General features: G+C 51.2%; 51 protein-coding genes, 1 tRNA gene and 1 pseudogene (1 of these 53 running past the window's edge). 30 read left to right on the top strand and 23 right to left on the bottom strand.

Going from position 1 to position 57,671, the window contains the following annotated elements; genetic code table 11:
* Positions 1-2,469, bottom strand: partial view of a M28 family peptidase gene (locus tag EYQ01_07070; GenBank protein HIE65557.1) — the 5' portion only. 729 nt of this gene lie to the left of the window's left edge; only the first 2,469 of its 3,198 coding nucleotides appear in the window; it begins with the start codon at positions 2,467-2,469; its stop codon lies beyond the left edge, outside the window.
* A 399-nt stretch (positions 2,470-2,868) separates the two neighbouring features.
* Between EYQ01_07070 and EYQ01_07065 the strand changes: the two genes are divergently transcribed.
* Entirely contained in the window at positions 2,869-4,218 is a 1,350-nt protein-coding gene (locus EYQ01_07065) for a Do family serine endopeptidase (protein ID HIE65556.1), read from the top strand.
* Positions 4,219-4,289: 71 nt separating this feature from the next.
* On the opposite strand, the gene EYQ01_07060 is transcribed toward EYQ01_07065, so the two are convergent.
* The 12 genes from EYQ01_07060 to gcvT all read right to left on the bottom strand — a co-directional run bounded on the left by EYQ01_07060 (position 4,290) and on the right by gcvT (position 16,116).
* Positions 4,290-5,489 (bottom strand): hybrid sensor histidine kinase/response regulator, encoded by a 1,200-nt coding sequence (locus EYQ01_07060; protein ID HIE65555.1) that lies wholly within the window; start codon positions 5,487-5,489, stop codon positions 4,290-4,292.
* Between the two features lie 173 nt (positions 5,490-5,662).
* Positions 5,663-5,738, bottom strand: a tRNA-Ala gene (locus EYQ01_07055).
* Positions 5,739-5,886: 148 nt separating this feature from the next.
* Positions 5,887-6,354, bottom strand: coding sequence for a hypothetical protein (locus EYQ01_07050; protein ID HIE65554.1), 468 nt, complete (start codon positions 6,352-6,354; stop codon positions 5,887-5,889).
* Positions 6,351-7,073 carry a heavy metal-binding domain-containing protein gene (locus EYQ01_07045; GenBank protein ID HIE65553.1) on the bottom strand — a complete coding sequence of 241 codons (723 nt, stop codon included), beginning with the start codon at positions 7,071-7,073 and terminating at the stop codon, positions 6,351-6,353. The genes EYQ01_07050 and EYQ01_07045 overlap by 4 nt, the downstream gene beginning before the upstream one ends.
* On the bottom strand, positions 7,070-7,765 hold the full coding sequence (locus EYQ01_07040; GenBank protein ID HIE65552.1) for a phosphoribosylglycinamide formyltransferase: 696 nt from the start codon (positions 7,763-7,765) through the stop codon (positions 7,070-7,072). The genes EYQ01_07045 and EYQ01_07040 overlap by 4 nt, the downstream gene beginning before the upstream one ends.
* Complete coding sequence (locus EYQ01_07035; GenBank protein ID HIE65551.1) at positions 7,758-8,789, bottom strand: phosphoribosylformylglycinamidine cyclo-ligase; 1,032 nt, start codon at positions 8,787-8,789, stop codon at positions 7,758-7,760. Before EYQ01_07035 ends, EYQ01_07040 begins: the two co-directional genes overlap by 8 nt.
* 287 nt (positions 8,790-9,076) lie before the next feature.
* A complete protein-coding gene (locus EYQ01_07030; GenBank protein ID HIE65550.1) occupies positions 9,077-10,744 on the bottom strand; it encodes an FAD-binding protein in 1,668 nt (555 codons plus the stop codon).
* On the bottom strand, positions 10,731-12,194 hold the full coding sequence (locus tag EYQ01_07025) for a glycine dehydrogenase subunit 2 (protein HIE65549.1): 1,464 nt from the start codon (positions 12,192-12,194) through the stop codon (positions 10,731-10,733). Before EYQ01_07025 ends, EYQ01_07030 begins: the two co-directional genes overlap by 14 nt.
* Positions 12,195-12,204: 10 nt before the next feature.
* Positions 12,205-12,717 (bottom strand): NUDIX hydrolase, encoded by a 513-nt coding sequence (locus EYQ01_07020; GenBank protein HIE65548.1) that lies wholly within the window; start codon positions 12,715-12,717, stop codon positions 12,205-12,207.
* Positions 12,714-13,697 carry a M28 family peptidase gene (locus EYQ01_07015; protein ID HIE65547.1) on the bottom strand — a complete coding sequence of 328 codons (984 nt, stop codon included), beginning with the start codon at positions 13,695-13,697 and terminating at the stop codon, positions 12,714-12,716. Before EYQ01_07015 ends, EYQ01_07020 begins: the two co-directional genes overlap by 4 nt.
* Positions 13,669-15,009, bottom strand: a complete 1,341-nt coding sequence (locus EYQ01_07010; GenBank protein ID HIE65546.1) for an aminomethyl-transferring glycine dehydrogenase subunit GcvPA — start codon at positions 15,007-15,009, stop codon at positions 13,669-13,671. Before EYQ01_07010 ends, EYQ01_07015 begins: the two co-directional genes overlap by 29 nt.
* Positions 15,010-15,018: 9 nt before the next feature.
* Positions 15,019-16,116, bottom strand: a complete 1,098-nt coding sequence (gcvT, locus tag EYQ01_07005) for a glycine cleavage system aminomethyltransferase GcvT (protein ID HIE65545.1) — start codon at positions 16,114-16,116, stop codon at positions 15,019-15,021.
* Between the two features lie 285 nt (positions 16,117-16,401).
* Here gcvT and EYQ01_07000 point away from each other — a divergent pair, with 285 nt between their 5' ends.
* The 12 genes from EYQ01_07000 (at position 16,402) to EYQ01_06945 (ending at position 25,519) form a co-directional block, all read left to right on the top strand.
* Positions 16,402-16,704 carry an ArsR family transcriptional regulator gene (locus EYQ01_07000; protein ID HIE65544.1) on the top strand — a complete coding sequence of 101 codons (303 nt, stop codon included), beginning with the start codon at positions 16,402-16,404 and terminating at the stop codon, positions 16,702-16,704.
* Between the two features lie 25 nt (positions 16,705-16,729).
* On the top strand, positions 16,730-17,587 hold the full coding sequence (locus EYQ01_06995; protein HIE65543.1) for a phosphate ABC transporter substrate-binding protein: 858 nt from the start codon (positions 16,730-16,732) through the stop codon (positions 17,585-17,587).
* 16 nt (positions 17,588-17,603) lie between these two features.
* Positions 17,604-18,422 carry a phosphate ABC transporter permease subunit PstC gene (gene pstC, locus EYQ01_06990; protein ID HIE65542.1) on the top strand — a complete coding sequence of 273 codons (819 nt, stop codon included), beginning with the start codon at positions 17,604-17,606 and terminating at the stop codon, positions 18,420-18,422.
* Positions 18,406-19,269 (top strand): phosphate ABC transporter permease PstA, encoded by an 864-nt coding sequence (pstA, locus tag EYQ01_06985; GenBank protein ID HIE65541.1) that lies wholly within the window; start codon positions 18,406-18,408, stop codon positions 19,267-19,269. The genes pstC and pstA overlap by 17 nt, the downstream gene beginning before the upstream one ends.
* Before the next feature lie 14 nt (positions 19,270-19,283).
* On the top strand, positions 19,284-20,108 hold the full coding sequence (locus EYQ01_06980) for a phosphate ABC transporter ATP-binding protein (protein ID HIE65540.1): 825 nt from the start codon (positions 19,284-19,286) through the stop codon (positions 20,106-20,108).
* A gap of 783 nt (positions 20,109-20,891) precedes the next feature.
* Positions 20,892-22,064, top strand: coding sequence for a zinc-regulated TonB-dependent outer membrane receptor (locus EYQ01_06975; GenBank protein ID HIE65539.1), 1,173 nt, complete (start codon positions 20,892-20,894; stop codon positions 22,062-22,064).
* A 9-nt stretch (positions 22,065-22,073) separates the two neighbouring features.
* Positions 22,074-22,574, top strand: coding sequence for a zinc ABC transporter substrate-binding protein (locus tag EYQ01_06970; GenBank protein ID HIE65538.1), 501 nt, complete (start codon positions 22,074-22,076; stop codon positions 22,572-22,574).
* A gap of 45 nt (positions 22,575-22,619) precedes the next feature.
* A complete protein-coding gene (locus EYQ01_06965) occupies positions 22,620-22,994 on the top strand; it encodes a zinc ABC transporter substrate-binding protein (protein HIE65537.1) in 375 nt (124 codons plus the stop codon).
* A gap of 12 nt (positions 22,995-23,006) precedes the next feature.
* A complete protein-coding gene (locus EYQ01_06960; protein ID HIE65536.1) occupies positions 23,007-23,801 on the top strand; it encodes a metal ABC transporter ATP-binding protein in 795 nt (264 codons plus the stop codon).
* Positions 23,802-23,805: 4 nt separating this feature from the next.
* Positions 23,806-24,696, top strand: a complete 891-nt coding sequence (locus EYQ01_06955) for a metal ABC transporter permease (protein HIE65535.1) — start codon at positions 23,806-23,808, stop codon at positions 24,694-24,696.
* 8 nt (positions 24,697-24,704) lie between these two features.
* Positions 24,705-25,010 carry a TlpA family protein disulfide reductase gene (locus EYQ01_06950; GenBank protein HIE65534.1) on the top strand — a complete coding sequence of 102 codons (306 nt, stop codon included), beginning with the start codon at positions 24,705-24,707 and terminating at the stop codon, positions 25,008-25,010.
* A gap of 128 nt (positions 25,011-25,138) precedes the next feature.
* Positions 25,139-25,519 (top strand): hypothetical protein, encoded by a 381-nt coding sequence (locus EYQ01_06945; protein HIE65533.1) that lies wholly within the window; start codon positions 25,139-25,141, stop codon positions 25,517-25,519.
* Positions 25,520-25,601: 82 nt separating this feature from the next.
* Here the strand turns inward: EYQ01_06945 and hemG are convergent, their stop codons facing one another.
* Complete coding sequence (gene hemG, locus EYQ01_06940) at positions 25,602-27,023, bottom strand: protoporphyrinogen oxidase (GenBank protein ID HIE65532.1); 1,422 nt, start codon at positions 27,021-27,023, stop codon at positions 25,602-25,604.
* 101 nt (positions 27,024-27,124) lie between these two features.
* Between hemG and EYQ01_06935 the strand changes: the two genes are divergently transcribed.
* The gene (locus EYQ01_06935) at positions 27,125-27,805 is read left to right on the top strand and encodes a glycosyltransferase (protein ID HIE65531.1); all 681 of its coding nucleotides are present in this window, start codon (positions 27,125-27,127) and stop codon (positions 27,803-27,805) included.
* Positions 27,806-27,841: 36 nt separating this feature from the next.
* On the top strand, positions 27,842-28,660 hold the full coding sequence (locus EYQ01_06930; GenBank protein ID HIE65530.1) for a M48 family peptidase: 819 nt from the start codon (positions 27,842-27,844) through the stop codon (positions 28,658-28,660).
* Positions 28,661-28,740: 80 nt separating this feature from the next.
* Here EYQ01_06930 and EYQ01_06925 read toward each other — a convergent pair whose 3' ends face one another.
* From EYQ01_06925 to EYQ01_06895, 7 genes and pseudogenes are all read right to left on the bottom strand, one after another.
* Positions 28,741-29,529: a response regulator gene (locus EYQ01_06925; protein ID HIE65529.1), complete on the bottom strand. Its 789-nt coding sequence runs from the start codon at positions 29,527-29,529 to the stop codon at positions 28,741-28,743.
* 107 nt (positions 29,530-29,636) lie between these two features.
* Positions 29,637-30,581 carry a PAS domain-containing hybrid sensor histidine kinase/response regulator gene (locus EYQ01_06920; protein HIE65528.1) on the bottom strand — a complete coding sequence of 315 codons (945 nt, stop codon included), beginning with the start codon at positions 30,579-30,581 and terminating at the stop codon, positions 29,637-29,639.
* Positions 30,578-31,153, bottom strand: a complete 576-nt coding sequence (locus tag EYQ01_06915) for a PAS domain S-box protein (protein ID HIE65527.1) — start codon at positions 31,151-31,153, stop codon at positions 30,578-30,580. Before EYQ01_06915 ends, EYQ01_06920 begins: the two co-directional genes overlap by 4 nt.
* A gap of 159 nt (positions 31,154-31,312) precedes the next feature.
* Positions 31,313-31,816: a hypothetical protein gene (locus EYQ01_06910; GenBank protein ID HIE65526.1), complete on the bottom strand. Its 504-nt coding sequence runs from the start codon at positions 31,814-31,816 to the stop codon at positions 31,313-31,315.
* Positions 31,817-32,370: 554 nt separating this feature from the next.
* A pseudogene (locus tag EYQ01_06905) lies at positions 32,371-34,042 on the bottom strand (cation acetate symporter).
* On the bottom strand, positions 34,039-34,320 hold the full coding sequence (locus tag EYQ01_06900) for a DUF4212 domain-containing protein (protein ID HIE65525.1): 282 nt from the start codon (positions 34,318-34,320) through the stop codon (positions 34,039-34,041). Before EYQ01_06900 ends, EYQ01_06905 begins: the two are co-directional and overlap by 4 nt.
* On the bottom strand, positions 34,317-34,946 hold the full coding sequence (locus EYQ01_06895; protein HIE65524.1) for a methyltransferase domain-containing protein: 630 nt from the start codon (positions 34,944-34,946) through the stop codon (positions 34,317-34,319). The genes EYQ01_06900 and EYQ01_06895 overlap by 4 nt, the downstream gene beginning before the upstream one ends.
* A 258-nt stretch (positions 34,947-35,204) precedes the next feature.
* Here EYQ01_06895 and EYQ01_06890 point away from each other — a divergent pair, with 258 nt between their 5' ends.
* Both EYQ01_06890 and EYQ01_06885 read left to right on the top strand, forming a co-directional pair.
* The gene (locus EYQ01_06890; GenBank protein HIE65523.1) at positions 35,205-36,881 is read left to right on the top strand and encodes a DUF4124 domain-containing protein; all 1,677 of its coding nucleotides are present in this window, start codon (positions 35,205-35,207) and stop codon (positions 36,879-36,881) included.
* Positions 36,882-37,681: 800 nt separating this feature from the next.
* Positions 37,682-38,200: a hypothetical protein gene (locus tag EYQ01_06885; protein ID HIE65522.1), complete on the top strand. Its 519-nt coding sequence runs from the start codon at positions 37,682-37,684 to the stop codon at positions 38,198-38,200.
* A gap of 73 nt (positions 38,201-38,273) precedes the next feature.
* On the opposite strand, the gene EYQ01_06880 is transcribed toward EYQ01_06885, so the two are convergent.
* Both EYQ01_06880 and EYQ01_06875 read right to left on the bottom strand, forming a co-directional pair.
* Positions 38,274-38,816, bottom strand: a complete 543-nt coding sequence (locus EYQ01_06880) for a hypothetical protein (protein ID HIE65521.1) — start codon at positions 38,814-38,816, stop codon at positions 38,274-38,276.
* Positions 38,747-38,923 (bottom strand): hypothetical protein, encoded by a 177-nt coding sequence (locus tag EYQ01_06875; protein ID HIE65520.1) that lies wholly within the window; start codon positions 38,921-38,923, stop codon positions 38,747-38,749. The genes EYQ01_06880 and EYQ01_06875 overlap by 70 nt, the downstream gene beginning before the upstream one ends.
* 160 nt (positions 38,924-39,083) lie before the next feature.
* On the opposite strand from EYQ01_06875, the gene hemW reads away from it, so the two are divergent.
* The 13 genes from hemW to hemC all read left to right on the top strand — a co-directional run bounded on the left by hemW (position 39,084) and on the right by hemC (position 57,507).
* Entirely contained in the window at positions 39,084-40,205 is a 1,122-nt protein-coding gene (hemW, locus tag EYQ01_06870; protein ID HIE65519.1) for a radical SAM family heme chaperone HemW, read from the top strand.
* 30 nt (positions 40,206-40,235) lie between these two features.
* On the top strand, positions 40,236-41,633 hold the full coding sequence (gene rimO, locus EYQ01_06865) for a 30S ribosomal protein S12 methylthiotransferase RimO (protein ID HIE65518.1): 1,398 nt from the start codon (positions 40,236-40,238) through the stop codon (positions 41,631-41,633).
* Positions 41,634-41,778: 145 nt separating this feature from the next.
* The gene (gene smc, locus EYQ01_06860; protein ID HIE65517.1) at positions 41,779-45,360 is read left to right on the top strand and encodes a chromosome segregation protein SMC; all 3,582 of its coding nucleotides are present in this window, start codon (positions 41,779-41,781) and stop codon (positions 45,358-45,360) included.
* Positions 45,361-45,523: 163 nt separating this feature from the next.
* Positions 45,524-46,693 (top strand): alanine transaminase, encoded by a 1,170-nt coding sequence (locus tag EYQ01_06855; protein HIE65516.1) that lies wholly within the window; start codon positions 45,524-45,526, stop codon positions 46,691-46,693.
* Positions 46,694-46,730: 37 nt separating this feature from the next.
* The gene (locus tag EYQ01_06850; protein ID HIE65515.1) at positions 46,731-48,044 is read left to right on the top strand and encodes a homoserine dehydrogenase; all 1,314 of its coding nucleotides are present in this window, start codon (positions 46,731-46,733) and stop codon (positions 48,042-48,044) included.
* Positions 48,045-48,054: 10 nt separating this feature from the next.
* On the top strand, positions 48,055-49,113 hold the full coding sequence (locus tag EYQ01_06845) for a threonine synthase (GenBank protein HIE65514.1): 1,059 nt from the start codon (positions 48,055-48,057) through the stop codon (positions 49,111-49,113).
* Between the two features lie 3 nt (positions 49,114-49,116).
* Entirely contained in the window at positions 49,117-50,358 is a 1,242-nt protein-coding gene (locus EYQ01_06840; GenBank protein ID HIE65513.1) for an aspartate kinase, read from the top strand.
* A 161-nt stretch (positions 50,359-50,519) separates the two neighbouring features.
* Entirely contained in the window at positions 50,520-52,091 is a 1,572-nt protein-coding gene (locus EYQ01_06835; GenBank protein HIE65512.1) for a citramalate synthase, read from the top strand.
* A gap of 6 nt (positions 52,092-52,097) precedes the next feature.
* The gene (locus EYQ01_06830) at positions 52,098-52,955 is read left to right on the top strand and encodes a trypsin-like serine protease (GenBank protein ID HIE65511.1); all 858 of its coding nucleotides are present in this window, start codon (positions 52,098-52,100) and stop codon (positions 52,953-52,955) included.
* A 208-nt stretch (positions 52,956-53,163) separates the two neighbouring features.
* Positions 53,164-53,985: a c-type cytochrome biogenesis protein CcsB gene (locus EYQ01_06825; protein HIE65510.1), complete on the top strand. Its 822-nt coding sequence runs from the start codon at positions 53,164-53,166 to the stop codon at positions 53,983-53,985.
* Between the two features lie 59 nt (positions 53,986-54,044).
* A complete protein-coding gene (locus EYQ01_06820) occupies positions 54,045-55,367 on the top strand; it encodes a glutamyl-tRNA reductase (protein HIE65509.1) in 1,323 nt (440 codons plus the stop codon).
* Positions 55,364-56,581 carry a regulator gene (locus tag EYQ01_06815; GenBank protein ID HIE65508.1) on the top strand — a complete coding sequence of 406 codons (1,218 nt, stop codon included), beginning with the start codon at positions 55,364-55,366 and terminating at the stop codon, positions 56,579-56,581. The genes EYQ01_06820 and EYQ01_06815 overlap by 4 nt, the downstream gene beginning before the upstream one ends.
* Positions 56,581-57,507 carry a hydroxymethylbilane synthase gene (gene hemC, locus EYQ01_06810; protein HIE65507.1) on the top strand — a complete coding sequence of 309 codons (927 nt, stop codon included), beginning with the start codon at positions 56,581-56,583 and terminating at the stop codon, positions 57,505-57,507. The genes EYQ01_06815 and hemC overlap by 1 nt, the downstream gene beginning before the upstream one ends.
* Positions 57,508-57,671: the final 164 nt, after the last annotated feature.

Here is a 57,671-nt window from a genome sequence, read left to right as displayed (position 1 = left end):
CCCCAATCTTCCCCCGTCTTCTCTCCATACCTGGATATAGCTCGAAGCAATATCACCGGCCGGTTTCAGCCCCGCCTTCCGGAAGGCCTTAGCAATAAAATCTGAGACCAGATCCAACTCCGGCGTAGCAAAGCCTCGCCCTTTCAGGACGCGGTCGGTCATAAAACCGATCTCTTTCATCATTCGAGTACTTGAAACAACAGGGGGCAATACAGCCAAAGCATGTCGGGGAGCAAGTTCTCCTCGAGACCCACGCCTCGCTTTTCCGCCATCCGTCTGTTTGATCCTCACCGAGATCGGGGAGCGCTTCACCGGCCATTTCCCTTTCACAACATTGATCGGGTCCTTCCCCTTAAAAGCAAGATAACCATATTGTCCATAATGTTGAAGTTTTCTTCCCAGGCTGCCGAGGGATGCCGGATTATCCACGGCCATCCAGGCCAGGGCAAGATTTTTATTCCCTGGATGGCGTGCCGCAAGAACAAGGCTATGACCTCTGCGGGGAACCTGAACCCGGCCAATTCGGGCCATGGCACTCGTCATCACAAAATTGTATCTCCTCAATTGAGCCAGGGCCTTGTGCTGGAACCTGTTTTCCCAGCCAAAGAGCCAGACCGCACGGTCATCCGGCAGCGCATCTACCTCATCGTCCCATTTTATCTCGAGCGCTCCCTGATGGGACATTTTCCATTTCTGCGCCAATCTTTGGTATCCGCGGCGGACCCTGTCGCGAGCCGTTGAAGGCAGGAGAATCACAACGGACTTCGCACCAAACATCTGGGAAATAGAGGGTGGTGCCTCTTCAGGGTCCAAGCGCCGAAAGAGATCATATTCCGGATCAAGATCAAGGCGCAGAGGTCTTTCGGGAATCTGAATGGACAGATCAAGCGTCTTGTTCTTCATTAAAATTGTTGTCTGGTAGGCTTCTTTCCGGCCTTCTAGCGTCACGGCAAGGGGAAGTTCCAGTCGATAAGGCAGCCTTTTTTGCTTCTGCCTGATTATCGCGGTCAGGAGGTAGCCTTCTTCATTTTTCGTGGCTTTCGCACGGCTGACTTGTAAGCGGGGTGCACCGGGACGGGTCACCCACTGCTCAAATTCAAAATCAAGATCCAGACCGGACGCACGACTGAAAGCGTGTTTAAGATCGGTGAATGAGGCTCGCCTGAACTTGTTTTCATGAAAAAATTCCCGCAAGGCCTCGATGAAAACCTCGCCGCCGACTTTGAGCCTCAACATGTGAAAAAAAGACATGGTCTTCCCATATCCGATCGCTTGGGAGACCGTATCGTAGCGCTCCTGAAACTCCGTGAGCGGAAAGTCCTTTCCTTCTTCCACATAATCGGTATATTTCTGCAGCGCCGCATGCCGTGATGCCTTTCCTCCCCCATGCTGCTCCTGTACCAGATAATCGGCCAGATAGGTCGTCAGCCCCTCGCTCCAGTTACCGGTCTCCCTGTCAACATAAACACCATTTCCCCACCAATTGTGCAAAATTTCATGAGGGTAGGAAGAGTGTAGAATAAATGGGAAACGGATGATCTTTGAACCCAGGAGCGTGAAGGAGGGCATTCCATAGCCTGTTTCCCAAAAATTCTCAACCAGGGCAAACTTCGGATAGGGATAGGGACCGAGCAATTTCTCATACATTTCGAGGTATTGCTCCGTCACCTCCAGATATCTCTGTGCCAAATCAGAGTCCGGGGTTCTGAGAAATACCATGGCGATGACCTTCCCCGCCTGCCGCAGATATTCACTCCACTCTCCAGCAACAAGGTAGATTTCCTCCTGAGGCTCAGGCGATACCCAGCGGACACGGACAAGGTTCTCCTCGCTGGAATATGCTTCCCGCCCTCCCTGGCTTACCGCATTCCATCCTTTCGGAAGTGTAAGATTGAGGGAGAATGTGACCAGGTCCGCGTAAAACCAGGGATACCAAAAGGTTTCACCGGAGAGAAAGACCCCTTCTTTTGATATTATTCCGGGGGTTCCGGCTGACCCGGCGGAACTCTCTTCGTCTTCCAACATCAGGGGATGGTTGATCACACCTTCATACGTCATAACGAATTGACGCAATCCGATCGGAAGTTTCACCGTATAGTGTTCAAGGCGAATACCAGCACCACCGCCCCCGCCACTCAGGCCAAAACCCAAGGGTTTAGGATCTTCCTTTTCATAGATGATCTTTACGCCAGCGGTCTGAGATGTAGGCTGTAAACCCCTGTGAAGGAGAAAATGAAAATTCCCTTCCGGATCAGGGAGAATGGATCTTGGGAGGGTAATCGTGTCTTCAACCTGAAGATAATGTGTTTCGGGATTCATCATGACATTTATTTCATGATGAATGGGCTGCTGCGCCTGGAGCGTCCCCGGTAAAAAAGTAAGAAGTGCGATGATAGCAGACCAGAAAATAAAATATTTGAAGAACCCCGCCTCAAAAGGACGGGGATTGCGCTCGCTGTACGTGTTCATCGAGGACCTCCTGAATTCACGGGACAAGAACCCCTACCCTTCCCTGGATAGGGAGGAAGGCATGCTCAGGATCACGGTATTCTCATTCAATTATACTGTAATGATACTGTATATTTCGAAAGATGCCCCGGAGTCAAACTGAATCAGGCCATATAATGATTTTTTCGAACATTAATGGATATAATCGTGGTCTCATTCTTTTCCAACACACATCATCTGACCTGACGCTCAGAATAAACTTGAGGAAGATCCAGTTCATACGACTCTTTACAAGTTTCCACCCAAAACTGGATGGATAGAGGGCTTGTAATCGCTTATTTTTTGGGATAGAATGTGGTAAAGACTCGTTAATTATTGAGTTCATCTCAACTGAAAGGAGCTGTCATGTTTAGAAGGGCAATGATCATTGTTTGGGTTGCACTTTGGTTGCCGGGGGTTGCACTCGGGGCAGGGTCATCCAACGACCTGGAAAAAGGTGTTCAACTCCTGGAACTGTTCCAGTCAACCTTTATTAATATTTCAGAGAGGGTGAAACCCTCCGTCGTCAACATCTCCCCTTCCGGCACGGTGACATCCACTCCCAGCAAACCACGCAATTCCCCACGGGAGGCCCCGCCAGGCTCTGGATCAGGGGTCATTATTGATAAAGCAGGCTATATCGTCACCAACAATCATGTGGTCGGTGATGCGAAAGAAGTAGAGGTCCGCCTCTCTGATAAATCGACGTTTAAGGGGACAGTGGTCGGAAAAGACAAAGATACAGATCTCGCCTTGATCAAGATTGATGCCGGAAAAGATTTACCCTTCGTCGCCTTGGGTGATTCCAGCAAGATCAAAGTTGGCCAATGGGTGATTGCAGTGGGAAACCCCTTTGGCTTGGATCGTACCGTCACTGTAGGCGTCATCAGCGCTTTGGGGAGAGAAAATGTCAACCTTTCCCGCTATGAAGACTTTATACAGACAGACGCCTCCATCAATCCCGGCAATTCGGGGGGGCCCCTCTTTGATATCCGAGGAGAAGTGATCGGAATCAATACTGCAATCATCAACTTCGCACAAGGCATTGGGTTTGCCATCCCATCCAACATGGTCAAATCAATCACAGCGCAACTCAAAACGTCGGGAAGGGTAACTCGGGGCTGGCTCGGGGTCGGAATACAACCCTTGACACCTGAGTTGGCAAAAAATTTCGGTGTTAAAGAGGGAGTTGGGGTCCTGATTAATGAGGTTTTTGAAGGAGACCCTGCCCACAGGGGGGGGATCAGACCCGGAGATATCATTCTTGAGGTCAATGGGGAGAAGGTAGACACGCCCAGCACCTTGGCTCGTGTGATCGCCGGTTTCATCCCCGGAGAAAAAACTCGTATTCTGGTTTTACGTGACGGGAAGGAAACAATAAAGTTCATCGAGTTAAAGGAAAGAAAAGATGACGCCGTCACAGCCTCTATCCCCAAAACACCCGAAGCCTTTATGGGCCTGAATATTGAGGACCTTACTCCCGAGTCCGCGAAAAAATTTAAAATCAAAGGAAAGAAGGGCGCCATTATCATGAAGGTGGAACCCGGAAGCACAGCTGAAGCAGAAGGCCTGAGAGAAGGAGACCTCATAAAGGAAGTGAATCGCAGAACAATAAATACTGCAGAAGACTTCAGCAAAGCGATGAAAAACATAAAGAAAGGCGAGGCGGTCTTGTTGCGTGTCTCACGTGAAAATCGTGCCTTCTTTATCGTTCTGAAACCTCAGGGCTAGTCATTTCCACCCTGATTATCGTCTCTGAAACGAAAAAGCCCTTCCGAAATCCGGAAGGGCTTTTTCTAGATTTACTGGTTTTGTGGAGGAGGACTCTCACCTCTTCTTCGGTTATAACTTGTCGGATCAAGAGGAACGAGGACCGATACTTTTGTCCCTTTTCCGAGCTCCGATTGCACATCAATAAGCCCTCGATGTTCTTCAATAATATGCAGACACATCATAAGACCCAACCCAGACCCCTCATTTCTTTTTGTTGTAAAAAAAGGCTTGAATAGTTTACCGATGTTTTCTTCTGATATTCCAATCCCTGTATCCTCAACGATAATATTGACTCGATTTTGATCCACTTCATCCTTGCCTAGAGAGGTAGAAATCAGGATATGACCTTGTTCCGTCCCTTGAATAGAATTCAACATGATGTTCAAGAACACCTGTCTCAACTTCCCATGATCTGCAACACAGGCGGGAAGATCTGGAGACAGGTTCCGTTGGATCTTAAGTCCCTTTTTTTTCGCTTCGTTGTCAAGGAGGGTAATTGTCTCTTCGATGAGCAGGTTGATATCGATTCGACGTAGATCGAGCGTTTCCTCTTCCGGATTTTTTGAATAGTGAAGGAGACGGCTGATCAGTTGTTGTATCCGTTGAGTTTCACCGAGTGCGACATTATAAAATTTGACCCAGAATTCACTGTCTTTTTTTGCTTCGTCATATTTTTCAGGAATCATCTGTAAAAAAGTTTTAATCGCCACCAAAGGATTATTAATCTCATGCGCCATCCCGGCCGCAAGGGTCCCAATGGCCGTTAAGCGATGGGTCCGAGCGATCTTATTAAGCGTCTCCATCTTTTCTGCATAAAGAAGATCACGTTCTTTCATCAAATAATATCGCTCTATCCCTTGAATCAGGGTCTGAGTGAGTTCATCCACATTATAAGGCTTTGCAATATATCGATAAATCTCTCCCTCATTCATTGTCTTTCTTACCCGTTCCATATCCTTGTAGGCCGTGATGAGCATTCGAACAGTATCAGGATGTTTTTCTGCGATCCGTTGAAGCAATTCAACCCCGTTCATATCAGGCATCTCTTGATCGCTTATAATCAAGGCAAGATCAGGATGGTCATTAATGAACTGCAAGGCCTCCGCACTCGTATTCGCCGTATAGACGGTAAACTCTTCCTTAAAGAGGTCTTTGAACGCAATGAGCGCCGAGGCTTCAGCATCAACAAACAGGATTGGATAATCTTTATATTGAAATATTTCCTGCATCGCATTTTCCTTCAACGGAATTGAACTTCACCAGCCTAAATATTAAGTGCGTTTTTTAACTTTCGTAACTGGGACGAGCTAGACATGTTTGACGGGAAGAGATTTTTTGTCACAATTCAGTCACAATCAGCGATCGTGTTAGAGGGATGAAGGGTCTAATATCTTGATTTATTTGGTGGAGCTGGGGAGGATCGAACTCCCGACCTCCTGATTGCGAACCAGGCGCTCTCCCAGCTGAGCTACAGCCCCATTGGATCAGGAAGACAGGAAAGGAGGTTAAGCTATTCCCCCCCCAAATGTCAACTTTCCAGGAAGCTTTTCCTTCTGAAGAACCCTGCAGAGGGACGAGGATTGCGCTCGCTGTGCATGTTTATAGGAATCCAGGGTCAACCTTACCTCACAGAAGAACCCTGTTTCTGCTTCCTACCGTCATCCTCCCAATGGTCTTGTTCAAGAGATTCTGCCTCGGAAGAAAGGACAGGAGCGGCCCTCTCCGTTCACCGAGCTTCCGTAACTGCTCCTTGATGCCCGGGTGGTCCTCATCTATTCGTAAGCCTTTATAAAAAGAGGATATCGCCTTTCTTTTTTTGGCCCCCTTCAGATAAGCAATTCCGAGGTAGTAAAAAGATTGCGGTCGAAACGGCTCTAAGGTAACGGCACGTTCGCAATATTGAATCCCCTTATCAGTGTGACGTCCCGCCATCGCCAGACAAAATCCATAGATGGATAGAAATTGCGGTGGAACACCCTTGCCCCCTTGACTGGACAATTCCTTGTGGGCCTGATTGAGTGAACCCAGGGCCTTGCCCCATTTTTTCTCTCTGATGTAAACCCCGGCCAACTCAACATATTCCTTGTAAGTCATGTTCTATCCTCCATATGGACAGCGGTTCCGACTACAGAAATAAGAAGCACCTGAAGGTCCATTTTCTGAAAATTAAAAGATGTCGCGATAACGGCATTTGCCCCGAGTAAGGCCGCCTCTCCACGCAAATCCCGAAGAACCGTCAACATGCCCTTCTTTAACTCTCCTCGATAATGCGCCTTCATCCCACTCTGCTCAGAGTGGGATGAAGGCGTCTCACCCAGTTCGATGACGATATCGGCACTGATCAAACCAAAATAGCTTGTAATCCGTTTTCCCTCAATCCTTTGCGTCGTCGTCACAAGAATTAGTTGTGTCTTTTCTTTTCGAATCTCTTCTTGTCTCGCCGTAACCTGACGAGAGGGTTCTTCTCTCTGAGGTTTGGACGGAAGGATTCTGGAAGGAATTTCCTTCTTCTCAGGCCCCTTTGGCTTAGTTTTAGATTTCACCACTTCTTTATGTGGTATAAGCTGATTGGAAGAGGGTTCCGGGCGGGTCGTTTTTTTCTCCACAGGCCGGGGAAGAGACTCCCCATACGGAACCTCTTCCGGGAGCGAGACCTCCTCTGGGAGAGAGTCCTCCGGAGGAGGCATGATCGGTCGGTCTTCTAAAGCAATCTCGGATCCCCCGCCCGTATCCTCATCAGGCACCATACTCGTATAACATTGTATGCACTGGTTCGCTTCCCGCTGCTGACATCCACAGACAGGACAAATCATGGAGAGTCCTTTACAGGGAAGTTCTCTGCTTTATTTAAAGAGTCCGGCACAATACACACTCTTCTTCCATCAACCCCTAGACTTCTATCGGAAAAAGACCGAATTACTTCAGGAAAAAGCCGATGTTCCTCACGAAGAATCCGTTCGGATAAGGAATCTTCCGTGTCGTTTTCCCTCACGGGAACCGCTGCTTGCGCGATAATCGGGCCATGGTCCATCTCCTCATCGACAAAATGAATCGTACACCCGCTGACTTTTACACCATGTGACAAGGCCTGCCGCTGGGCATGCAATCCCGGAAAGGCAGGGAGAAGGCTGGGATGAACATTCATGATACGGTAAGGATAAGCACTGATCAACATCCCCGTAAGCAAACGCATATAACCCGCCAGGATCACCAGACCAACCTGATGGGCTTTGAGTATCCGGGATAATTCGGTGTCATAGGCCTTTTTGTCGGGATAGCTGGAGGGGTCAACATAGAGCCTTGGAATGTGATGCTTCTTAGCACATTCCAGGGCCCCGGCCTCCTTCTTGTTGCTCACCACAACACCAATCTTCGCGCTTAACCGCCCAGATTCAATCGCGTCTATGATTGACTTCAAGTTACTCCCGCGGCCCGAGGCAAGGACCCCGAGCACCAATTGGTCCCCGGAATAAGAAAGCGCCTCGAATGACCCGGTATCAGACATAACGCACCTCTTGATCGCCGCGAATAACCTCCCCGATCAAAAATGCCTGCTGGCGAAGCCTTTTGAGAAGGGACAGTGCTTTATCAAGATCACCCGGTGAGACAACCAGAACCATGCCGATTCCCATATTGAAGTAAGTATACATCTTTTCCGTATCGATTCGGCCCGATTTCTTTAAGATTTCAAATATGGGAGGCACCTTCCACTGATTCCGTCTAATCAGTGCGGCGCAGCCCTCCGGCAAGACTCTCGGAATATTTCCTGTTAAACCACCGCCGGTAATATGGGCCGCCCCTTTTATTTTTATACGCTGTTTCAGTTTCAGAAAGGCCTTCACGTAAATAATAGTCGGGGTCAACAACACCTCTCCCAGGGTCCCGTCCAAGTCCGGTAAGCGATCTTGGATCTTCATCCCCTTCTTCTCAAAAAGCACTCTCCGAACCAAAGAATATCCGTTGCTGTGAAGACCTGAGGAGGCAAGTCCGATTAAGAGATCCTTCGGCCGAATCTTTTTGCCATGGATGATCTCTTTCTTTTCAACAACACCGACAGAAAATCCTGCCAGGTCATATTCCCCCTTCGGGTAGAAGGACGGCATTTCAGCCGTTTCTCCACCAAGAAGCGCACAGCCGGCCTGCCGGCATCCCTCGGAGATTCCTTTCACAACGGCCAGCATCTTTTTTGGAAGAAGTTTCCCGCATGCCAGATAATCCAAAAAGAAAAGGGGTTCTGCCCCGGAGACAATGATGTCGTTGACACACATTGCCACGAGATCAATCCCAACCGTGTCATGGCGGTTCGCCATGAAGGCCACCTTCAATTTTGTCCCAACACCGTCCGTTCCAGAAACCAAAACCGGGTTTTTGTATCTCTTTGCACGGAGCGCAAAGAGGCCGGAGAATCCGCCCAGCTCCGTCAAGACCTCTGGCCGGAAGGTTGATCGTGCCATCGGGGAAATCTCGCGGACAAAGCGATCTCCGGCCTTAATATCGACACCGGAACTCTTATAGGTCATTCCTGCCATAACGCCCTTCGAATCACAAGAAAGAGGATTGATATGTGGAGAATGTCCGCACCAATATCAACTGTAGTTCCCCGCCCAGGAAGGAGAAAATTTAATTCCCAATGTGTGTTAGAAACCCTTGATAGTGTAACGAATCAGGATGCCGCTATTTTTCTCCATGGCGGCATCCTGATTCGTTACATGACAGTTATAACCAAATCTGACTAGGAAGGAAAGGACATAAGCAGGTAAAAATGTTAGAAAATGCCCTTATCTTCCCTATCTTCCGATGCAATACGTGATTCTGCTTAGTATAAGCGCTCAGTCGGGGGAATATGTGTGATGTTCACCGCTGCGTAGTCCAGGCGGGGACCTTGATCACTTTGATAAGCGAGGGTATGTTTCATCCAATCCTGATCATTGCGATCAGGAAAATCTGTACGGGAATGGGCCCCTCTCGATTCTTCCCGTGAACAGGCACCGACTGCGATTATTTCTGCGAGGTCCATGATCGAGTAGAGTTGTAAGGCCTCAACCAGCTCCAGGTTGAATATCTTCCCACGATCCTGTAGGTAGATATTTTTCAATCGGGAACGGACCCCTTTAAGTTTCCGTTTCCCCTCCTCCATCCGCTCACGACTTCGGAGAATCCCGAAGTGTTCCATCATGATCTTCCCAACTTCCTTCCGGATTGCGACAACCCGCTCGCCATCCTTACGGGAGATCAGCGATGCAATCCGTTCCCGATCCCGCTCCAGCGCCTGGGCGGAGAAATCAATCTGTTTTGTACGCTCTGCATACTCAGCTGCATAGTGGCCGGCCCGGCGCCCAAAAACAATCGTCTCCATCAGCGCATTCCCACCGAGACGGTTCGCCCCGTGGATTGAGATACAGGCACATTCCCCGGCGGCATAGAGTCCCGGCATCGGCGTTTCACAACGGGTATTGGTCCGAATACCTCCCATCGAATAGTGTACACCCGGTCGGATCGGTATCGGGGCTTCTACCGGATCAACACCCGCGTAGGTCAGGGACAGCTCCCATATTTGGGGGAGACGTTCCATAATTTTGTCCTTCCCAAGGTGCCTCAGATCCAGCATCACGCAGCCATCCACACCCCGCCCTTCCATGATCTCCTGGTATTCCGCCCGCGAAACAACATCCCGGCAGGCCAACTCCATCGCGTTCGGGGCGTATTTTTCCATGAAACGCTCTCCGCGGGAATTAAAAAGGTATCCTCCCTCCCCGCGCGCCCCTTCGGTGATTAAGATTCCGGAATCTTTTAGCGTGGTGGGATGAAACTGGACAAACTCCATGTCCTGGAGAGGAAGTCCGGCCCGGTAGGCCATAGACATTCCGTCGCCGGTGTTGATCAATCCATTTGTAGAAATCAGATAGACACGCCCGTAACCACCTGTGGCAAGAATAACCGCTTTGGCCCGAATCACTGAGAGTTCGCCCGTCAAAAGATTGAGGGCAACCACTCCGCAACAATGACCCTCTTCGACAACGAGCGATGTCACATACCATTCCTCATAAACGTGGGTAGCCCGTTTCGTCAACTGCTCGTAAAGGAGGTGCACCAGGGCGTGGCCTGTTCTGTCGGCGACATAACAGGTCCGGGGAAATCCAAGTCCGCCAAAATTTCGCTGAGAGATTTGTCCGTCCGGGTCACGCGAAAACAGGGCTCCCATTCGCTCCAGCTCCATGATGTCACCCGGCGCAGACTTACAGAGGATCTCGATGCCGTCCTGATCTCCCAGCCAGTCGCTCCCCTTGACGGTGTCATACATATGCGACTCCCAGGAGTCTTCAGATTTGACCGCCGCATTGATTCCTCCCTCGGCCGCAACGGAATGGCTCCGTACCGGATGGACCTTTGAAATAATACCGACATTAAGATGGGAAGGAATGGCCACCGCAGCCCGCATTCCAGCCAATCCGGCCCCGACAATTAAAACATCATGTGACTGCATTGTTCTCCGATTCATATCGAACATTGAGCTGTTTTGCCGCCTGGACCTCGTTCATGCGACCCACTGTACGGTGATGGGGCGCTTCCAGAAGTTTCTCCGGTGTCTGATCGATCTCTTTACGAATCTCAAGCATCGCGGCAACAAAGGCATCGAGCGTCTCGCGCGACTCGCACTCTGTCGGCTCGATCATCAGGGCCTCCGGCACAATGAGGGGGAAGTTCACAGTCGGCGGATAAAATCCATAGTCAATCAAGCGTTTTCCAATATCCCAGGCATGGATGCCTTTCTCTCGAAAGACCTTGGCAGAGATAATAAACTCATGCATACAGGAACGGTTCATCGGAACGGGATAGTCTCCTTCCAGTTTCTTTTTTAGATAGTTGGCATTGAGGATTGCATTCCGGCTCACGGCAGATAAACCGACCGCACCCAGCCGACGGATATAGGTGTAGGCACGGACCAGGATTCCAAAGTTTCCGTAAAAGCCGTGGACGCGGCCGATTGACTGAGGACGATCTGATTCAAGAAGGTAGCCTTCCTCTTTCTTTTGAATGACCGGGAAGGGCAGATAAGGAATCAGGGCGGCCGCAACGCCCACCGGTCCTGCGCCCGGCCCCCCACCCCCATGAGGGGTTGAAAATGTTTTGTGGAGATTAAAGTGGACGAGATCAAAGCCCATATCCCCCGGGCGTGTCAGACCGAGGAGGGCGTTCAGATTCGCCCCGTCGAGGTACATCAGCGCGCCGGCATCATGGACAATTCGGACGATTTCTTCGATCTGTCGTTCAAACAGTCCGAGCGTATTGGGATTAGTCAGCATCAGCGCGGCCGTATCTTCATCGACCACCTTGGCCAGGTCATCAACATCGAGAAGGCCATTGCGGTTGGACCGGACCGTCTGAACTGTAAATCCGGCGAGATGGGCGCTGGCCGGATTCGTCCCATGGGCCGAATCGGGAATCACTACTTTTTTCCGTATCCGGCCTTGCTGCTGATGATAGGCCCGCGTAATCAGCATGCCGGTAAGTTCTCCCTGAGCGCCCGCCGCAGGTTGGAGGGAAATACCCGCCATGCCGGAGATCTCGGCCAGCATCTGTTCCAGTTCATAGATCAGTTCCAGGGCCCCTTGAGACGCTTCCCTCGGCTGGAGGGGGTGCACCTGGCTGAATCCGGGAAATCGCGCCACGTCTTCATTAATCTTGGGATTGTATTTCATGGTACAGGACCCCAGCGGATAAAACCCGGTATCCACCCCGTAATTGTCCTGAGAGAGGCGGGTATAATGGCGCATAAGCTCATTCTCACTGACCTCTGGCAAGGGAAGAGGGATCTCCCGCTGAAATTCCTTCGGGAGAACCTGATCGACCGAAAACCCTTCGAGCGCTTCAGTTGGAAAGGTCACGGCCCGCCTCCCTTCCACGCTCTTTTCAAAAATAAGCCTCTCCGCCATACACTCTCTCCTATCGTCTCACACGTCCGTAGGCCATCTGAAGGGCCACCAGACTCTTCGCGTCCCGGATTGTCTGGTCTTCAATCTTTTGCATCACCTCAGGAAAAGGCATCTCAACGATTTCAATCACCTCATCCTCTTCAAGCCTTTGGGGACAAAGACTCAAGCCTGTCCCCAGATAAAGATGAATCTGTTCATCGCAAAATCCCGGGGCAGTAAAAATTGTCGTCAATTTTTCCAGATGGGCAACACGGTAACCAATCTCTTCTTCAACCTCGCGTCTCGCACAGGTTTCAGGCGATTCTCCTGCTGAAAGTTTCCCCGCCGGTATTTCATAGAGATACCCCCCCGCCGCATATCTGAATTGACGGATCAGGATCACAACACCGTCTTCACGGAGCGGAACGACGGCTGAGGCGCCCGGATGACGGACAATATCCAATTCAATGGTTAAGCCGTTCGGGAGATCAACCGTTTCAACAAAAAGCCGGATCGCGTCGCCTCGGTAGATCTCCTTCTTCATCGGGATGATTCCGTGGGAAGGCCCAAACCCGCAAGATCAATCACCGCCGCAGCCAGGGTCCGTGCGATCGCTGCGATAAAGGAAAGATCCAGTGTCTCCAGGCAGTCACTCTTTTGATGATAGTGTGGATTTCTGAAATCAGCGATATCTGTCAGCATCACCGCCCGATATCCCTGATCCCAGAACGGGACATGATCCGACCGCCTTGCATCTAGGAAAAGTGCCCCATTCCCAGGAACCAGCAAAGAGATCACGGGAAGAGAAGGACTGTAGCATACTGCAGCCGACTCAAAGGCTTCCTTGATCTGTGCCGCCCTTTCATTTCCAACGAGACCGATAAAATCTCCCTGATACGGGAGAGAAAAGGGAAAACCCGCAGGGGTCCGTTGTGATCCCGGCCGGCGGTCAGTGTAACCGACACACTCCAGGACAATTTCTCCCCACAGTGGAAGCTTGTTTTTGCGGATCTCTCTGACATAATGCCGACTTCCAAGAAACCCCGTCTCTTCCATTGAAAATGCAACGAACTGGAGCGTCCGTCTCCCCCGCATGGGCGAAAGAATCCGCGCCACCTCCAGAAGGACCGCCAAACCACTCGCATTGTCATCCGCGCCATCTGTCTCAACGACCGTATCATAATGCGCCCCCACATCAAGAACCTCCTGGTCGGCACGGCTCCCGGACTGGCTGCCAATCAAATTCACATACGCCTTTCCCTCATCTCCTCCAAAGTATTCTTCGATCGGATCAAGACCAAGCTGTTTCATCCAGCTCAGGATATAATCGGCAGCCGCTTGAAGCGCTTTCGGCGCTTCCGTGGGGTGTCTCGTTCCCACCAGCTTCTTGAGATGGCCCAGAAGTCGCGCTTCGGAAATACCGGGAACCCATTCAGCGACTTCAGTCTCTTTCATATTGGCAACTTGTTCCGCATCGACCATCGTTCCGAATTGTCTAAGAAGCCGCTTGTATCTTTTCCACAAGCTGGTCGATCTCTTCTGACTCGTGCTGTTCGGTCACACAAATCAAAAGATGGTTCTCTAATTCAGGATAATACGCCCCCAGGTCAATCCCGGCAAAGAGTCCATCACGGGAAAGGTCCTCTAAAAAATTAGCAACCGGAAATGGCAGACGGAATACAAATTCTTTAAAAAATGACCCGGAGAAAGGGGCATCAACCCCAGGAATTTCTTTAATCTTCTCATGGGCCGCATGGGACTTTGCCAGACAAAGGAGGGCCACTTCACGAAGGCCCGCCTTCCCTACCGTCGCCATATAAACAGCCGAAGCCAATGCATTTAAGGCCTGATTTGTGCAGATATTTGAAGTAGCCCGTTCCCGGCGGATATGTTGTTCACGTGTCTGCAAGGTCAGACAAAATCCCGACCGTCCTTCGGCATCCATTGTCGCGCCGACAACACGTCCCGGCATCTGACGGATCATCTCCCGCCGCGTTGAGAAAAAACCGACATAGGGACCACCGTAGCTGATTGTATTCCCCAGGGCCTGCCCTTCCCCAACCGCGATATCCGCCTGATATTCACCCGGAGTCTTTAGAATACCGAGAGAGATCGGATCGACCGCCATGACCAGGAGTCCTCCCTCGGCATGAACCCATTGCGCGATGGCCTCCATCTCTTCCAACTGCCCGAAGAAATTAGGATGCTGAATCAAAACGGCCGCCACGCTGTCATCTATTGAATCTTCAAGCACTTGCAGAGAGACCCTTCCCTCATGAAACGGAATCTCTTTCAGTTCAACCCCCTCCAGGCCGGAGAGGTAGGTCGCGACCACCTGGCGGTAATGAGGATGGACCGTCTGCGAAATCAACACCTTTTTCCGCTTCGTCCTCCGGATCGCCATCAAGGCCCCCTCCGCCAGGGCCGAAGCACCATCATAGACTGACGCACACGCGACTTCCATACCGGTCAACTGACAGATCATCGTCTGATATTCATAAATCGTCTGAAGGAGTCCCTGGCTCATCTCTGCCTGGTAAGGGGTGTAGGCCGTGTAGAATTCGGAGCGACGAAGGACATGGTCTACGGTGCTCGGGACATAATGATCGTAGCTCCCTCCTCCAAGGAAAGAGAGGTTTGAAGTCGTCTCGGCATTCTTCCGGCTGAGGTCCAACATCTTTCGCCTGAGCGTGGGCTGAGAAAGCGACAGGGGTAGATTCAAGGGCCGGTTGAGCCGGAGTGACGCAGGAATATTCAGTAAATCTTCAAAGGAAGAGACTCCGATCTCTGCAAGCATCTCCTCTTCCTCTTTCGCGGTTTTTGGGATGTACTCCATTGGGGTTTCTTACCTTTTCTTTTTATAAAACGGTTTCTTCACAATCACGGCCGGGGCCACCTTTCCCCGAATATCAATCAAAAGTTCTCCCCCCTCGTCACAAAAAGGAAGGTCGACATATCCCATGCCGATCCCCTTTCTCATTGAGGGCGAGTAATTACCCGAGGTGACCTTTCCCACTTCTTTCTGATCGGAATAAATTAATTGTCCCGACCGGGGAATTCCGCCCACCAAGAGTTCAAAACAGATCAATTTTCGACCCAATCCTTTCTCTTTCTCCTGAAGCAAGGCTTCTTTACCCACAAAATCCTTTTCAAAATCGATGAAGCGTTCAAGCCCGGCCTGAAGCGGCATCGTTGTCTCATCAATATCATTTCCATACAAGGGATAGGCCATTTCAAGCCGAAGGGTATCGCGCGCGCCCAAACCAACCGGCAGGATGCCTGCGCCCTTCCCAGCCTCCATCAAGGCATTCCAGACCTTTGCGGCAACATCACCCGGAATGACCAGTTCGTAGCCTTTCTCACCTGTATATCCGGTCCGTGCAATCAGTATCTTTGCCTCAGGGGCAGGAAGCGTTTCGGCTTCAACAAACTTTCGAAGAGAAATTTCGTCTGTACCCTCGGGTAGAATTCGACCGAGGACCTCCCAGGATTTGGGTCCCTGTAAGGCCACGAGCGCCGTCTCCGCCGTAACATTCTGAAGGATAAATTGGGAATCAGCGGGAAGGTTTTGTCTCAACCATCGGAAATCTTTCTCACTGTTGGCGGAGTTCACGATCAACAGGAAGCGATCAACTCCCTTTTTATAGATATAGATGTCATCAATGATCCCCCCGTCCGGCTTGAGCAACATCGAATACTGCGCCCCTCTTCGCTGCATTCGGTATATCGGTCTCGGAGTCATATGTTCTAAATAGGCCTCAGCCCCTTTCCCCGAGAGCTCAAAGCGACCCATATGGCTAACATCAAAGAGCCCGACCGCGCTGCGGACATTGCGGTGCTCGTCCGGCACCCCGGTATAGGAAAGAGGCATTTCCCAACCGGAAAAAGGAACCATCTTCGCGCCGGATTCCACATGGATTTCATAGAGAGGGGTTTTTTTCATTGCTTCTCCGTGTCAAGTCGAAACCTGACGTTTCAGATTGCCCAAATTCTGTTTCATGGCAAGGCGCGAGGCGCACAGAACCACAGCGTATATTTATACGCGAGGATTCGAGCACCACAGGAACGCGGCCATAGAGCAAAACAGGGGTGCGCTGATCGTTAGGGCTGAATTTATCATAGGGGACAGGACGGGTCAAGAAGCGATTTTGGTTGACATGTCCTTTTGATATCAATACAATTTCATATGAATTAAAACTTATCTCTATTTCCTGGAGCAGACTCTTCAATGGCGAAAAATAGGACTCAAAACTTGGCGTGTGCAGATAAATTAAAAACCCTGGCGGACAGCACCCGCCTTGCGGTCCTGGAGATATTAATGGTGGGGCCGAAGCACGTTACGGATTTAAACACCGTTCTCAGGCTTGATCAAAGCCTCCTCTCCCACCATCTGAAGGTCCTCAGGGATGCAGGTCTGGTGAAAGCCATACGTGACGGAAAGGCCGTACTCTATTCCTTGGCACCGGGGGTCGATCTCTCCCATTCCGGTAAGGAAATTAACCTCGGCTGCTGCAAGTTAAAGTTCGATTGATGTGTCGCTCTGGAGGCAAAAACGGATGAAGCGGGTATCAGTTGCACTCCTCTCGGTTGTGGCTTTTGGCGGGCTCTTTTTCTCGGCCCAGTCCTTTACGCCTATGGATTCGCCTGGGACACCCCCTGAAAGCCATAAAAAAATGCAGCTCATTTTGACCGGCTCAAGCACAGTGGCCCCCCTTGCCGCCGAGATGGGCAAGGAATTTGAAAAGAAATATCCGGGAGTCCGTGTCGATGTTCAAACAGGCGGTTCCTCGCGGGGCATCGCCGATGCGCGCCTCGGCCTTGCCGATATCGGCATGGTTTCACGCCCCTTGAATAAAGATGAAACAGACCTCTTTGCCTTTACAATTGCACAAGATGGGATCTCCATGATCCTCCATGCGGACAATCCCATAGAAAGACTCAGCAGAACAGACATCGTCAATATCTACACCGGCCGAATCAAGAACTGGAAAACACTTGGGGGAAGGGATGCCCCTATTACCGTCGTCAACAAGGCAGCAGGACGTTCCACCCTGGAACTCTTCACCGCCTTCCTGAAGATCTCAAACCATGATATCCAGGTCGACGTCGTCATCGGCGACAACGCGCAAGGGATAAAAACAGTCGCCGGAAATATAAACGCAGTGGGTTACGTTTCGGTCGGCGCAGCGGAATATGACGCCGCAGATGGGGTATCAATCAAACTGATCCCTATCTCTAACGGGGTAACCGCAATGAAGACAAACCCGCAGGAAGGCACTCTTTTGACGCGTCCCCTCAACCTGGTCACAACCAGTGCCCCGGAGGGGATCGTTGCCGCTTTCATCGATTTTGCCCAATCGACCGAGGTAGATCCAATTATTAAGGAGCAGTATCTTGTCCCCGTCACGCAGTGACGCCATCATCCTCTGGATGTTGCGTGGAGCCGCATCCATTTCTGGAATGGTCGTCTTGTTCATCATCGTATTTCTTTTTCTCGAAGCCCTCCCCGCACTGAAAGAGATCGGACCACTCCGTTTTTTCAATGACCCATCATGGCATCCCAACGATGGGACCTTCGATCTTACTCCAATGCTCATGGGTACCCTTCTTACGACACTCGGGGCCCTCGCCCTTGCCACACCGCTGGGCATTCTTTCTGCGGTCTTTATCCATTATTACGCCCCCCCAGCTCTGGGACAGGTTTACCGGAAGCTCATCGGCCTCCTGGCAGGAATCCCTTCGGTGGTTTATGGCTTTTGGGCCCTGGTGGTCCTTGTCCCGATCATCGGCCGGATACATCCACCCGGTCCGAGTCTAAGTGCTGGTATCCTGATCCTGGCCTTGATGATTCTTCCCACCATCGCACTCCTCGCAGATGCCAGCCTCACGGCTGTTCCCTCTCAGATTCTCCAGGGCGCCGCCGCGCTCGGTCTTTCACGATGGTCGATCATCACAGGGGTCGCCCTCCCTGCCGCAAGAGCGGGACTCACGACCAGCATCATACTGGCCACCGGACGGGCCATCGGAGAAACGATGGCCCTCCTCATGGTCAGCGGAAACGTCGTTCAAGTTCCAAAATCACTTTTTGATCCGATCCGAACCCTCACGGCAAATATCGCCCTTGAGATGGCCTATGCCATGGGGAACCATCGGTCCGCCCTTTTCGTGAGCGGACTCGTCCTGATGGCCATCATAGCAACGCTCGTCTTTTTCTCAGAAGGACTCACCAGGGATGGGATGGGTGCATAACTCCCTTGCAAGCAAAAAAGAATGGCTTTCGACACTTGTGGTCTGGATGGCTGCGCTTCTGGTCACGGCCGTCTTTCTCTGGCTTTTGAGTGATATCGTCCGGCAGGGCTTCGGACAGCTCTCCTTGAACTTCCTGACGGCACCGCCCCGGAATGCCGGTCGAGAAGGAGGAATCGGTCCCATCCTTGTTTCGACCAGCCTGATTCTCTTCGTTTGCCTGGCGGTCGCCATTCCAATCGGCCTCGGCACAGCAATCCTCCTCGCCGAGTTTTCCGCAGAGGAAAAACCCTTCGGACGTCTTATCCGCCGCAGCCTGGATATCCTCGCGGGTGTTCCCTCGATTGTCTTCGGACTCTTCGGAAGCGCCTTCTTTTGCAATATCCTCGGATTCGGTTTCTCCATCCTCTCTGGCGGTTTGACGCTGGCATGCATGGTTCTTCCCATTTTGATTCGTTCCATCGAAGCGGGTCTCCGTTCGGTTCCGGCAGACTACCGTTTCTCCGCCGCCGCCCTGGGGCTCTCCCCCATGGCAACCCTCCGGAAGATCCTCCTCCCTGCGGCCGCACCGGGATTACTGGTCGGTCTGATCCTCGGGGCCGGACGCGCAATCGCCGAGACCGCGGCGCTGATCTTCACCAGCGGCTACGTCGACCGAATGCCGAGTTCCTTCCTCGATTCTGGAAGGGCACTCTCCATTCACATCTTTGATCTCTCAATGAACATCCCGGGAGGAAATAAAACTGCATATAGCTCTGCGCTGGTGCTGATGGTCCTGATCCTCTTGATGAATGGTATCACTTCATGGCTTGCAGTAAGATGGCACCAGGCGAGGATCTCACTGGGATGAGACCGCATGAATCGATGAGTCCTGTCCACCGTCTCCGGGCTCAAGTAAAAGAGAGCGCCCCGTGTTGTATTCCCCGCCCATTTATTCAGACGGAGGGTCTTAACATCCATTACAAGGGGAAACCTGTGCTGGAAGGAGTGAGCCTCACGCTAAACATCGGATGTCTCACCGCAGTCGTCGGCCCCTCCGGCTGCGGAAAAACCAGCCTCCTGATGTCCCTGAACCGCTTGACCGACTTGATTTCCTCCTGCCGCGTGACGGGAAAAATCCGCCTGGGTGCTCTCAACGTCCTGGATTCCCAAACCGACCTCATCCAACTCCGGCGTCGAGTCGGCATGATCTTCCAGAAGCCGAACCCCTTTCCCCTCTCCATCTTTAAAAACCTGGCTTTTCCCCTCCGTGAACACGGGGTCAGAGATCGGGCCGAGATTGCCCGGATCATTGAGAAAAGCCTACGCGATGTGGGGTTGTGGGACGAGGTTAAAGACCGCCTGAACGACCCCGCGCTCGGACTCTCTGGAGGCCAGCAGCAACGCCTTTGTATCGCAAGAGCCCTGGCGCTGAATCCCGAGGCCCTCCTGATGGACGAACCCTGCAGCGCGCTAGACCCACTCTCCAGCGGTGTTGTAGAGGACCTGATCTTCAAACTCCGAGGGCGATACACAATATTGATCGTAACCCACAACCTGGCACAGGCAAGACGAATCGCTGATTATGCGGCCTTTTTCTGGATGGAAAATGGCGCGGGGCGGCTGATCGAATACGGACCGGCAAAACAGATCTTCGAGACGCCGAAGGAGGCATTGACTGCCGCCTATGTCAGCGGGATGCGGGGATAAAAACAGGAACGATTCAGCAGGCCCAACTTTGGCTTCGCGAGACCCCTTCCTCCATGGCTGCGTTGCTCTGGTACTCGAATCCTAACGTATCGATACATCCGTTGCGGTTCTGTTTCCTCGTACCCTGCCTGAAGAAAGTTACATGCTGAATCCTTACAAGATGCCTACGGAAGAATGCCGCAGGCCATTGACAATCCTTCATCTTTAACTTAGTATTCCCACCCAAGAAGAGCGTCATCCCCTCCCTTTTAGCCACCGGTCTGGTGGTTTATCTTCTCCTTTTCTCCAGCTTTGCCCTCTTCCATGCCTACGCTGAAAATGAGATCCTCGATTCCCATGAATGTGTCATCGGTTCTTGGGTTCAACATAGCCACGTCACGCTTACATTTCCGGTAATCCTTGCCGTTTTCCTATTGGCAATATCATCCAGTCCGAGTCATCAACGCTCCTTCATATTTCAGTTCCAACCCTCTCCAATTGTCCCCCGGGGACCTCCCTCTTTCTCCTGACCATCCCTAAAACACAAGGTACGATTCAGCCTCGCCCTGTTTGGCTTCGAGAGACCCTTTTTACCCATGGCAGCGTTGCCATGGTCCTCGCGTAGTGGCATATACGTTCCAGTTCTGTGCTCTCCGTGCCTTGCCACGAAGGAAAACCGAGACAGGCTGAATCCTTAACCGCACCATCTTGTCACTACCTCAGGATGTACATCAACCACTGGGTATAATCGTCCTGTTTCCAAGACACTGCCTGGAAAAGGAAATATTTATAATGGAGAATCATATGCTGATACCGTTCGTTTTGATCTTGTCTGCCCTCTTGGGGATCACCTTGCCTGTATTCGGGGCTCCGATTAGCCCTCAATCAAAAAGGTCCCAGAATTTTAATCCAAATATCTCGTTGGACGGGTTATTTTCCGCAAGCTATTTTTCTGAATCTGAAAATCTTCAATTTGGCGCGCATGATCCGGGTGAGAGAGGATTTACGCTACAAAACCTGGAGTTGACCTTCGCGGGCATCGTCGACCCCTTTTTCCGTGCCGAAGGTCATCTGATCTTTGGGCTCAAGGACGGAGAATCCTTCCTTGAGGTTGAAGAGGCCTTTCTGACGACACTTGGCCTTCCCTACGGATTCCAGGTCATGGCCGGTCAATTTTTCACCCGGTTTGGCCGCCTGAATCGATTGCACCCCCATGCCTGGGACTTCGTCGACCAGACCATTGTCAACACCTTGATGTTTGGAGGGGATGGGCTCAGAACCCTGGGGGTTCAAGTCTCTGCACTCCTGCCCCTTCCCTTTTATCTCGAGCTGATCGGGTCTGCTCAAAACGCAAGGGGAGAAACGGCCTCAAGTTTCCTCTCCACCCCCGAAGAAAGCTTCGCCGGAAGACCGATCCTCGATAAAGAAATAGAGAGTGGGAATGATCTTCTCTATATGGGCCGCCTTAAGAGTTCTTTCGATCTGAGTGAAACGATCACCTGGGTTGTCGGGACCTCTCATCTCTTTGGCTCAAACGGAACGGGGATCGATACAGAGACTCGGATTTATGGGATCGACCTTTTCATTAAATGTAAACCGCTGATGACCGATCATAGCTGGCCCTTTGTCAGCTTGCAGGGAGAAGTCATACGGCGGTCCTACGAGGCAGGTGCAACAAACACACTTCCCGAAGAGAGGTTCAATACCGACGGATTTTACATCCAGTCTCTCTATGGATTTAAAAGACGCTGGGTGACCGGGGTCCGCTATGGACAGGCCGATGCGACCCGTCCGGACGATCCACGAACCGGCGATCGATGGCGCATCTCCCCGAATCTGACATTCTATCCATCAGAGTTCTCGAAGATCCGGCTTCAGTACAACTTTGATCGATCGGATGACCGTGCAGATCCAATCCACGCGGTTTTTGTCCAATACGAGTTTTTAATCGGCGCACACGGCGCCCATGCCTTTTAGGGAGCGGAGATGAAAAACCTATTTATTTTAAGTATTTTTATTATGGGGATGCAAATACGATCCGTTCACGCCGCTCCGATCAAGGTGGTCACAACGACGGAAGACCTGGCGGCCATTGCAAGGGAAATCGGGGGGGATCGGGTTCGGGTCGATTTTATCGCCAAAGGGGTCCAGGACCCCCACTTCATCGAGGCCAAGCCGAGTTACATGCTGAAACTCTCACGGGCCCACCTCTTTGTCCAGGTCGGCCTGGGTTTGGAGGTCGGCTGGGTCCCTTCGTTATTGATGGGGGCTCGAAATACCCGAATTATAAACGGGGGAGAGAGTTATGTCGACGCCTCAGAGGGGATTGAACTCATGGGGATTCCCTTTGGCCCCATCGACCGCTCTGCGGGGGATGTCCATGGACAGGGGAACCCGCACTACTGGCTTGACCCGATAAACGGAAAAAAGATCGCTCTGAATATTGCGGCAGGCCTGAAGCGGATCGACCCGGAGGAAAAGGCATAATACGATCGGAACCTCACTCATTTTTCCGAAAAACTCGATGCGGCGATGGATCGATGGAGTGAAGCCATGAAGCCCTTTAACGGGGAGAGGGTGGTCGCTTATCACAAGAGTTGGCCCTACTTTTTCAGGCGCTTCGGTTTGAGGGCTGTCGGCTTTGTGGAACCGAAGCCGGGGATTCCCCCGTCGATGGCCCATTCTGCCCAACTGATCAAACAAATTCGAGAAGAAAGGGTCCGGATCATCATTGTCGAACCCTATTTTAATGGGAAGGTCCCCCAATTTATTGCCAAAAATTCTGGGGCCAAGCTTGTGATCCTGCCGCCCTCTGTCTCAACGGCAACCGGGATATCCGATTATTTTAAACTCTTTGATCACCTGATCGTAACTTTGGTAAGGGCACTGGAAGGTCAGCAGAAGTGAGGGGGAAACGTTATGGATGACGAGCGCAGAGACCAGATCCGACTCGAAGACCTCGTGATTGGCCACCGGGGCCACGCCCTCCTTCAAAAAAAAATCTCTCTCACAATCAAGAAGGGAGAATTCTGGGGCATTGTGGGTCCCAACGGAGCAGGAAAGACGACCCTCATCAAGACCCTCCTGGGAATTATCCCACCCGTGAAGGGAAAGATTGATCGCACGGAAGACCTGAGCTTCGGCTATGTCCCACAGCAGGGAATCCTTGATGATATCTTCCCCCTGACGGTGTTCGATGTTGTCCTGATGGGCCGCTACGCCCATATCGGGCCAATGCGGTGGGTGAAACGGTCGGATCGAGAGTTGGCCCGGCGCGATCTTGATCGGGTCGGTATCGTTCATTTGGCCGATCGCCCTTTCCGTTCGCTGTCCGGGAGACAAAAGCAGCGAACCCTCCTTGCCCGCGGCTTGGCTGCGGAACCGGACATCTTAATTCTGGATGAGCCGACAGAGGGAATGGACCTGGGCGGAGAAAACGGGGTGATGAACCTGATCCTTGATCTGAAAGCGGAATCCGGACTGACCATCCTCATGATCACACATGTTTTGAATCTGATGGCCAACTTTGCGGAACAATTAATCATCATCCATCAAGAAGAAAACCTCTTCGAGACCGGGGTGACGGCGGAATTACTGAATGCCCGGAGACTCAGGGAGATTTATCGGCTCGACGTTGAGGTTCAGTCCTTCCATGATCAGAAATTCATCTTTGTCGATCGCTCCCCTTTAAAGCCTCAACCCGGGAAAGGATGAGGCAATGGAATGGCTGAAAGGGATCCCTCTCCTCTCTGACCTCTTGCTTGCCGAGAATGCCGGAATGAGCTTTCTGGAGGCGATACCGATCCTCCGAAACGGCATCCTGGCCTGTCTGTTGACGGCCCTGATGTGTGCCTTTTTAGGCGTTTATGTGATTCTCAAACGAATCGTCTTTGCCTCGGCGGCGCTGGCCCAAATCTCAGCTCTGGGCGTCGCCTTTTCCTTCCTAGTCGGAACACTTCTCGGGCAGGATCTTCCGGAGGAGGTTCATCATGTCATGCCCATTTTATTTTCGGTACTGGCCGCAGGTTTTCTTGCTATTCAAACCAAAGAAAGAAAGATCACTCGGGAAAGTCTGCTCGGGATAGGGTACATTGTTCCGGCCGGCCTCGTTCTTCTGATCCTGGACAAGATTTCCAGTGAAACCCGTGAGATCGAGAACATCCTTTTCGGCAACACCGTGTTTGTCCCCACGTGGCAGGTCCTTCTTCTCCTTGTCACGGCCGTGGTGGTCCTGGCAATTCACCTGACCTTCCACAAAGAATTTATCTTTGTGGCCTTTGATCCGGACTCCGCCCGGGCCGCCGGACTGCGAACGGCCCTCTTAAATCAAGTCTCTTTTATGACGATCGGTGTCACCATCTCTATCTCAATCAGCACGATCGGGGCACTTCCGGTTTTCGGTTTCATCGTCATCCCTGCGGCCGGGGCACTGATGTTGACAAATCGATTGAAGACGGCATTTTTCCTTTCAGTCCTATTCGGGGGCCTCTCCGCATTTTCAGGCTTCTATCTTTCCTTTCTTTACTCCCTTCCCACCGGCCCTGCCATGCTCGGAACTGCGGCCCTCTTCCTGATACCGGGGATCATCAACAGGATACTGGGGGAGTGATCAACCCGATGGAAGAAAAGCTTGTCCTCTTGAACTTTTGGGCGACTTGGTGTAAACCTTGTCAGGAGGAAATTCTGGAAATACAGGCACCCTACGAGGAATACAAAGATAAGGACTTCGTCGTCCTGGGTGTCAAATTTGGTGAGAAGCCGGAAAAGGCCGCTTTGCTGGTCAAAAAATGGGCCTCACCTTCCCGATTCTTCTTGATCGAAAAGTCGAGATTGTATTGCGCCATCAAGTCGTCAGCCTCTCGGTCAGCTTCTTCATTGACCCGAATGGAATCATTAAGGAACGGGTCTTTGGCGGAACGCTGACAAAGGACAATATCGGAAGCGCATTTCACCGACTTCGGGGTAAGAAGAAGTAGAGAACAATTTCACACGCAGCAAAGCAGCAGAGAAACAAAAATCGGAAGACCTTATTAACCTAGAGGAGATCAAGAATGAAAATAAAATCTTTTTTCGGAGTTAGTGCAGCGGCAGCCGTTGCAATATTCCTTGTACTGCTCTCAGCAGGCCTTGATCAGGCCCACGCAAAAACCTCTCCAGCCCTGGCGTCTCCGGCGGGCGCGGGCGACGAGGGACATAACGCAGAGGGGATTAAACATTACAACAAAGAACATTGGAAAAAAGCGGCCAATCACTTCCGTGGCGCTATAGATGCCGATCCTAAGCTGGCCGAGGCCCACTACAATCTCGCCCTGTCCCTGGATAAAATGAGAATGCACGGCCCCGCGACAAAGTCCTTCGCAACAGCGTTGAAGCTGGGCAAGGGCAATCCGGATATTTCGGGTTCCAGTATATTGAAGGCACACCTAAGGTAGAATAATCTGGTACGCTGAACGCTTACCAGTAAAGAAAATTATCGCCGTAACAACCGAGGCTTCAAAACCAGATGGGTCGGCCTTACAAGGCTGACCCATACTGGACAATCTTCTCCGCCGTCTCCATCCCCTGCCGAATACAATCCGGAATTCCAACACCCCGATAAGCGGCCCCAGCCAAGAAAAAACCGGGATGTTTTTGGGTTTCTTTCTCAATCCTGGCAACACGATCAAGATGACCGAGATTGTATTGCGGATTTGCCTTGATCCATCGGAAGGCCTTCGCCACCACGGGTTCGGCCTGAATCCCCAGAATCGACTCAAGTTCTTTCCGGACCAGGGCAATCAGTCCAGCATCATCCCGGTCGATAAGGTCTTCGTGATGCGCGCCTCCGATGAAGGCGCGTATGAGAACATGCCCCGCAGGGGCACGGCCCGGAAACTTTGTGGAACTCCAGGTTGTAGCAATAATCTTCCGTCTTTCCCTCCGCGGAACGACAAAACCAAAACCGTTCAGGGGATGGGGCACATCTTCCCTTCGGAAGCCGAGCGACACAGTCGCTGTCGAAACATATTTAATCTCTCTAAGAAAGCCAGAAAGCGAAGGGTCCCATCCCTCAATCCACCCCGCCGCCGTGCCCGTTTTTGTCGTGACGACCACAACGTCAGCTGTGTATGTCTCATTTTCGAGGGAGACCGCATAGCCCTCTTTTTGTGGGATAACAGCACAGACCTTCTCACCGGAAATCAGCCTGACCCCCTCCAGCTTTCCGCGAACAGCCTCCACGAGGCTGGAGAGACCCTCCCGTAGCGTGACAAAGAGCGTCCATTCCGGCTTCGCCCCCCCCTGCTTGGCCGTATCCCATCGCCTCATCCACATTCCCCAGATCAGGCTCCCGCTGCTTTTCTCCAAGGAAGCAAATTGAGGAAAGGTCGCGGTCAAACTCAATTTTTCCGCGTCACCGGCAAAAATGCCCGCTAGAATCGGCTCAGCAAATTTCTGAAGGGCCTCCTCCCCCAGACGCCGCCGGACAAAGGAGGCTATCGATTCATCTTCAGGGGAATCCTTCCTTGGAATCAGAAGGTCGAACCCCATCCGAACCTTCCCGTACGGAGATACCAGGGGACTGAAAAGAAAGGGCGTCAAACGGCCCGGAACCATCAGATTAAAGCCTTCCGGAAGCGGCATCAGTTTTCCGCCGGAAAGGATGTAGACCGACTTCTCAACCGTACAGGTCCGGACCAGGTGATCGGTCATGCCCAGTCTACGGCAAAGATCCAGGGCACCCGGCTTCTGCGTAATAAAAGAATCAGGTCCCCCTTCGATGATGAAATCATCAACTCGCTCGGTAAGGATCTTCCCACCAAGGCGTTTTTCACCCTCGATTAAGGTGATATCGACTGGGGAATCCGCCTCTCTTGCTTTCTCCTGGAGAAAGTAAGCGGTAGAGAGACCCGTAATTCCGCCGCCGATAATGATAACCTTTCTTTTATTCCGAGACATACACCTTCACGCTCATAATAAATTTCTACCGGTGGCCATTCTACTTCAATGCAGACAATCTTTCAAACGATGGCCCTGCGTGGTAATATCGCCGTTAACCCATGAAAAACCTTCTGATCATATTTGCCAAGGCCCCGGAGCCCGGCCAGGTCAAAACACGGCTCCTCCCCTTTCTATCCCCGGAGCAAGCCGCGACCCTGCATGAGGCCTTTATTCTCGACACGCTTGTAAACACAGAACGTCTTCCCCTCCAACACGCGTTAGCCTGCACTCCAAGCCCGGAACATCCATTTTTTCGCCAATGCGGAATGGAACACACTCTTCTTTTCGTCCAACAGGAAGGGAAACACCTCGGAGAACGGATGAACCATGCCCTGGAATGGGGATTTTCAAAGGGCTTTGAGAAGGTCCTTCTGATTGGAAGCGATACTCCAACCTTACCGAAGCAATTTATCCGGGAAGGCCTTGACCGGCTCGACACACATCCCTGGGTCATCGGGCCGAGTCTAGACGGGGGATATTATTTGATCGGGGGAACGGCCCCCCTACCCGGCCTCTTCAACGGCGTCCGTTGGGGAACAGATGAGGTTCTGACAAAGACACTCAAAATGTTGGAAAAACAAAAAACCCCTTGCCATCTGCTTCCCTTCTGGTACGACATCGACCGGCCAAAAGACCTCGTCCTCCTCAAATCTCACATCACACTCTCAAAGGCACAAGGGGACTTTTATCCGAAACTTACCTGGGATAAAATAGAAAAATTGAAGCAGCTCTGTCTTTGAGGCTCTCTTCGTTGTTTGTGCTATGATGATCCGATAATGAATCTGTGCAGCCATATTTACAAAACAATCGCCGTTTCCCTCCTCCCTTTCGCCTTGCTCCTCTCCTGCCGGACAACGCCGGTCACGCAGCGATCCCAGTTCATCCTGATTCCAGAATCGGAAGAGATCTCCATGGGACTGAAGGCCTACAAGCAGATCCTCGAAAAAGCAAAGCTCTCCGAAGACCCGGACAATATTGCCTTGGTCCGGCGTGTGGGGGAACGTATTGCCGCAGTGGCGAATCGGCCCGACTATCAATGGGAGTTCAAGCTAATCGAAGACGACAAGTTGGTCAATGCCTTTGCCCTGCCTGGAGGAAAGGTCGCAGTCTACACCGGGATTCTCCCGCTCACCAACAACGAGACCGGGCTGGCCACCGTCCTGGCCCACGAGATTGCTCACGCGATCGCACGGCATGGGGGTGAACGAATGACCACCGGCCTGCTGACCCAGCTCGGGATGGCGGCGCTGGAAGCAAGCCTGGGAGGAAAGGGAACCGGTTCAAGTAAGATGAAGGCCATTAAATCCGCGTATGGTGCCGGCGCTCAAGTGGGCGTCCTCCTCCCCTTCAACCGAAGACAGGAATTGGAGGCCGACCGCATCGGTCTCATGCTGATGGCGAAGGCCGGGTATGACCCAAAGGAAGCGGCCCTTTTCTGGAAACGCATGTCAAAGCTCGACAAGAAAAAAGCCCCTAAATTCCTTTCAACCCACCCCAGTGATGCCCACCGGATCAAGCAAATCCAACTTTGGCTCCCCGAAGCCGAGCGGGCATACGCGGCCACCTTACCCAGCCAAGGGGTTCTTTTGCCCTAGACACGAGGGAGTCTCTTTCAGGATGATAAGCTAAATGATAGCACCCCTCGGTTGTCCGAAATGTGAGAACAAACACAACACTAGCCTTGGTCCAGGACTTCTCGAATCGTTTTCTCCATGTCTTTGGGACTGAAAGGTTTTGGGAGGGCTTTGAACGGCCTCAGGTCTTTGGGTTTACTCGCTTGATCGGAAATATCATGGCCGCTGGAGATGATCACCTTCGATTCAGGATTGATCTGACGCAATCGTCGGAGTACCTCCCATCCTGACTGGTGGGGTATGCTCAAATCGAGGACAACAACCGGGATCTGTCCTTGTTCCCGACTGAAAATCCTCAGTGCCTGGTTTCCATCTTTGGCGAGCAGTACGGTATATCCACGTCTCTCCAAGACCACTTTTCCCAGCTCTCGAATCAACTCATCGTCATCAACAATCATGATGGTCTCAGTACCGTAGGCAAGCGGTTTATCTGTCCTCGTTACAACCGCCGCCACGACAGAACTTTTTGTCCGAGGGAGATAAACTTTAAAGGTCGTCCCTTCACCTTTGGTTGTTTCCAGATCGATCCACCCTTCATGCCTTTTTATGGTTCCATACGTTGAGGCTAAACCCAGACCTGTTCCAGAGCCGATCTCCTTGGTTGTGAAGAAGGGTTCAAAGAGGTGAGGCACATTCATTTCATCGATACCCGACCCATTATCGAAAACAGCCATACAAACATAATCACCGGCTTTTGCCTCGAGGTGAGATTTGCAAAAGGTCGCATCAAGACAAACATTTCTTATCTTTATTTTGATTTCAGGTTGCCAATCCCGCTCCTCGCTCAGCTTCTCTTCCAAGGCGTCTCGCGCATTAATACAAAGGTTCATGATGACCTGATGTATTTAGTCTGAGTCAATTAGAACAAGCCATGAACGATCCACGGACTCCAGGGTAAGCTTGATTCGGCGATCTATGGTCTGCTGGAGCAGATTCCTTACCTCTTCTGCAAGAGTGAAGAGGGCTTGCGTCTGGAGGTTGACCTGGTTTTTTTACTAAAGGATAGAAGCTCTTTCGTCAGTGCGGAGGCACGCCGCCCCGCCTTCTTAATCATGAGGAGCGACTCCTGAATCTCCGGCTGATGGGAAGTCTGCTCCAAAACAATATCGACATATCCAATAATGGGTGTCATCAGATTGTTGAATTCATGGGCGACTCCACCGGCCAGTTGGCCGATGTTTTCGAGTTTCTGGTTCTGAAAAATCTGTTGCTCCATTTCCTTCCGTTCTGTAATATCACTAAAGAGGCTGATGTATTGGCCAATTTCGCCCGTCTTGTTCCTGACAGCAATAATCGAGAGCCATTTCGGGTAGATCGTTCCGTCCTTTTTTTTGTCCCAGATTTCTCCCTTCCACTGACCTGTGGCAATGAGAATGTTCCACAACTCCTGATAAAATGCCCTGTCATGCCTGCCGGAATGGAACATTCTGGGAGTCTGTCCAACAATCTCTTCTTCCGAAAAACCGGTGATCTCTATGAAGGCGGGATTGATTGAGATGATCTTTTCGTCGGCGTCGGTGATCATAATCGCTTCGGCCGCACTTCTAAACACGATGCCGGCCAGTCGCGAACTTTCTTCTGACTTTTTCCGTTCCGTGATGTCCCGAACCACTGCCATGATGCAGGCCCTTCCCTTCATGATGATCGAGGCGGCAGAAATCTCTACCGGGATGAAAGAGCCCTCCTTGGTTCGACAGTGGAACTCGTCACTTAATCCGCCTCCCTTTTCAAGGACAGACCTGGTGAGTGTTTTTAATTCATCAATATCGTTCGGATGGATATCTGAGCAACGCAGGGACAACAGTTGCTCCCGGGTAAACCCGAGCATTTTACAAGCAACGGAATTGACCTCAAGGATCTCATCTTGTTCTGGATCAATCAAAAAATGGCATCATGGGAGGCGTTAAAGATGGTCTGGTATCTTTCCTCAGAGGCACGATGAATATCCTCTTTCTCTTTTCTCATAGAAATATCGGTATCGATGCAGACCATTCTAAGCGGTTTCCCCTCAGGATCCCGGGCAATCACTTTCCCACGATAAGAACTCCAGAGATATCGACCTGATTTTGCATGAAGCCTCAATTGGCATTCGTACAGGTCGGTTTTTCCTTCCAGGTGGTCCTCCAGTTTTTCATGTGCCACTGTCTTGTCATCCGGATGCATAAGCTGTCCCCATGTGCTGATATTCATCTCAAGCTCATCCGGTTCATATTCAAGCATTTGGAACCACCTCGGGCTGAAAACAACTTCTCCGGTAACAACGTTCCAATCCCATGCCCCGCTAATACTTGCATCAAGGGCAAAAGTAAGCCGTGTTTCCGTCTCTTTCCGTTCGTTGATCTCAGCCTGCAAAAAAACAGAAGCCTGTGTCAGTTCTTCTTTTTTTCGGGTTACAAAGTGCAAGTAGGACACAAGGAAGACGGTAAAGAAAGATATACCGACGGAAAATGCCATTTCCCCCCATTTCAGCCTCTTGCTAAAATCAGCTGAGGTTCCCTTAGAAACAATCCGCCACTCACGGCCCGCGACTGAGAAGCGCTTTTCAGAGCTCAGGTCAGGCCTTTCCCGGCCTCCCTGGACTTGGCCTTGGTCACTTTCAGAACTATTGAAGGGCTAAACCTGATTGAAATCCCCCTCCGAGGTGGTCGTCATATCCTCAACCCGGATCTCTAAGGGCACCTGAGGGAGAAGGTCGAGTGCTCCCTCCACCATGGCTCCGACTCGATGTGCAGAAAGGACAAAGCCCCGTAAATTCTCTTTTCGGTCTGCCACAGTTTCAATGGAGATGCCTTTTTGATAGACGGGGGCGACGATCAGGATCGCCTTCTTATGCCCTTTTTCCTGCACAAGCCGGATCAGTCCACTTGACCTGACCTCACCAGACTTCCATGATCTCTCCAAAGTTTCTCCTCTTTCTTGATCCGATGCAAAATCAAAACCTAAGACTGCTTCGTTCCCCCGGTAGGGTTCGACATAATAGACTGGGAAATAGTGATCTTTTTCTCTCTCCTCAGAAATTTTTCCATCCACTCCCAATTCCCAAAATTTAAAATCAGGAAAGATCTCTTTCGCCTCTGTTTCGAAGTCTTTTCGTTTGTCCGCGGTGACAAGGGGAATCTATTCGAGCGCCTGAATATTCTCATGATCCAATAACATGTTTTTAGAAAAAATGCTGAACTCCTCCCTCGTAACCTCTTGAGAAGCTGCATAGAAGGCCTTGAGGGATTCGACGGACTCTATAGAGTGGCCAAATGCCTCTTTAATAAGGGACATCCGCGCTTCGGAGACACGGTGAAATTCCTCGCTGATCCACTCCGTCTAATGGCTTTGAATAACTAAAAAAGCGATCGATGACAATAAGAAACCAACAACCACGATCGAAAATACCGAGAGATAGGCCAGACGATGTTGGGTCAGGAGTGGGATGGATTTTGAAACTGGCTCTTTACTCGTATTTAAAAAAGGTTTCAATTTCCCCATGGAGGCTCCCTGAAGAGAACCCCATCTTAACGGGCATAAATTTAATTTTTAACCATAAAAAGCAAAATTCGGGATATCTCGAAACAGGCAGAGTCGGCCCGCGTCTACCCTGTATTCCGAAACCTTTTTCTCTCTGGACATTGTGGGTCTGTTTTTCCTGAGTTTCTATCCCAAGGAAAAATCCCTTATATTTATTCCGGGATTCGTATCCGCTCGACGAGATCCTGGATCTCAGGCGGAGGAGGTGCGGTTTTGGAGGAGATGATATTCGCGACAAGAAAGTTCAACATCATGCCGACGGTGCCGATGCCTTCGGGTGAGATGCCGAACCACCAGTAAGTTGGTGTATTCAGCTCCGGATGCATAAATTTAAAATATATGATGTAAGACGCCGTGAAGACCAGACCGGAGATCATCCCGCTGATCGCGCCGTACTTGTTCATCCTTTTCGAAAAGATCCCCATGATGATTGCGGGAAAGAAGGAGGCCGCCGCCAATCCAAAGGCGAAGGCAACCACCTGGGCCACAAAACCGGGCGGATGGAGACCAAAATAACCTGCAATACAAACAGCGAACCCCGCCGAGATTCGCGCCGCCAGCAACTCTTTTTTAGGATCGATGTCGGGCATCAGTCCTTTTTTGAGGAGGTCGTGTGCAATGGATGTGGAGATAACAAGGAGCAGACCTGCCGCCGTTGAAAGCGCTGCCGCGAGGCCGCCCGCGGCAACCAGGCCGATCACCCAGTTGGGAAGTCGGGCAATTTCCGGGTTTGCAAGCACCATGATGTCACGATCAATGGTCAGTTCATTTTCGATGTCCGAATTCGGCCCACGGTATTGAATCCGTCCGTCATTGTTCTTGTCTTCAAATTTGATCAGGCCCGTCTTTTCCCAGTTTTTGAACCATTCCGGAACTTCCTTGTATTCTGCATCCGAAATCGTCGTCAGCAAGTTTACACGCGCAAAGGCGGCAACCGCGGGCGCCGTGGTATACAGGAGGGCAATGAAGAGCAAGGCCCACCCTGCCGAGCTACGTGCCGCGGCAACCTTGGGGACGGTGTAGAATCGGACGATGACATGAGGCAACCCGGCGGTGCCGGCCATGAGGGCCGCTGTGATGAAAAAAATATCAATCGTGGATTTGTGCCCCTCGGTGTAAGTTAGAAACCCGAGTTCCTGACTCAAGCCGTTGAGGCGGTCCAGCAGATAAACCCCGGAGCCATCCGCAAGGGTTCCGCCAAACCCAAACTGAGGGATCACATGGCCGGTCATCATGAGGGAAATAAAAATAGCGGGCACAAGATAGGCAAAGATCAGGACACAATATTGTGCGACCTGTGTATAGGTGATCCCTTTCATGCCGCCCAGGACGGCGTAGAAGAAAACGATACCCATTCCGATCAGGACGCCCGCGGTAATATTCACGTTTAAAAATCTCGAAAAGACAATGCCGACGCCGCGCATCTGTCCGGCCACATAGGTGAAAGAAATAAAGATGGCACAAATGATGGCGACAAACCGGGCCGTCTGCGAATAATAACGGTCTCCGACAAAATCGGGGACCGTAAATTTTCCAAACTTGCGAAGGTAGGGGGCGAGTAAAAGGGCGAGCAAGACATATCCCCCCGTCCAACCCATCAGATAGACCGACCCGTCCCATAAATGAAATCAAACCGGCCATCGAGATAAAAGAGGCGGCACTCATCCAATCCGCAGCAGTGGCCATGCCGTTGATGACCGGCGGCACATCACTTCCGGCCACGTAGAAATCACTTCTGGACTTCGCCCTGGCCCAGATGGCAATGCCGATGTACAGGGCGAAGGAAGTCCCCACCATGATGTAGGTCCAGACTTGAACACTCATGAGGCCTTAGCGTCCCTCTCGCCAAGAGCGTATGCCTTGTCGAGACGCTTCATCAGCCGGACATACACAAAAATCAAGAAGACAAAGACATAAATGGCCCCCTGTTGCGCAAACCAGAAACCGAGTTGAAAGCCCCCGATTCGAATCGTATCCAGGTCATCAACAAAAAGAATGCCGAAGCCGTAAGCCACGACGAACCAGATCGTCAACAAGATACTCAGGTACTGGAGATTTTTCCTCCAGTAGGAAGATCGATGATGACGCAGGGCTTTGCTCATTTATCTGACCTCCTTTCCCACTTTCCGATCTTTAGAATTTGTCCCTGTATCTCCCGCGGACGCTTTACGCTCCAATCCAACACTTCTCCTTTTTGACTTTTGATAAAGGTCTCGCCCATTTTTTCAAAGGGTTCTCGTCCGGGATCGGCAATCAGTATCAGGGGAACCTCTGACCTAATCGCGCGCCGAAGTGATTTTGTTAGCGCATCAACCATACTTTTCCAAAAACAGATATCTGCGCCGATCAAGACATCGACATTCATGAGTTCTTCCGTCTTCAGCTTTTCAAACGGTTTTATTAGGGTCGTGATCTTCACTTTATTCAGATCCGCATGCATTTGTAAATAAGGAAAAACATCCGGGTCCGTATCGACTCCCGTGACAATCGCGCCATGGTTTTTGGCACAATATATCCCCGTCAAACCCCATCCACAGCCCAGCTCCATCACGCGCGCGCCTTGAGCCAATCCCCTACGCTTGAAATAATCCATCAGCAACCAACTGGAGGCCCAGATTTTATTTCCATGCACAGATGAGGGGTAATGCCGCTTGAGTTTCCTTATTTCAGGGTGAGGTGACCGCAAAGCGCGCACCCCATAAGAAAGCATCTCGGTTTTAGTGAGCATCCTGATTCACGCTCTTCTTCTTTTGATAAAAGATTCCTTTAAAACACGCGTTGTTCAGATTAAAAGCTTCATGATTGGGGAGGGTCAGCATATCAAAGCTGAGGATATTAGGAAAGCTGTTATTGCTTCGACGGATAAATATACTATCAGATTCATAGTCGAATCAAGGCTGACCCTCCCTCGGTTGGAAATCAAACACGATTGTACTATGATAATTAGGGTATTCTTTATTCTCCAGGTGGTTGCAGGGAGGGTGTAATGGGTTTGTCTCTCCGGTTCGGGTTGGTTGCTGTCCAATTGATCACCATCTTTATGCTGACCTCCGGTCTTGCAGATTCGACGGTATACACATGGAAAGATGAAGCCGGAGTCACAACTTTCAGCGACAATCCAAATTCGGCACCCGATGGGGTTCAGACGAGGGTCTTTATAGCCCAATCTTCAAGACAAGAACCGTCCGAGACCCGTGTGATGGAAGAGGGGCCGGGGCAAAACTCTGGCATTCCGACAACCCTTGTCTCCCAAGGAGAATTTTCGGTTCTTCTGGTGAGAGAACTCGGCTACAGCGGGGGCCAGACACCTGAAGCAGCGGCCCGAATCCTGTCAAATATCCCCATCATTCCACCCTTCGGCGGTTGGGACCTCGACGCGCCCATGACTCCGGAGATCACCTCCCGGCTTCGGGCGACAACCATCATGGCCCCGCAAAAGGGATGGATTTCGGTGACACCTGAACAGGCCCTCCACGCCTTTGATTCTGCAGCCGCCCTGGTGGGTATCCCGATACCTGTTGACCGCAACGCTGAAGTCCAGGAGGCCTTGCCCCCGGATCAGGGTATCGCATATGTGAATGTTGTCACCCAGGGAAAGTTTGCAGTCCACCTGTCCCGGGAACTGGGACTGGGCAAGGATCTGACAGACGAAGAGGCGACCCGAATCCTGTCGGATCTTCGCGTTGCGCCGCCCCTCGGAAAATGGGAACACAGCGCGGCCATGACTCCTGTGCTGACATCGCGGCTTCGGACACTTGCGGTCGCAGCCTCACAAATGGGATGGATTGCGGTCACACCCGAAGAAGCCCTTTTTGCCTTCGATAGTGCGGCCGTCCTCTCGGGCGTTTCAATTCCCGTTGAACTCGACGCCGAGGCAATGACGGCCTCGCCGCGTACGGTAGTCGTTCCACCTCTGGTCTATCTATCTCCTCCGCCTTATATCATTGCCCCATACTACACTTGGGTTCCCGTATCGGGCGGATTTCTCTGGCATGGCACGACCATGCGTGGATTCTTTGCGCTTCATAGCATCCATATCAATATCCATTTTTTTAACGGCCACCGCTTTGCGTTTAGGCCGCGGTCCATTCGCCACCATTTTTTAGATCATCTAAGAAGACGTCATCTGAAAAACAGGCATGTCATCCGTCGTCCTGTGGACCGGACTGCCGGTTTGTTTACAACACCATTTGTCCGACCGTTTCCTTCGCTTCGACATCGCCAAGGTGGCTTCCGTGACCGGGAACATATTATCCGTCATAGAATGTCAGGAAGGAGGCCTATTGAGAGTCATCTTGTGAACAAGCATATTATGCGTCGGTCTACAAACTATCTATTAGGTCGTATACCTCCATACACAGAAGCAAGGCCTCACATTCGTAATCATCAGAGGGGGTCAAGAAATTCTCTCCATTTACGGAAGCCCCATCGAGGAGGTTCCCATAACCGGAAAGATATCCTCCACAACCGGACAGCAAATGGAAAACATAGAGTTCGCCATTTACCACCCCCTGCTCAACATCTTGCAACAAAGCGAACAGCCCCATCCGCACCACACGCGCTCAGCCGATCTCCCCGAAATACCCGTCCTTCGACTTTTACAAAAAGGCAGGGGAAACGGGGGCGAAACGGAAACACCTCAGGCCGTCACCGCAGACGGTGACAAACAGTCTCGTCGTCAGGTGAGGAGACCAGCTCTCCCCCACCCTTCCTCCCATTATTATCGGATAAATCGTAGGACTTTCTCGTTTTCAAGCTGTAACACATTGATTTATATCGAGCTGTTGAGAAAGTAAGGTCAAAAATGGGCGTTGAGAGGAATTTTTGTCCATTTAAATTTATAACTATCTGATATTTTTATATAAATATCTTAATTGATTCCTTTTTATGTTTAATTGTTTATCCACATTTACTGTGGATAAACTGTGAACATCGCCCCAGGAACCATCGCTTTTGCCCTATCATGCGGGACGATCAACGCTTTGCCCAAATAATGATCATTGTGACCTTTCACATTTCCATACAAGATATTGTGTCAAGAAAAAACCAGGTCTTTGTGTGTTGTAGCCGGACATTGAGTTTGAGAAAAGTGTTCCACGGAGAGACCCCCGTAGATTGCTCCCTTTCGTGGAACATTACCCCCTTTAGAGGGGGTTTATCAACAGGCCTAGTTCAGTTATAATGCTTGGGGTACCTCTACCGAAAATCCTAGAGAAAGAACCCTTTCCTAAATATCCGGAGCAATCCCTGTTGGGTCAATCATTGATTCCAGATTGGATGTTGAATATAGCCGTCGGTTTCTTTTTTCTCTTCGCGGGAGTGTCAGTCTACTTTTATTATTCGAAGCAGTCTCATCACAATGCCTTGTTCTGGGGGTGGCTGTCAGGAGTTCTTCTTGTTAGTATTGTTGCTCTTTTCATCAGAAATGATTTAATAAAACACGAGGTTGAAGAAAAATGACCTGTGTATTCAGGCTTTCTAGTTCCAGCAAATGAAACAGAACCACCATTGCCAGATGGTGTTCCCAAAAACACAATACAACTCCTCCTTGGCGATGACTTACGAGTACTTGCTGCCAACTCAGAAAATCATGTCCTTTTATATAAAAATAAGCCATTTCTGACTATTGGCATCGAAGCCAATCTAATGAGGATCAAAACTGAAGTAGTCGATTTTCAGAACCGTCATATAGCTCGGATTATAAACAACGAGTTCCAGATAAGTCAGGAAAATGCTTTTAATCCTCTGCAACCAGACAGGCACTCCTTAATCGTACGGGATGCCAAGGGGAACGAAGTGTTGAATATTCGATTTGTAAATAAGAAAACCATAAGAGTTACGGGGCGCTTCCATCTCAATGGTTATCCAGAGCCATTCCTTATCCTCCAGGACGACGGAATAAGGTGGCCAGGAGGTGGAGGCATTGGCCACCTTACCATAGACTTAACCCAATCAGAAGGCGGCATGTTGAACTTCCAATGAGTTTAATAAAAAAACATCCTAGTTTCTAGAGCAAGCCAGCAACTCATAAACGTCTCCCTTTTTATCGTTTAAGTCAGCAATTCATAATCAACAATTCGTTGGCTTTCTTTTTCTTGTTTGCGGCCACGCTGTAGGTGGTGGTGGCTTTTTCTATTTTGAAGCCTTTGAAGAGGTCTCGGGTCTCTTTTGTGTCATTTAAGGACACTATAAACTTGCCTTTAATGGCCCTTAAAAGGGTGTTTAATCGGGGGAAATCTTCCTTCTCGAACACGCCCTTCCCGTAGTCGTTTTCGTAGCCGTAGTATGGGGGATCTATATAGAAGAAGGTGTGCGTTTTGTCAAATCTTTTTATCAGTCGCTCATAGGGCATGTTCTCTATGTAGGCAGTGCTCAGTCTCATGTGGGCGGCGGAGAGTTCTTCTTCTATTCTGAGGAGGTTGATGTTCGGCCCCCGGGTGGTGTTGACGTTGTATGTCTGGCCGGTGAGCTTGGCTCCGTATCCGGATCTCAATAGATAGTAGAACCTGGCGACCCGCTGGACGTCGATTAGGGTTTCGGGCTTTTCGCCAGGAATCTTTTGAATTCCTCCCTGGTATTGATGATCCACCTGTAATATCGAATGAACTCATCGAGAGGGTTCTTTATGACCCGGTAGAGGGTGAAGAGGTCGATGTTGATGTCGTTGATGATCTCGACCTTCGACGGGTCTTTTTTAAAGAGCATCCAGGCGGATCCGGCGAAGACTTCACACTACCAGTGATGCTTCGGGATGATCTTGTTGGCGAGGAGTAATTTGCCTCCGAGGGATGAGAGAGAACTAAGCCGCATGAGTGGCCTCCCTGAATTGCGCTCACTATGCGTGTTCATGTAGAGTTATAGACTTATGAAACCCACCGGACTTTATATTGATTTCCCGTTCTGTGTGGCCCGCTGCGCCTTTTGCGGTTTTTCTGTGCAGGGTTACCGGGAGCGGCCTGCGGAGGCTTATGCCGCCGCACTTGAGAAAGAGCTGCGCCTCCACGCGAAAGAGGCCTTAAATCGTCATCGTTTGATCACCAGCATCTACTTCGGCGGCGGAACCCCGACGATTTACCCGGTGGATCTGCTCACGGGGCTCCTCTCTCTTTGCCGGAAACGCTTCCATATCGCATCCGACGCCGAGATCTCCATGGAGGCTCATCCGGCGACCATCAATGCCGCCAACCTCGTTCCTCTTCGCAAAGCAGGCGTCAACCGTCTCTCCATCGGCGTACAATCTTTCTCGGACAAACACTTGCGTGTGCTCGGAAGAAATCATAACGCCCGGGAAGCCCGAGAAGCCTTTCACGCTGCACGGCAGGCCGGCTTTAGCAATATCGGCATTGATCTGATGTATGCCCTGCCCGAACAAACGGCAGAAGAATGGGAAGAGACCCTTCAGGCGGCGATTGCGCTCTCACCGGAACATATCGCCCTCTACGCCCTCTCCATAGAAGAAGGGACCCTCTTTCACAAGAAACAAGAGGCCGGAGACCTTTCTCTTCCTTCTGAGGAAGAGACGATCGCGTTCTACGAGACCGCCCGGACCCGGCTCAAACAGGCCGACTACGCGCAATACGAGATCTCCAATTTTGCCCGTCCCGGCTATGCCTCCCGGCACAACCTTCGCTATTGGGACCGGGGAGAGATTCTTGCCGTCGGGCTCGCAGCCCATTCCTATCTCAACCGGGAACACAGGGAGAATACCGATTCACTCTCCGCTTACTTGGAACAGCTTGCATCAGATCATCTTCCACTTGTACGAAAGGCGGCGATTGATGCGAGAGAAGAAGAGGTTGACAAGATCATCTTCGGCTTGAGAAAATCAGAAGGCATTCCCCTGCAATTCGTAACACATGATTTGGTCCACAAGAAAACGGCCAACCGCCTGATCAAAAACTGCCTCCTTCACCTTGAAGACGACCGACTCCGACTCACAGACAAAGGCATCCACTTTGCCGATGAGGTCGCCGTCGCTTTTTTATAAACCCTTTTATAAACCCAAGGAACATTAGCATTGAGCAGTCAACCGGAAACGAACGGGACAGAAACAATCAAGGTCGGCCTTGTTAGCCTCGGCTGCCCTAAAAATCAGGTGGATTCTGAACTCATTCTGGGATCACTCGTTCAGGAGGGATACGTCTTAACGCCCAAGGCCGAAGAGGCGGACATTATTATCGTCAATACCTGCGGTTTTATCGATCAGGCCAAGGAGGAGTCGGTAGACTCCTTGATCGCCATGGGCGAACTCAAAAAAGAAGGGCGCTGCAAGCTCCTCATCGCCACCGGTTGTCTCACCCAGCGCTATCCCGGAGACCTGCTGGACCAAATGCCTGAGATCGATGCCGTCCTGGGAACGGGTGATTTCCCCAGGATCGCCTCTCTCTGCCGAACCCTCCTCAATAAAAAATCCGACCTCCGTCCCCGCTTTACCGATGCGACTTCCTACCTCCAGCAACTGGAAACGCCTCGCCTTCGCCTTGGGCCCAGGCATTCGGCCTACGTCAAAGTGGCGGAGGGCTGTAACTACCGATGCTCCTTCTGCGCGATTCCCTCTTTCCGGGGGGACCTCAAAAGCCGCCCGATCGATGCGATTATCGATGAAGTCCGACGATTGGCCGAGGAAGGGGTCGTGGAAATCAACCTCATTGCACAAAGCCTCACCAGCTTCGGCATAGATCGCAAAAATAAGGGGGAGTTAAACGCCTTGCTGAAGGCATTGACCCGTGTCGATGGCATTCAATGGATTCGCCTCTTCTACACCTACCCTACCGATTTCTCAGACGATCTCATTGACCTGATCGCCGAAGAAAAAAAGATCTGCAGCTACATTGACCTTCCCCTTCAGCACATCGACAACACCCTCCTGAAAAAAATGAACCGTAAAGGAAAACGAGATCGGATTGAGGCCCTTATCAGAAAACTCCGCCAGCGTATACCCGAAGCCACCCTACGGAGTACCTTTATTGTCGGTTTTCCGGGCGAGACCGACCCGGCTTATGAGACCCTCTCCCAGTTTATCAAAGAAACGGAGTTCGACCGGCTCGGAATCTTCACCTATTCGCAGGAGGAGGGGACCTCGGCCTACGCCCTTGGAGATCCCGTCCCCCAAGAAGTAAAGATCGCACGTCAGGAAGCCCTCATCGAGATGCAACGACAGATCTCAAGACAAAAGAATCGAAAAATGATCGGAACCCTTCAGATGGTTCTGGTGGATGGTCTTTCCAAAGAAACCGACCTCCTTTTGGAAGGAAGGTGGGAGGGGCAGGCCCCCGACATCGATGGTGTCGTCCTGATCAACGACAGCGGGTCGCGGAAATTAAACCCCGGTGAATTTGTCTCCGTGCGGATCGAAGCCGCCCATGATTACGACCTCATCGGCCATGTGGAAACGCCCCTGGCGGTTCTTCCCTGATCTCGACACTTCCCCCTACATATAGCGCTTCCTGTCTCTTTCAACCCCTACAGATTGAAAATTATCCTTTACTTTTGAGCCGTCCCCGTGCTATTTAAAACACTGATTTGATCATTTTTTTCAGTCTCTTGGCTAAGGAGTTTCGATGCGACTGAAAAGTCTAGAGATTTTCGGTTTTAAGACCTTTTTTGATAAAACGGTCCTGAGATTTCAACCCGGGATGACGGCAATCGTCGGGCCGAACGGCTGCGGAAAGAGCAACCTGCTCGACGCCATCCTCTGGGTCCTGGGAGAACAAAGCCCGAAAAACCTCCGGGGAGAACGCATGGAAGATGTGATCTTCAACGGGACGGAGCTTCGGAAGCCCCTCGGCCTAGCGGAAGTGTCCCTCACCTTCGGTGATATTTCCAATGAGCTCCCCCCGCCTTACACGCCTTATGCCGAAATTACCATCAGCCGTCGCCTCTACCGCTCCGGCGAAAGTGAATATTACATCAATAAAACCCCCAGCCGACTAAAAGATATTCGCGATCTTCTCATCGATACCGGTACAGGCTATCGCTCCCATACCATCATTGAGCAGGGGAAGGTCGATCAGATCATCTCTGCCTCACCCTTTGAGCGGCGCGAAATTATTGAAGAAGCGGCCGGCATCGCAAAATATCGTCTTCGAAAAGCGGAGGCACTCCGTAAGCTGGATGCAACCGATCAAAATCTGGTCCGTGTACACGACATCATTGGAGAAGTAAAGCGACAGATCAATTCACTCGACCGCCAGGCACGGAAGGCGGAAAAATATAAGCGGATGAAAGAGGAGCTCAAATCCCTTGAATTACAAGTCGCCCATACGGAATGGCGCGAATGGAGGCAGAAGCGGGAAGCGCTGACGGAAGAAGAAGCCCGGCTTAAGGAAGAGGAATCCCGCCAGGGTACTGCTTTGGAAACGCTCGGATTACAGCAGTCGGAGGCCCAGCTCTCTTTAACACAGAAAGAGGGAGAACTCACTCGAATCAACACACAACTGACTGAAGTTGAAGTGCAGATTCAACGCCAGGAAAGCCGAATTGAACTTCTGCATGCCCAACGGCAGGAGTGGATTGAGACCCAAACCCGCACAAATCAGGAGATCAGGGAAACGCGTCAATCAGAATCAACGCTGGCCACAGAACAGGAAGAACTGGAGAAAGAAAAAGCACTAATCGAGCAAGCCCTCCCCGAAGGAAATATAAAACTGACCCATCGACAGGAAGAAGCGGATCGGGTCAACGCGAGGCTAAACGCAAAGGTTGCCGAATTAGAGCAGGAAAAGACCACCCTCTTTGATCTCGTCTCCCGGATAACAGCGGCCAGAAACAACCTTGCTCATATTCAAACACGCAAAGAAGAATTGGACCGAAAAAAAGAACGCGGTTCCCTTGAACAGAAAAGTGTCTTAAAAAAAATGGAGCAATCCGAGCAGACGCTGCAACAACTCAATCATCGTATCGAAGCGATAAAGCAACAGCTCACTGAAAAACAGGCGGCACATGTTTCAACAACATCACAGTTGAAAGAAATCGAGGCCGAACTAAAAACAAAAGAAGAACGTCTCGCGCGCGCTAAAGAAGAACGGGCGGCCGCTTCGGCGCAATCGGCCTCCCGCGAAGATTTTTATCGCGGATTGTTGGGCGAAGAGGAAGGCACGGAGAATGTCCTTCTCCAACTGGATGGCTTACAGGGCATGATCGCCGACCTAATCGAGGTTCCTCCCCGCTATGAAAAAGCGATCGAGGCGGTCCTGGAAAACCGTCTTCGCGGAATCGTCGTGGAAGGATCGGCTGAGATCAAGAAAGGAATCGGCTATCTTCGTCAGAAGGAGATGGGCCGCGGAGCCTTCTTTCCGCGCGTCCCCCGTTCCTTCAAAACAAGGGGTCACTCTCCGATCGAAGGAAAAGGAATCATTGGCCGGGCCACAGACCTGATCACCACCCAGAAAGGCTACGAGGAGATTGCCGAAGCCCTTCTCGGCACGGTTATTCTCGTCACGGATCTCGACGCCGCGCTTCAGATATGGGAGTCCGGCCAACATCCTGAAATCCTGGTGACGCTTCAGGGTGATGTTGTGGACCCAAGCGGGATCGTTTCCGGAGGAGAACGAGGGGAATCAGGCCTCCTGGCACAAAAAAGAGAGATCCGTTCCCTTTCCGAACAAATCGACCACCTCATAGAAGAGATCCAGGGCCTTGAAACCGACATAGAAAGCGGCCAGAAGAAAAAACAAGGCGCCCTCTCGGAAATGGAGTTCCTCGCAACGGGAATAAGATCCCTTGAGATACAAGTGCTTCATGAAGAAAAAGATCACGATAGCCTCCTGAGTGAAATCAACCGTCTTCAAGACGGGCACCAGACCCTTCTTTTCGAGCAGGAAGAGGAGTCAAAAGAAGAGGCAGACCTCCTCCACCTGGAAAAATCCGAGCAAGAGGCCATCACCGGGACGGAACAGGCCAAAACCGAAAAGGAGGCAGCCATCATCCGGTGGCAGGAACTTTTAAGCAAAATCAGACAATCACTGGAAGAAGTCAAAGAAAGCGTGGTCCAGCTCAAAATGGCAACGGCCTCCCTCAAAGAGAAACAAGGCCACCTTCTTGAAAAACGAGATAGAATATCGCGCGAGCGGGAAGACCTCTCTCTCCGCTGCCGTGAAAAAGAACAACTTTTAACCTCTCTGCAGGAAAAGCTAGGCGCGGGAGAAAAAGAAGAGGGTGAAATCACAGCGTCTATTCAGGAAAGCAGCCTTGAACGGGAAGGCTTCCTGAGCCTCATCCGGGAAAAGAGAGAGGCACATGCGGCCGTTCTTCTAAACCGTCAGGATATTGAAGGAGAAATCGGGAAACTCCGCACCAGCATTGAACAGACAAAGAATGTATTGCAGGAAAAAGCCCTTCATAAAATGGAAGCAGGCATCAACCAGGAAAAAATAGAAGAAACCATCCTGATGAATTATCAGATCGAGATCGCAAACCAGGAAATGCTTCCGGTGGAGGATTTTTCTTTTGATGAGGCGCACGCTTCCGCGGCAAGGCTCCGTGGCACGCTCGAGCAGATGGGACCGGTCAATATGGGAGCCATCGAAGAGTACCAGGAACTTTCAACACGCTACGAATTCTTAACCTCCCAGGAAAAAGACCTCACGGAATCTATGGACAGCCTTCGGGAAGCGATCGCTAAGATCAACAAGACCACCCGCGGACTTTTTGTGGACACATTCCATAAACTAAACGAGAAGTTCGGTGAGGTCTTCAACTCCTTCTTCGGCGGAGGGAAGGCCGAATTGATCATGCTTGATGAAGCACACCCCCTTGAATCCGGGATCGAACTTCTCGCCCAGCCTCCCGGGAAAAAAACACGGAGCATCACACTGCTCTCCGGCGGAGAAAAGGCATTGACCGCAATTTCGCTCCTTTTCGCCGTTTTCCTGATCCATCCAAGTCCCTTCTCCATCCTGGACGAAATCGACGCCCCGCTCGATGAAGAGAATACCCGCCGCTTTACAAAAGCCATTCACAAGATGTCGGAAAAGACCCAACTCATCATCATCACCCACAATAAATTAACCATGGAAACCGCCGATGTACTATACGGGGTCACCATGGAAGAGACGGGAATTTCCAAATTGGTCTCGGTCAACCTGAAGAGTAAACCCCGAACAGACAGCCATCCTGTAGGAACCCCTGTTTCGGCAGGATAAGGGTTACAAAATCCCACTTGAAAACCTGGCTTCACGCTCGAAGCTTCGACTAAAACGAGGGTATCTGAACCGTTTCTTTGCCCCACCTCCATTATTTGACAACGCATTGATTTTTCAATAGAATGATGTAATTTCCTTTATTTTTGAAGAGTTGGAGTAGATTGTGCACGAGTTTAGACGAATAAAACGCCTTCCCCCTTACGTCTTTAACGATGTCAATGCCATGAAGATAGCCGCCCGGCACCGGGGAGAAGACATCATTGATTTCGGGATGGGCAACCCGGACCTTGCGACCCCCTCTCACATCGTCGACAAGGCCGTCGAAGCCATTCAGAATTCAAGAAATCACCGCTATTCCGCCTCAAAGGGGATCACAAAACTGAGGCTTGCCATCGCCAATTGGTATAAGAGAAGGTATTCTGTTGATATCGACCCGGAAAAGGAAGCCATCGTCACCATTGGGGTCAAGGAAGGAATCTCACACTTGGTGCTTGCCGTCATCGGACCGGGGGACATCGTGATGGCTCCGAGTCCGACTTATCCGATTCATCCCTACAGTGTCATCATCGCCGGTGGGGAACTTCGCTCGATACCACTTCGCTCTGATCGGGATTTCCTAGAAGATCTGGCGACGGCGACCAAACAGGCCTGGCCGCGTCCTAAAATGCTTATTATCAACTTCCCGCATAACCCAACCACACGGGTGGTGGAGCTCGAATTCTTTGAAAAGATAGTCGATTTTGCTCGAGAAAACAAACTGCTGGTTATCCACGATCTGGCTTACGCCGACCTGGTATTTGACGGCTATAAGGCCCCGAGCTTTCTTCAGGTTCCCGGTGCGAAGGAGGTGGGGGTTGAATTTTTCTCCCTCTCAAAGAGCTATAACATGCCGGGATGGAGGCTCGGGTTTTGCGTCGGGAATCCGGAAATGATCGCCGCCTTGACCAAGATCAAAAGCTATCTCGACTATGGCATTTTCCAACCGCTCCAAATCGCAGGGATCATTGCCCTGAATGGCCCACAGGACTGCGTGCAGGAAGTGGTCAAAACCTATCAAAACCGCCGGGATGTTCTCATCGACGGCTTGAACCGGATCGGCTGGAAAACCGAAAAACCCGCAGCAACGATGTTTGTCTGGGCACAGATTCCGGAGCCCTTCCGTACGAAAGGATCTTTGGAATTCACAAAGCTTCTTTTATCTGAAGCAAAGGTTGCCGTTTCTCCGGGAATCGGCTTTGGGGAATATGGAGACGATTATGTTCGTTTTGCCCTGGTTGAAAATGAGCATCGAACACGTCAGGCCCTTCAGGGGATCAAGCGCGTACTAAAATAGCGGCAGACTGAAAACTTACAAACTAAAGGAATCTCTGATTAAATCATCCATTAAAATCGGGATCATCGGTTTCGGAACGGTCGGAACCGGTCTGGTCAGAATATTGCTGCAACAGAAGGATCTTCTGCTGAGAAGGCTTGGCATTCCCTTAGAGATCGCCGCGATCGCTGATCATGATGCCGAAAAAGACCGGGGAATCTCACTCCCTCCCGACGTCCTGACCACAAACGCCGCGAAGATCATCCAGGACCCTGATATTGATATCGTCGTTGAACTGATTGGCGGAACAGGTCCGGCAAAGCAATATATCCTGGATGCCATAGAAGGAGGAAAACATGTTGTCACGGCCAATAAGGCCCTGTTGGCAACACATGGAGAGGAAATCTTTCAGACTGCGGCTGTAAAAGGGGTGGATGTCGGTTTCGAAGCGAGTGTCTGCGGGGCCATCCCCATCCTCCGCTCGATGAAAGAAGGCCTTGTGGCCGAGAAAATCTCCGCCATCTACGGAATTGTCAACGGAACCTGCAACTACATCCTCACGAAGATGAGTGAGGAGGGAAAAGCCTTCGCAGATGTTCTTCAGGAAGCCCAGGATCTCGGCTATGCCGAAGCCGACCCGACACTCGATATCGATGGGGCCGACTCTGCCCACAAACTCGCCATCCTGGCCAACCTTGCCTTTGGAACGCCGATATCACTGAAAGATATCTACACGGAAGGCCTGGAACGCGTCTCCTCAATTGACATCAATTTCGCCGAAAAATTCGGCTACAAGATCAAGCTCCTGGCCATCGCCAAGTCGGCCAATGGGGAGATCGAGGCACGGGTTCATCCCACAATGATTCAGAAAAACACCCTCCTGTCCAGGGTGGGCGGGGTGTTTAATGCAGTCTATCTTATCGGCGATTCCGCAGGAGAAGTCCTCTTTTACGGCAAAGGAGCCGGGGCGCTCCCCACCGGAAGTGCCGTCGTCAGTGATATTATCTCACTGGCAAGGGATATCATCAAAGGAACCAGCGGCCGGGTTCCGGCTACCGCCTATATCGGGCCTTCTCGAAAAAAACTTAGGATCAAGAGGATCGAAGAGATTGAAAGCCTCTATTATCTACGGTTTATGGCCGAGGACGATCCCGGTGTTCTCTCCAAAATCTCCGGCATCCTGGGTGAGAACCGTATTGGCATCTCTTCTGTCATCCAGCAGGGAAGGAAGATCGGCGGTCATGTCCCCCTGGTCATGATGACCCATCGGGCCAGGGAAAAAGATGTCCGCCAGGCCTTGTCAAACATCGATAACAGGGACTATGTCTCCGAGCAGACAATGTTGATCCGTGTGGAAGGGGACGATGAGTAAGCCCCGTAAAATGGACAGATGGCCCGGCATTATTGAAGCCTATCGGGAATTTTTGCCCGTCGATGAGAAGACCCCGGTCGTCACCCTGCTTGAAGGGGGAACCCCACTGATTCCGGCACCCCGGCTGGCGGTGAGCACTGGGGGGAAGATCCACCTCTTTCTCAAGTTCGAAGGAGAAAATCCGACCGGGTCTTTTAAAGATCGCGGCATGACCCTGGCTATCTCAAAGGCAAAAGAAGAAGGGGCCAAAGCAGTCATTTGTGCCTCGACAGGAAATACCTCTGCATCGACTGCGGCCTATAGTACACGATGCGGCTTGAAGGCTTACGTCCTCATCCCGGAAGGGAAAATTGCCTTGGGAAAGATGTCACAGGCGATGATCCATCGGGCCACCATTCTTCAAGTAAAAGGGAATTTTGATGAGGCACTTGCTCTGGTCAAACAGCTTGCTGAAAAATATCCCGTGACGGTCGTCAACTCCATCAATCCTTACCGCCTGGAAGGCCAAAAAACGGCCGCCTTTGAGATCTGTGACGTTCTCGGGTCTGCGCCCGATTACCATTTTATGCCTGTCGGAAATGCGGGAAATATCACAGCGCATTGGATGGGATACAAAGAGTATTATAAGCGGGGGAAGATAACGTCTCTACCAAAGATGATCGGTCTCCAGGCCGCCGGTTCCGCGCCCATTGTTCATAACCGGATAATTAAAAACCCGCATACTATCGCCACCGCGATCCGAATCGGGAATCCGGCCAGTTGGAAGCCCGCTCTGGAAGCGGCGTCTGAGTCTAAAGGAGAAATCAATCTGGTAACAGATGATGAAATTACTGAGGCCTATCGCATGATTGCAGAATTTGAAGGCGTCTTTTGCGAACCGGCCTCGGCAGCCGGGGTGGCCGGTGTTATCAAATTGGGTAAACGCGGAATTTTCAAAGAAGGAGAGGTCGTGGTCTGCACTCTCACCGGTCACGGACTGAAAGATCCTGACTTTTCAATCGACATCTCGAAAAAGCCGGTTACCATACAAGGAGGATTGGACAACCTCGTTCAGGCCCTGGGGTTTTGACCGATGCCTTTGATCATTCAAAAATATGGCGGCACATCCGTTGGCAGTATTGATCGCATTAAACATGTGGCGGAGAGAATTGCCTCGGCACATCAGGAAGGGAATCCCCTGGTCGTTGTTGTCTCCGCAATGACAGGAGAGACCGACCGCCTAATCAACCTGGCCAGACAGATCGCACTATCCCCCGATCAGCGGGAAACGGATATGCTCATCTCGTCCGGGGAGCGGGTCACGATCTCACTCCTTGCGATGGCGTTACAGGAGATGGGAATACCTGCACGATCTTTTACCGGGAGACAGGTCGGCATCCTGACCGACAGCGCCCATACCAAGGCGCGGATTGAACAGATCACTGCAGGCCGCCTGAAAGATGCACTCAGGCAAGGCATTGTTCCGGTGGTGGCCGGATTTCAAGGCATCAACCAGATGTCGGATGTCACCACATTGGGACGCGGAGGTTCGGATACAACAGCGGTCGCACTTGCGGCGGCCCTGAAAGCCGAGCTCTGCGAAATCTACACCGACGTGGAAGGAGTCTATACGACCGACCCGAGCATCGTTTCTTCCGCGCGAAGGATTCCAAGGATCTCGTATGAGGAAATGCTTGAGATGGCCAGTTTGGGGGCCAAGGTCCTGCACACCCGTTCGGTCGCTTTTGCCATGAAATATCAGGTCCCGGTCCGTGTCCGCTCAAGCTTTAGTGACGGCAAGGGAACCCTGGTCACAGAGGAGGATCACGAAATGGAACAAGAGCCTGTCTCGGGGATAACCTGCGATAAGAATCAGGCAAAGATCACATTGATCGGGGTGCCCGATCAGCCTGGAATCGCATCGAAGATCTTTGAGGCACTCTCCCGGGAGAATATGAACGTCGATATGATCATTCAGAATGTGGGACAGGCCGGGCTAACCGACCTCTCGTTTACCGTCCCGCGCAGTGACGCCGGGCAAGCGAAAGAGATTCTTTCCAAACTGGCTGAAGAAGTGGGGATTAAAGATATTGTGTTGACTGAGCGTATTGCCAAGGTCTCGATCGTAGGTGTCGGCATGCGCTCCCACTCAGGCGTGGCCGCCAAGATGTTCTCCAGACTTGCCGCAGAGGGGATCAACATCATGATGATTTCTACATCCGAAATCAGGATCTCCTGTGTGATCCATTCCAAGTATACTGAATTGGCCGTCCGGACGCTTCATGAGGCGTTTGAATTGGGGATGAAGCCGGGCAAAACACCGGAGAAAAACTAGGTAACGATTCAGCATGCCCCTATTGTCCTTCAGGGCAAGACGTGAGAAGCGCAGAACCACAACGTATGTCTATAAGTGAAGATTTGAGCACCGCAGCAACACCGCCATGGAGGGAAAGAGGGGCATGCTGAATCGTTACAAAACTAAAAGGAATTGACTTTATGCGGCACGTACAGATCTATGACACAACCCTGCGCGATGGAGCGCAGTCCGAAGATGCTTCTTTTTCCGTTGAAGACAAGCTACGCATCGTTCAGAAGCTTGATGAACTCGGGATTCACTATATCGAAGGCGGGTGGCCGGGTGCGAATCCAAAAGACATCTTATTTTTCAAAGAAATGAAAAAGGTCCACCTGAAGTCGGCCAGGCTAGTCGCCTTTGGTGCCACCCGAAAACCCCGAAACAAGGTAAAAGATGATCCGAATCTCCGGTCCATGCTGGATGCCGGAACGGAGGTGATCACGCTCTTTGGGAAAAGCTGGGACTTCCATGTGACCGAGGCCCTGGGTATCACCCTGAAGAAGAATCTGGAAATCATTTCTGATTCGATTGCTTATTTGAAGTCGAAGGGAAAGCGGGTCTTCTTTGATGCAGAGCATTTTTTTGATGGCTACCGTGCCCGGCCGGATTATGCCCTGACCACACTCAAAACCGCGAGAGAAGCCGGAGCAGAATGTCTGGTCCTTTGTGACACCAATGGCGGGATGATGCCCTGGCAGGTCAAGGAGGTGCTCGATCATGTCTCCCAGGAGATCGAAGGCCCCCTCGGGATTCATACACATAATGATTCTGAAATGGCGGTGGCCAATGCCCTGACTGCGGTGGAAATGGGTGTCTCCCAGGTCCAGGGAACAATCAACGGATTCGGAGAGCGCTGCGGAAACACCAACCTCTGCTCTATTCTACCTAACCTGAAGCTGAAGATGAAGATTGGCTGTATCTCTATGGCGCAGCTTAAGCGCCTTCGAGACGTCTCACGCTATGTGAGTGAAATTTCGAATCTCCCACACAACAAGCATCAGGCCTATGTCGGGGAGTCGGCTTTTGCGCATAAAGGCGGCATTCACGTTCATGCAGTCCGTAAAAATCCAGAGACCTACGAGCATGTCCCGCCGGAAAAAGTCGGGAACCGACAGAGGATATTGATCTCGGATTATGCCGGGCGAAGCAGCCTTCTGGAAAAGGCGAAAGCTTACAAGCTCTCCCTTTCCGCAGATGATCCGAAAGTCATAGAAATTTTAAGTAACCTCAAGGAACTGGAACACCAAGGCTTCCAGTTTGAAGGAGCCGAAGGTTCTTTTGAGTTGATGATGAAAAAGGCCCTTGGCTTACACAGGCGCTTCTTTCGCCTGATTGGATTTCGTGTAACGGTCGAAAAGAGAGACGATAACAAACCGGCGGTTTCCGAAGCAACCGTCCGTGTCGAGGTCAATGGACAGATCGAACATACTGCCGCCATCGGGCACGGTCCGGTTAATGCTCTGGATCATGCCCTGCGCCGGGCCCTCGAAAAGTTTTATCCTGTCCTTTCAAATGTAAAACTCCTGGATTACAAGGTCCGCGTTCTCACCGCCTATGAAGGGACAGGCTCACGAGTCAGGGTCCTGATCGAGTCTGGAGACGGCGTTAAGAAGTGGGGAACAGTCGGCGTTTCAGAAAACATCATCGAGGCCAGCTGGCAGGCCCTGGTGGATAGTATTGAGTACAAACTCTTGGTGGAGAACCATTTATAAATGACAATGCAATCCTGGGAACATAGGGTGTTCCAGGCAGCACTCCTCTTATTTTTACTCGCGGCGTGCAGCAATGAGGCCGCCATACATGCTCCTGTGCCGACTTCTATTCAGATCCCACCCGCTAATGACAAAGTCATAGAGGAGATCCCGGCCAGAGAACTACTGATTACTGAAAGAGCCTTTGTCCGGGTCGCAAAGACCGTGATCCCCTCCGTCGTGAACATCAGTTCCGTTCACTTTGTACGCCATCCCAAGAGTTCGAGCTCTGAGAATCGCGGCCTCTTCAGGGGATTCCTGAAAGATCTCTTTTCAGAGAGCACCCCCCGTCAATTCCGGCAGAAGAGCCTCGGCTCCGGGTTCATTATCAGCGAAGAGGGCTACATTTTAACCAACCATCATGTGATCTCTGATGCCGATCAAATTACAGTCAAGCTCTCTGACCGTAGAGAGTTCATCGGGAAGATTATCGCCACAGATGAGAAAACGGACCTCGCCATGATAAAGATTCCACACGAACCCAACCTCCCGATTGCCTTGCTTGGGGATTCGGCCCGGATCCAGGTGGGAGAGTGGGCCATCGCCATAGGAAACCCCTTCGGGCTCGATCGGACCGTTACCGTTGGGGTCATCAGTGCCACGGGCCGAACCAACATCGGCGTGACGGATCAGGAAATTTTCCTTCAAACCGATGCTTCCATCAACTTCGGGAACAGCGGAGGGCCGCTCCTCAACGTCGCAGGCAGGGTGATCGGGATTAATACCGCAATCGTTGCCTCCGGCCAAGGGATCGGGTTTGCAATCCCCATCAACAAAGTAAAAGAACGGGTCGATCAATGGATGACAAAAGAACAAACCCCCTGATACAATCCTGTAATCCTATTCCCACCCCTTACACCTCGACATCCTATGGCTCGCCTTATCACCTGCCCGTGAAGCACCCTTATTCCACATCCTTCCTCCAGGAAAAATAAACCGGACACATTATGAACTCTCTACAGGGTTCCCTTAGTCAAGTTGACACCTTTTTTCTTAACCAGTATAATGAGGATCCCTAAAAATAGGGTCAAAAATGATGTTGAATGTATTCTTCTTTAAGGCAACCCTCGCCTGTTATTTTCTGGGGACTGCCTTTTTTTTGTTTAACCTGTGGGACCGGAAGGGTGAAAGGGATGCGCAGGGATTTTCGTTCTGGAGCCAGAGGCTGGCAATATCGGTCACAGGGACCGGTTTCGTCACGCATACGATTGCCCTGATCCTCCAGCTGAAAATCAGTGGATTTGTTCCATTAACAAACCTCCATGAGGCCATTTCTTTTTTCTCGTGGGCCATTGTTCTCGCGTTTTTCTGGGTGGAGATCAAGTACCGTATCTCCATCCTCGGATCATTTATTCTCCCTCTCGCCTTCCTTTTCCTGATGTCGGCAACAGCGCTTCCCAACGAAGTTCCTTCTCTTGATCCAACCCTTGGAAATATCTGGCTTGGCATCCATACCACGCTCTCTGTTTTAGGCATCGTCGCATTTGCAATCGCCTTTATCGCCGGAGTCATGTATCTCCTTCAGGAGAGATTTCTCAAGTCAAAACAGTTTAGTTCCCTGTACTACAAACTCCCTCCTCTGGATCTCCTAGATCAGTGGAATAAGAAGTCGATCCTTCTGGGTTTCCCTCTCCTTACCCTTGGGATCATTTCAGGGGCGTTTCGGGCACAATATTCTCTGGGTTCATTCTGGGCCGCCGACAACGCTAAACAGGTCCTCACTCTGGGAACATGGTTTTTCTACTTGGTCGTATTACACGGGCGAATTACCATCGGTTGGCGAGCAAAGAAGGCCGCGAACCTGGCCATTATCGGTTTTGTCGGTGTTTTATTTATTTTTATCACCCTAGCGTAATTGCACTTCCCCCGCAAAATCGGAAGGCAACATCGCCATAAGAACTGGAAGCAATCCCTATGAACATCATCTTGGTCGGCCTCAGCCATCGGACCGCACCGATAGAAATCCGGGAGCATTTTTCCATCCCGGCAAATAAAATGGGGGACGCCCTGTATCACTTGAAGTCTGATCCCCTGATTGAGGAAGGGATCATCCTGTCCACCTGCAATCGTGTCGAGGTCTGTGCTGTTGTAAAAGATACCCGAGCGGGGTTTGAGGCTGTCAAAAAGTTTCTCATTGAATCCTATTCAGGAGTCTCCCGAGAATCACTTGAACCCTGTTTTTATATGCACTCCGCGAGCAATTGTCTGCGCCATCTTTTCCGGGTCGCCTCCAGTCTTGACTCGATGATTCTTGGTGAACCCCAGATTCTGGGGCAGATCAAGGACGCCTTTGATCAAGCCATCCTGCATAAGACCACAGGTGTCATTCTGAACAAGGTCTTCAAGAAGTCCATCTCCGTTGCCAAGCGGGTTCGGACAGAGACTCGAATTGCCGAAAGCGCCGTTTCTGTCAGCTATGCCGCGGTGGAGTTGGCGAAAAAAATATTCGGGAAACTGACGGAGAAATCGGTTCTTCTGATCGGGGCCGGCGAAATGGCAGAGTTGGCAGCGCGGCACTTCAAAGGCAACGGGGTCCTCTCCATCTCTTTCGTAAATCGAAGCTATGATCGCGCACTTGAATTGGCGAAGGATCTGGGTGGCATTCCGGTAAAATTTGAAGACTTTCACGTCGAGATGGCCCGTTCAGATATCGTTCTCTGCTCTACAGGCGCCCCCGAATATGTCATCAAGTCTGAAGAAGTCTCCAAGGTGATCGCAATCCGTCAAAACAGGCCGATCTTCTTTATCGATATCTCCGTGCCTCGAAATATAGACCCAAAAATAAACGATCTCGACAATGTCTTTCTCTATGACATTGATGACCTTCAGATTTCTGTGGAGACGAACATCAAGCAGAGAAAAAAAGAGGCGCTGAAGGCAGAGGAAATCATCTCGGAAGAGATTGAACGTTTTTCCCGGTGGTTCAAGTCGCTCGATGCCGTTCCGATGATTATCGCCCTCAAAGGACGGGCGGAAGAGATTCGCATGGCGGAACTGGAGAAGATATTAGGCAAAATGGGAACGCTGACAACGGCACAGCGTGAGGCGCTTGAAGGCCTCACGTCCGCAATCGTTAACAAGCTTTTACACACCCCTCTGACGGTCCTGAAACAGGAAGTCCACTCCACGAATGGCAACATGATGCTGGAAGCAACCCGTCGATTATTCGATCTTGAAGACATGCTCGCCCAACCCGAAAGAGAGAAACAAGAGAAGACTAAAGGACCTCCCACATGAAGCAAACAGGCCTCGGCCTCCTGGCGGGTCTGCTTTTGCTCCTCCCATCCGGCTGCAGTGAACCCCTAAGAAACGAAAAAAACGTGACGACCTTCATCCCGGAGGTAATCCCTCTCCGGTCCGCCCCCTTGCGTCCAGGCCCTCCACACACTATTTCTCCACAGAGTCGGCATAAAGATTACTTCCTGGGAGGGAGCTTCAGCACCGGAGATGGGAGCTACGTCCGATCTCTCTTTGTCGACGATGAGGTTGTCTGGGTGGGAACCACAGAAGGGATCATCAAGGTGGGACGGAAATCAGGAGAGGCACTTCGAACTTTCACGATGCATGACGGCCTGAAGAGCCCCTATATCTTTACTATCAATAAAGATCCACAAGGGATTCTCTGGTTCGGAACAAATAATGGCGGACTCAGCCGGTACGACGGCAGCGCCTGGAAGACCTATCTTCCCTCTGACGGCCTGGCCGATTTTTGGGTCTATGGGATGGACTTTTCAACCGACGGGGCCATGTGGATCGCCACATGGGACGGCGTCAGCCTCTTCGATGGACAACACTTTACAAACTATAATACAAAAGACGGCCTCGCCGACAAATGGGTTTATGCCCTTGCAATCGACGATGAGGGTGCCGTCTGGTTTGGGACGGAGGGAGGCGTCAGCCGCCTTGATCAAAAAGGAATCTGGAAGACCTGGACCCATCAGGATGGGCTGGGGGCGCCGAATAAATTCAGCCTGCCTAAGAGTGACAATACCGGCTTTGGAACCCTCTCGAAGTCTGACAGCGAAGACTACAATCATAAACATAACCTTTCCATCCTTGGCCCGGATGGAAATGAGACTTATAATGAAAACTACATCTTTTCAATGGCGATCGATCTTGAGGGCAACCTTTGGTTTGGAACCTGGGGCGGGGGCGCGAGCCGATTTGACGGGACCCATTGGCTTAACTATACGACCGAAGAGGGCCTCGCCGGAAACATCGTCTTTGATATTACCGTCGATCCCGTAGACGGGGCCATCTGGTTCGGGACCAATCACGGGGCCTCTCGTTTCGATGGCAAAAACTGGATCAGCCTGACCCTGCAAGATGGACTGGCCGACGAGAATATTTATGCTATTGCCATTGACAAGGATCAGAAGATCTGGCTCGGAGAAAAAGGCGGGGTCGATGTCTGGGCACCCATTCAAAAAGAGGAAGGACACAGAGGTTGATGCCAAAACCATTGATAAAAATAGGAAGCCGTGGAAGCCAACTCGCCCTCTGGCAGGCCCAATGGGTACAAAGTCAACTTCAATCGAAAGGGCTTCGTGTAGAGATCCAAAAAATTAAGACAACGGGCGACAAGATTCTTGATGTTCCGCTCGCAAAGCTTGGGGGGAAGGGCCTCTTTGTCAAGGAGATCGAAGAAGCATTGATGCGAAAAGAGATCGACCTCGCGGTCCACAGCATGAAGGATGTGCCGAGCGAAATCCCGGAACCGCTCCATCTGGCCGCAATCCCCCGCCGGGAAGACCCGCGCGATGCCGTCATCAGCCGGGAGGGCTTAAATATCGCCGGCCTTCCGAGGGGAGCGACCATTGGCACCAGTTCTCTACGACGACAAACCCAATTGTCTGCTTTTCGCTCGGATCTAAAGTTTGTCATGCTTCGCGGAAATCTCGGCACCCGCCTTCGTAAACTTGAAGAGGGGAACTTCGACGCCATCATCCTTGCCGCAGCCGGCCTTCATCGCCTCGGATGGAAAGACCGGATCACCGAATATCTCTCCCCGGAGATCCTTCTCCCCGCCATCGGCCAGGGCGCCCTTGGAATCGAGTGCCGCCGGGACGACCAAGAGACCAACACCTTGATCGCTTTTCTCAACGATTCAGAAACCGTCTACACCGTCTCTGCGGAACGGGCGATGTTGATCCGACTGGAGGGAGGATGCCAGATCCCGATCGGAGGCTACGCAACGCTAAATGAAGGCCGCGTCACCTTAAGGGGTCTCGTCGCCAGCCTCGATGGGAAAGAGATCATCCGTGAGTCCCAGACAGCGGATGCCTCAGAAGCAACCCCATTAGGAATCTCTGTCGCCGAGTCGCTCTTGGCAAAAGGGGCGGATCGAATTCTCTGGGAGATCTATGAGGACGATTAAATAACAGGAATTTCAAAAAAATAAGACCAATAATTTGTTGATAATCATTTCTCATAAAAAACTCTTCCCAACACAGAGGAAACCCCAATGGTAATCCTCCCTAAATATAAAGGTGCTCAGAAGTAGAATTTTCCAATATAGTAATTTAGGAGGAGAATCTACGA

It is taken from the genome of Candidatus Manganitrophaceae bacterium (assembly GCA_012960925.1).
Taxonomy (GTDB): Bacteria; Nitrospirota; Nitrospiria; order SBBL01; family JAADHI01; genus DUAG01.
Note: the sequence above shows the minus strand (reverse complement) of the source record. Positions and strands in the feature narration are given on the sequence as shown.

Bases quoted from the DNA above. Each gene is read 5' to 3' on its own strand.
- EYQ01_06900 (HIE65525.1), bottom strand. From the start codon at position 34,320: ATGAGCAAAGCCCTGCGTCATCATCGATCTTCCTACTGGAGGAAAAAT.
- EYQ01_06830 (HIE65511.1), top strand. From the start codon at position 52,098: ATGCAATCCTGGGAACATAGGGTGTTCCAGGCAGCACTCCTCTTATTT.
- EYQ01_07020 (HIE65548.1), bottom strand. From the start codon at position 12,717: ATGAAGAAGGAGATCTACCGAGGCGACGCGATCCGGCTTTTTGTTGAA.
- EYQ01_07030 (HIE65550.1), bottom strand. From the start codon at position 10,744: ATGCAGTCACATGATGTTTTAATTGTCGGGGCCGGATTGGCTGGAATG.
- EYQ01_06845 (HIE65514.1), top strand. From the start codon at position 48,055: ATGGACAGATGGCCCGGCATTATTGAAGCCTATCGGGAATTTTTGCCC.
- EYQ01_06970 (HIE65538.1), top strand. From the start codon at position 22,074: ATGAAAAACCTATTTATTTTAAGTATTTTTATTATGGGGATGCAAATA.
- gcvT (HIE65545.1), bottom strand. From the start codon at position 16,116: ATGAAAAAAACCCCTCTCTATGAAATCCATGTGGAATCCGGCGCGAAG.
- EYQ01_07010 (HIE65546.1), bottom strand. From the start codon at position 15,009: ATGGAGTACATCCCAAAAACCGCGAAAGAGGAAGAGGAGATGCTTGCA.
- hemC (HIE65507.1), top strand. From the start codon at position 56,581: ATGCCAAAACCATTGATAAAAATAGGAAGCCGTGGAAGCCAACTCGCC.
- EYQ01_06975 (HIE65539.1), top strand. From the start codon at position 20,892: ATGCTGATACCGTTCGTTTTGATCTTGTCTGCCCTCTTGGGGATCACC.
- hemG (HIE65532.1), bottom strand. From the start codon at position 27,023: ATGTCTCGGAATAAAAGAAAGGTTATCATTATCGGCGGCGGAATTACG.
- EYQ01_06935 (HIE65531.1), top strand. From the start codon at position 27,125: ATGAAAAACCTTCTGATCATATTTGCCAAGGCCCCGGAGCCCGGCCAG.
- EYQ01_06950 (HIE65534.1), top strand. From the start codon at position 24,705: ATGGAAGAAAAGCTTGTCCTCTTGAACTTTTGGGCGACTTGGTGTAAA.
- hemW (HIE65519.1), top strand. From the start codon at position 39,084: ATGAAACCCACCGGACTTTATATTGATTTCCCGTTCTGTGTGGCCCGC.
- EYQ01_06815 (HIE65508.1), top strand. From the start codon at position 55,364: ATGAAGCAAACAGGCCTCGGCCTCCTGGCGGGTCTGCTTTTGCTCCTC.
- EYQ01_07025 (HIE65549.1), bottom strand. From the start codon at position 12,194: ATGGCGGAGAGGCTTATTTTTGAAAAGAGCGTGGAAGGGAGGCGGGCC.
- EYQ01_06995 (HIE65543.1), top strand. From the start codon at position 16,730: ATGAAGCGGGTATCAGTTGCACTCCTCTCGGTTGTGGCTTTTGGCGGG.
- EYQ01_06840 (HIE65513.1), top strand. From the start codon at position 49,117: ATGCCTTTGATCATTCAAAAATATGGCGGCACATCCGTTGGCAGTATT.
- EYQ01_06980 (HIE65540.1), top strand. From the start codon at position 19,284: ATGAGTCCTGTCCACCGTCTCCGGGCTCAAGTAAAAGAGAGCGCCCCG.
- EYQ01_06825 (HIE65510.1), top strand. From the start codon at position 53,164: ATGATGTTGAATGTATTCTTCTTTAAGGCAACCCTCGCCTGTTATTTT.
- EYQ01_06930 (HIE65530.1), top strand. From the start codon at position 27,842: ATGAATCTGTGCAGCCATATTTACAAAACAATCGCCGTTTCCCTCCTC.
- EYQ01_06820 (HIE65509.1), top strand. From the start codon at position 54,045: ATGAACATCATCTTGGTCGGCCTCAGCCATCGGACCGCACCGATAGAA.
- EYQ01_07060 (HIE65555.1), bottom strand. From the start codon at position 5,489: ATGCAGGAAATATTTCAATATAAAGATTATCCAATCCTGTTTGTTGAT.
- smc (HIE65517.1), top strand. From the start codon at position 41,779: ATGCGACTGAAAAGTCTAGAGATTTTCGGTTTTAAGACCTTTTTTGAT.
- EYQ01_06960 (HIE65536.1), top strand. From the start codon at position 23,007: ATGGATGACGAGCGCAGAGACCAGATCCGACTCGAAGACCTCGTGATT.
- EYQ01_06895 (HIE65524.1), bottom strand. From the start codon at position 34,946: ATGCTCACTAAAACCGAGATGCTTTCTTATGGGGTGCGCGCTTTGCGG.
- pstA (HIE65541.1), top strand. From the start codon at position 18,406: ATGGGATGGGTGCATAACTCCCTTGCAAGCAAAAAAGAATGGCTTTCG.
- EYQ01_07035 (HIE65551.1), bottom strand. From the start codon at position 8,789: ATGGCAGGAATGACCTATAAGAGTTCCGGTGTCGATATTAAGGCCGGA.
- EYQ01_06915 (HIE65527.1), bottom strand. From the start codon at position 31,153: ATGGCATTTTCCGTCGGTATATCTTTCTTTACCGTCTTCCTTGTGTCC.
- EYQ01_06945 (HIE65533.1), top strand. From the start codon at position 25,139: ATGAAAATAAAATCTTTTTTCGGAGTTAGTGCAGCGGCAGCCGTTGCA.
- EYQ01_06835 (HIE65512.1), top strand. From the start codon at position 50,520: ATGCGGCACGTACAGATCTATGACACAACCCTGCGCGATGGAGCGCAG.
- EYQ01_06955 (HIE65535.1), top strand. From the start codon at position 23,806: ATGGAATGGCTGAAAGGGATCCCTCTCCTCTCTGACCTCTTGCTTGCC.
- EYQ01_06965 (HIE65537.1), top strand. From the start codon at position 22,620: ATGGATCGATGGAGTGAAGCCATGAAGCCCTTTAACGGGGAGAGGGTG.
- EYQ01_07045 (HIE65553.1), bottom strand. From the start codon at position 7,073: ATGATTTGTCCTGTCTGTGGATGTCAGCAGCGGGAAGCGAACCAGTGC.
- EYQ01_06890 (HIE65523.1), top strand. From the start codon at position 35,205: ATGGGTTTGTCTCTCCGGTTCGGGTTGGTTGCTGTCCAATTGATCACC.
- EYQ01_06925 (HIE65529.1), bottom strand. From the start codon at position 29,529: ATGAACCTTTGTATTAATGCGCGAGACGCCTTGGAAGAGAAGCTGAGC.
- pstC (HIE65542.1), top strand. From the start codon at position 17,604: ATGTTGCGTGGAGCCGCATCCATTTCTGGAATGGTCGTCTTGTTCATC.
- EYQ01_07000 (HIE65544.1), top strand. From the start codon at position 16,402: ATGGCGAAAAATAGGACTCAAAACTTGGCGTGTGCAGATAAATTAAAA.
- EYQ01_07050 (HIE65554.1), bottom strand. From the start codon at position 6,354: ATGACTTACAAGGAATATGTTGAGTTGGCCGGGGTTTACATCAGAGAG.
- EYQ01_07065 (HIE65556.1), top strand. From the start codon at position 2,869: ATGATCATTGTTTGGGTTGCACTTTGGTTGCCGGGGGTTGCACTCGGG.
- EYQ01_07040 (HIE65552.1), bottom strand. From the start codon at position 7,765: ATGTCTGATACCGGGTCATTCGAGGCGCTTTCTTATTCCGGGGACCAA.
- EYQ01_06875 (HIE65520.1), bottom strand. From the start codon at position 38,923: ATGCTCTTTAAAAAAGACCCGTCGAAGGTCGAGATCATCAACGACATC.